Annotated in this window: 57 protein-coding genes, 1 other RNA gene and 1 pseudogene (2 of these 59 running past the window's edge); 28 read left to right on the top strand and 31 right to left on the bottom strand. The window is 65.8% G+C overall.

Features of this window, described 5'->3' with window-relative positions; all coding sequences use genetic code 11:
- A protein-coding gene (locus tag RCF34_RS18480; protein WP_374941204.1) for a DUF1631 domain-containing protein crosses the window boundary here: on the bottom strand, nt 1-195 show its start. Its footprint begins 1992 nt before the window's first position; only the first 195 of its 2187 coding nucleotides appear in the window; its start codon is at nt 193-195; its stop codon lies off the left edge, out of view.
- 285 nt (nt 196-480) lie between these two features.
- Between RCF34_RS18480 and nadC the strand changes: the two genes are divergently transcribed.
- Both nadC and RCF34_RS18470 read left to right on the top strand, forming a co-directional pair.
- Nucleotides 481-1329: a carboxylating nicotinate-nucleotide diphosphorylase gene (gene nadC / locus RCF34_RS18475; RefSeq protein ID WP_308709465.1), complete on the top strand. Its 849-nt coding sequence runs from the start codon at nt 481-483 to the stop codon at nt 1327-1329.
- Nucleotides 1330-1447: 118 nt separating this feature from the next.
- Nucleotides 1448-1669 carry a hypothetical protein gene (locus RCF34_RS18470; protein ID WP_308709464.1) on the top strand — a complete coding sequence of 74 codons (222 nt, stop codon included), beginning with the start codon at nt 1448-1450 and terminating at the stop codon, nt 1667-1669.
- Here the strand turns inward: RCF34_RS18470 and RCF34_RS18465 are convergent.
- Together RCF34_RS18465 and purU are read right to left on the bottom strand one after the other, a co-directional pair.
- Nucleotides 1657-1848 (bottom strand): hypothetical protein, encoded by a 192-nt coding sequence (locus tag RCF34_RS18465; protein ID WP_374941203.1) that lies wholly within the window; start codon nt 1846-1848, stop codon nt 1657-1659. The two genes, RCF34_RS18470 and RCF34_RS18465, sit on opposite strands and share 13 nt — an antisense overlap.
- Nucleotides 1849-1861: 13 nt before the next feature.
- Nucleotides 1862-2713: a formyltetrahydrofolate deformylase gene (purU, locus tag RCF34_RS18460; RefSeq protein ID WP_308709462.1), complete on the bottom strand. Its 852-nt coding sequence runs from the start codon at nt 2711-2713 to the stop codon at nt 1862-1864.
- Nucleotides 2714-3013: 300 nt separating this feature from the next.
- Between purU and mvaT the strand changes: the two genes are divergently transcribed.
- Nucleotides 3014-3397, top strand: coding sequence for a histone-like nucleoid-structuring protein MvaT (gene mvaT / locus RCF34_RS18455; protein WP_308709461.1), 384 nt, complete (start codon nt 3014-3016; stop codon nt 3395-3397).
- Nucleotides 3398-3659: 262 nt separating this feature from the next.
- Here mvaT and sbcB read toward each other — a convergent pair whose 3' ends face one another.
- Nucleotides 3660-5105, bottom strand: coding sequence for an exodeoxyribonuclease I (sbcB, locus tag RCF34_RS18450; protein ID WP_308709460.1), 1446 nt, complete (start codon nt 5103-5105; stop codon nt 3660-3662).
- A gap of 108 nt (nt 5106-5213) precedes the next feature.
- Between sbcB and RCF34_RS18445 the strand changes: the two genes are divergently transcribed.
- The 3 genes from RCF34_RS18445 to RCF34_RS18435 are packed head-to-tail and all read left to right on the top strand — an operon-like array spanning nt 5214 to nt 8202.
- Nucleotides 5214-6416, top strand: coding sequence for a DUF4350 domain-containing protein (locus tag RCF34_RS18445; RefSeq protein WP_308709459.1), 1203 nt, complete (start codon nt 5214-5216; stop codon nt 6414-6416).
- Nucleotides 6413-7408: a MoxR family ATPase gene (locus RCF34_RS18440; protein ID WP_308709458.1), complete on the top strand. Its 996-nt coding sequence runs from the start codon at nt 6413-6415 to the stop codon at nt 7406-7408. The genes RCF34_RS18445 and RCF34_RS18440 overlap by 4 nt, the downstream gene beginning before the upstream one ends.
- Complete coding sequence (locus RCF34_RS18435; protein WP_308709457.1) at nt 7405-8202, top strand: hypothetical protein; 798 nt, start codon at nt 7405-7407, stop codon at nt 8200-8202. Before RCF34_RS18440 ends, RCF34_RS18435 begins: the two co-directional genes overlap by 4 nt.
- Here the strand turns inward: RCF34_RS18435 and RCF34_RS18430 are convergent.
- The gene (locus RCF34_RS18430; protein ID WP_026083800.1) at nt 8187-8549 is read right to left on the bottom strand and encodes a PilZ domain-containing protein; all 363 of its coding nucleotides are present in this window, start codon (nt 8547-8549) and stop codon (nt 8187-8189) included. The genes RCF34_RS18435 and RCF34_RS18430 overlap by 16 nt on opposite strands.
- A gap of 56 nt (nt 8550-8605) precedes the next feature.
- A complete protein-coding gene (locus RCF34_RS18425) occupies nt 8606-8992 on the bottom strand; it encodes a tol-pal system YbgF family protein (RefSeq protein ID WP_183632836.1) in 387 nt (128 codons plus the stop codon).
- A gap of 196 nt (nt 8993-9188) precedes the next feature.
- On the opposite strand from RCF34_RS18425, the gene pyk reads away from it, so the two are divergent.
- Nucleotides 9189-10640, top strand: a complete 1452-nt coding sequence (gene pyk, locus RCF34_RS18420; protein ID WP_007162037.1) for a pyruvate kinase — start codon at nt 9189-9191, stop codon at nt 10638-10640.
- Between the two features lie 114 nt (nt 10641-10754).
- On the opposite strand, the gene RCF34_RS18415 is transcribed toward pyk, so the two are convergent.
- Nucleotides 10755-10925, bottom strand: coding sequence for a hypothetical protein (locus RCF34_RS18415; protein WP_308709456.1), 171 nt, complete (start codon nt 10923-10925; stop codon nt 10755-10757).
- A 124-nt stretch (nt 10926-11049) separates the two neighbouring features.
- On the opposite strand from RCF34_RS18415, the gene RCF34_RS18410 reads away from it, so the two are divergent.
- Nucleotides 11050-13665 (top strand): DEAD/DEAH box helicase, encoded by a 2616-nt coding sequence (locus tag RCF34_RS18410; protein ID WP_308709455.1) that lies wholly within the window; start codon nt 11050-11052, stop codon nt 13663-13665.
- Nucleotides 13666-13740: 75 nt separating this feature from the next.
- On the opposite strand, the gene RCF34_RS18405 is transcribed toward RCF34_RS18410, so the two are convergent.
- Nucleotides 13741-14208: a phosphate-starvation-inducible PsiE family protein gene (locus tag RCF34_RS18405; RefSeq protein ID WP_308709454.1), complete on the bottom strand. Its 468-nt coding sequence runs from the start codon at nt 14206-14208 to the stop codon at nt 13741-13743.
- A 207-nt stretch (nt 14209-14415) separates the two neighbouring features.
- On the opposite strand from RCF34_RS18405, the gene RCF34_RS18400 reads away from it, so the two are divergent.
- Complete coding sequence (locus tag RCF34_RS18400) at nt 14416-15222, top strand: transglutaminase family protein (RefSeq protein ID WP_308709452.1); 807 nt, start codon at nt 14416-14418, stop codon at nt 15220-15222.
- On the opposite strand, the gene RCF34_RS18395 is transcribed toward RCF34_RS18400, so the two are convergent.
- The 3 genes from RCF34_RS18395 to RCF34_RS18385 all read right to left on the bottom strand — a co-directional run bounded on the left by RCF34_RS18395 (nt 15219) and on the right by RCF34_RS18385 (nt 16846).
- Nucleotides 15219-15908, bottom strand: a complete 690-nt coding sequence (locus RCF34_RS18395) for an LrgB family protein (protein WP_308709451.1) — start codon at nt 15906-15908, stop codon at nt 15219-15221. The two genes, RCF34_RS18400 and RCF34_RS18395, sit on opposite strands and share 4 nt — an antisense overlap.
- Complete coding sequence (locus RCF34_RS18390) at nt 15901-16284, bottom strand: CidA/LrgA family protein (RefSeq protein ID WP_308709450.1); 384 nt, start codon at nt 16282-16284, stop codon at nt 15901-15903. Before RCF34_RS18390 ends, RCF34_RS18395 begins: the two co-directional genes overlap by 8 nt.
- 112 nt (nt 16285-16396) lie before the next feature.
- On the bottom strand, nt 16397-16846 hold the full coding sequence (locus RCF34_RS18385; RefSeq protein ID WP_308709449.1) for a flavodoxin: 450 nt from the start codon (nt 16844-16846) through the stop codon (nt 16397-16399).
- A 220-nt stretch (nt 16847-17066) separates the two neighbouring features.
- On the opposite strand from RCF34_RS18385, the gene RCF34_RS18380 reads away from it, so the two are divergent.
- From RCF34_RS18380 to RCF34_RS18365, 4 genes are all read left to right on the top strand, one after another.
- Nucleotides 17067-17627 (top strand): antibiotic biosynthesis monooxygenase, encoded by a 561-nt coding sequence (locus RCF34_RS18380; RefSeq protein ID WP_308709448.1) that lies wholly within the window; start codon nt 17067-17069, stop codon nt 17625-17627.
- A gap of 96 nt (nt 17628-17723) precedes the next feature.
- Nucleotides 17724-18422 (top strand): dihydromonapterin reductase, encoded by a 699-nt coding sequence (gene folM / locus RCF34_RS18375; RefSeq protein ID WP_308709446.1) that lies wholly within the window; start codon nt 17724-17726, stop codon nt 18420-18422.
- Between the two features lie 15 nt (nt 18423-18437).
- Nucleotides 18438-18731, top strand: a complete 294-nt coding sequence (locus RCF34_RS18370; protein WP_308709445.1) for a DUF1244 domain-containing protein — start codon at nt 18438-18440, stop codon at nt 18729-18731.
- Nucleotides 18728-19066 carry a HopJ type III effector protein gene (locus RCF34_RS18365; protein WP_308709444.1) on the top strand — a complete coding sequence of 113 codons (339 nt, stop codon included), beginning with the start codon at nt 18728-18730 and terminating at the stop codon, nt 19064-19066. The genes RCF34_RS18370 and RCF34_RS18365 overlap by 4 nt, the downstream gene beginning before the upstream one ends.
- 58 nt (nt 19067-19124) lie before the next feature.
- On the opposite strand, the gene lpxC is transcribed toward RCF34_RS18365, so the two are convergent.
- From lpxC to rsmI, 17 genes are all read right to left on the bottom strand, one after another.
- On the bottom strand, nt 19125-20039 hold the full coding sequence (gene lpxC, locus RCF34_RS18360; RefSeq protein WP_017640702.1) for a UDP-3-O-acyl-N-acetylglucosamine deacetylase: 915 nt from the start codon (nt 20037-20039) through the stop codon (nt 19125-19127).
- 109 nt (nt 20040-20148) lie between these two features.
- Entirely contained in the window at nt 20149-21330 is a 1182-nt protein-coding gene (gene ftsZ / locus RCF34_RS18355) for a cell division protein FtsZ (protein WP_007162050.1), read from the bottom strand.
- Nucleotides 21331-21383: 53 nt separating this feature from the next.
- The gene (gene ftsA / locus RCF34_RS18350) at nt 21384-22628 is read right to left on the bottom strand and encodes a cell division protein FtsA (RefSeq protein ID WP_017640704.1); all 1245 of its coding nucleotides are present in this window, start codon (nt 22626-22628) and stop codon (nt 21384-21386) included.
- A 16-nt stretch (nt 22629-22644) separates the two neighbouring features.
- Nucleotides 22645-23499 (bottom strand): cell division protein FtsQ/DivIB, encoded by an 855-nt coding sequence (locus tag RCF34_RS18345; protein ID WP_183632859.1) that lies wholly within the window; start codon nt 23497-23499, stop codon nt 22645-22647.
- Nucleotides 23500-23564: 65 nt separating this feature from the next.
- Entirely contained in the window at nt 23565-24980 is a 1416-nt protein-coding gene (gene murC / locus RCF34_RS18340; protein ID WP_308709504.1) for a UDP-N-acetylmuramate--L-alanine ligase, read from the bottom strand.
- A 34-nt stretch (nt 24981-25014) separates the two neighbouring features.
- Nucleotides 25015-26085: an undecaprenyldiphospho-muramoylpentapeptide beta-N-acetylglucosaminyltransferase gene (murG, locus tag RCF34_RS18335; RefSeq protein ID WP_308709443.1), complete on the bottom strand. Its 1071-nt coding sequence runs from the start codon at nt 26083-26085 to the stop codon at nt 25015-25017.
- Entirely contained in the window at nt 26075-27274 is a 1200-nt protein-coding gene (gene ftsW, locus RCF34_RS18330) for a putative lipid II flippase FtsW (RefSeq protein WP_133862632.1), read from the bottom strand. The genes murG and ftsW overlap by 11 nt, the downstream gene beginning before the upstream one ends.
- Nucleotides 27274-28617: a UDP-N-acetylmuramoyl-L-alanine--D-glutamate ligase gene (gene murD, locus RCF34_RS18325; RefSeq protein WP_308709442.1), complete on the bottom strand. Its 1344-nt coding sequence runs from the start codon at nt 28615-28617 to the stop codon at nt 27274-27276. The genes ftsW and murD overlap by 1 nt, the downstream gene beginning before the upstream one ends.
- A 5-nt stretch (nt 28618-28622) precedes the next feature.
- Complete coding sequence (gene mraY, locus RCF34_RS18320; protein ID WP_007162057.1) at nt 28623-29705, bottom strand: phospho-N-acetylmuramoyl-pentapeptide-transferase; 1083 nt, start codon at nt 29703-29705, stop codon at nt 28623-28625.
- Complete coding sequence (murF, locus tag RCF34_RS18315) at nt 29705-31072, bottom strand: UDP-N-acetylmuramoyl-tripeptide--D-alanyl-D-alanine ligase (protein ID WP_308709441.1); 1368 nt, start codon at nt 31070-31072, stop codon at nt 29705-29707. The genes mraY and murF overlap by 1 nt, the downstream gene beginning before the upstream one ends.
- The gene (locus tag RCF34_RS18310; protein ID WP_308709440.1) at nt 31065-32534 is read right to left on the bottom strand and encodes a UDP-N-acetylmuramoyl-L-alanyl-D-glutamate--2,6-diaminopimelate ligase; all 1470 of its coding nucleotides are present in this window, start codon (nt 32532-32534) and stop codon (nt 31065-31067) included. The genes murF and RCF34_RS18310 overlap by 8 nt, the downstream gene beginning before the upstream one ends.
- A complete protein-coding gene (locus RCF34_RS18305) occupies nt 32531-34216 on the bottom strand; it encodes a peptidoglycan D,D-transpeptidase FtsI family protein (protein ID WP_374941213.1) in 1686 nt (561 codons plus the stop codon). The genes RCF34_RS18310 and RCF34_RS18305 overlap by 4 nt, the downstream gene beginning before the upstream one ends.
- A 59-nt stretch (nt 34217-34275) precedes the next feature.
- Nucleotides 34276-34569 carry a cell division protein FtsL gene (ftsL, locus tag RCF34_RS18300; protein ID WP_007162061.1) on the bottom strand — a complete coding sequence of 98 codons (294 nt, stop codon included), beginning with the start codon at nt 34567-34569 and terminating at the stop codon, nt 34276-34278.
- Nucleotides 34566-35507 (bottom strand): 16S rRNA (cytosine(1402)-N(4))-methyltransferase RsmH, encoded by a 942-nt coding sequence (gene rsmH / locus RCF34_RS18295; protein ID WP_308709437.1) that lies wholly within the window; start codon nt 35505-35507, stop codon nt 34566-34568. Before rsmH ends, ftsL begins: the two co-directional genes overlap by 4 nt.
- A 2-nt stretch (nt 35508-35509) precedes the next feature.
- Entirely contained in the window at nt 35510-35965 is a 456-nt protein-coding gene (gene mraZ, locus RCF34_RS18290; RefSeq protein ID WP_007162063.1) for a division/cell wall cluster transcriptional repressor MraZ, read from the bottom strand.
- Between the two features lie 289 nt (nt 35966-36254).
- Nucleotides 36255-36610: RNase P RNA component class A (gene rnpB / locus RCF34_RS18285), an RNA gene on the bottom strand.
- 66 nt (nt 36611-36676) lie between these two features.
- Nucleotides 36677-37528: a 16S rRNA (cytidine(1402)-2'-O)-methyltransferase gene (gene rsmI, locus RCF34_RS18280; RefSeq protein ID WP_308709436.1), complete on the bottom strand. Its 852-nt coding sequence runs from the start codon at nt 37526-37528 to the stop codon at nt 36677-36679.
- Between the two features lie 123 nt (nt 37529-37651).
- On the opposite strand from rsmI, the gene RCF34_RS18275 reads away from it, so the two are divergent.
- The 4 genes from RCF34_RS18275 to RCF34_RS18260 are packed head-to-tail and all read left to right on the top strand — an operon-like array spanning nt 37652 to nt 41005.
- Nucleotides 37652-39439 carry a penicillin-binding protein activator gene (locus RCF34_RS18275; protein WP_308709435.1) on the top strand — a complete coding sequence of 596 codons (1788 nt, stop codon included), beginning with the start codon at nt 37652-37654 and terminating at the stop codon, nt 39437-39439.
- On the top strand, nt 39436-39810 hold the full coding sequence (locus tag RCF34_RS18270) for a YraN family protein (protein ID WP_308709434.1): 375 nt from the start codon (nt 39436-39438) through the stop codon (nt 39808-39810). The genes RCF34_RS18275 and RCF34_RS18270 overlap by 4 nt, the downstream gene beginning before the upstream one ends.
- Before the next feature lie 32 nt (nt 39811-39842).
- On the top strand, nt 39843-40436 hold the full coding sequence (locus RCF34_RS18265) for a phosphoheptose isomerase (protein WP_007162067.1): 594 nt from the start codon (nt 39843-39845) through the stop codon (nt 40434-40436).
- Complete coding sequence (locus tag RCF34_RS18260; protein ID WP_208692486.1) at nt 40433-41005, top strand: BON domain-containing protein; 573 nt, start codon at nt 40433-40435, stop codon at nt 41003-41005. Before RCF34_RS18265 ends, RCF34_RS18260 begins: the two co-directional genes overlap by 4 nt.
- Before the next feature lie 62 nt (nt 41006-41067).
- On the opposite strand, the gene RCF34_RS18255 is transcribed toward RCF34_RS18260, so the two are convergent.
- Complete coding sequence (locus RCF34_RS18255) at nt 41068-41304, bottom strand: DUF2171 domain-containing protein (protein WP_308709432.1); 237 nt, start codon at nt 41302-41304, stop codon at nt 41068-41070.
- Between the two features lie 148 nt (nt 41305-41452).
- Here RCF34_RS18255 and RCF34_RS18250 point away from each other — a divergent pair, with 148 nt between their 5' ends.
- Nucleotides 41453-42106: a sulfite oxidase-like oxidoreductase gene (locus RCF34_RS18250; protein ID WP_308709431.1), complete on the top strand. Its 654-nt coding sequence runs from the start codon at nt 41453-41455 to the stop codon at nt 42104-42106.
- Nucleotides 42107-42113: 7 nt separating this feature from the next.
- Here the strand turns inward: RCF34_RS18250 and RCF34_RS18245 are convergent, their stop codons facing one another.
- Nucleotides 42114-42518 (bottom strand): hypothetical protein, encoded by a 405-nt coding sequence (locus RCF34_RS18245; protein WP_308709430.1) that lies wholly within the window; start codon nt 42516-42518, stop codon nt 42114-42116.
- Nucleotides 42515-43735 carry an N-acetylmuramoyl-L-alanine amidase gene (locus RCF34_RS18240; RefSeq protein ID WP_308709429.1) on the bottom strand — a complete coding sequence of 407 codons (1221 nt, stop codon included), beginning with the start codon at nt 43733-43735 and terminating at the stop codon, nt 42515-42517. Before RCF34_RS18240 ends, RCF34_RS18245 begins: the two co-directional genes overlap by 4 nt.
- Before the next feature lie 279 nt (nt 43736-44014).
- On the opposite strand from RCF34_RS18240, the gene osmE reads away from it, so the two are divergent.
- From osmE to RCF34_RS18195, 10 genes and pseudogenes are all read left to right on the top strand, one after another.
- Nucleotides 44015-44353 (top strand): osmotically-inducible lipoprotein OsmE, encoded by a 339-nt coding sequence (gene osmE / locus RCF34_RS18235; protein ID WP_308709428.1) that lies wholly within the window; start codon nt 44015-44017, stop codon nt 44351-44353.
- A 192-nt stretch (nt 44354-44545) separates the two neighbouring features.
- Entirely contained in the window at nt 44546-45067 is a 522-nt protein-coding gene (locus RCF34_RS18230; RefSeq protein ID WP_308709427.1) for a hypothetical protein, read from the top strand.
- A 230-nt stretch (nt 45068-45297) separates the two neighbouring features.
- Nucleotides 45298-47133, top strand: a complete 1836-nt coding sequence (ilvD, locus tag RCF34_RS18225; RefSeq protein WP_308709426.1) for a dihydroxy-acid dehydratase — start codon at nt 45298-45300, stop codon at nt 47131-47133.
- Between the two features lie 487 nt (nt 47134-47620).
- Complete coding sequence (locus RCF34_RS18220) at nt 47621-48814, top strand: carbohydrate porin (protein WP_308709424.1); 1194 nt, start codon at nt 47621-47623, stop codon at nt 48812-48814.
- 63 nt (nt 48815-48877) lie between these two features.
- Entirely contained in the window at nt 48878-49906 is a 1029-nt protein-coding gene (locus RCF34_RS18215) for a sugar ABC transporter substrate-binding protein (RefSeq protein ID WP_308709423.1), read from the top strand.
- 106 nt (nt 49907-50012) lie between these two features.
- Nucleotides 50013-51095: an ABC transporter permease gene (locus RCF34_RS18210; RefSeq protein ID WP_308709422.1), complete on the top strand. Its 1083-nt coding sequence runs from the start codon at nt 50013-50015 to the stop codon at nt 51093-51095.
- Nucleotides 51095-51862 (top strand): ATP-binding cassette domain-containing protein, encoded by a 768-nt coding sequence (locus RCF34_RS18205; RefSeq protein ID WP_042137188.1) that lies wholly within the window; start codon nt 51095-51097, stop codon nt 51860-51862. The genes RCF34_RS18210 and RCF34_RS18205 overlap by 1 nt, the downstream gene beginning before the upstream one ends.
- 166 nt (nt 51863-52028) lie before the next feature.
- Nucleotides 52029-53057 (top strand): annotated as a pseudogene (locus RCF34_RS23175) (cache domain-containing protein); the annotation flags it as partial.
- Nucleotides 53058-53210: 153 nt separating this feature from the next.
- Nucleotides 53211-53915, top strand: coding sequence for a methyl-accepting chemotaxis protein (locus tag RCF34_RS23170; protein WP_374941212.1), 705 nt, complete (start codon nt 53211-53213; stop codon nt 53913-53915).
- A 110-nt stretch (nt 53916-54025) separates the two neighbouring features.
- Nucleotides 54026-54957: the 5' portion of a nucleobase:cation symporter-2 family protein gene (locus tag RCF34_RS18195; RefSeq protein WP_308709420.1), read on the top strand. 427 nt of this gene lie beyond the right edge of the window; the window shows 932 of its 1359 coding nt (coding positions 1-932); its start codon is at nt 54026-54028; its stop codon lies off the right edge, out of view.

The following is a 54957-nucleotide window of genomic DNA, read 5'->3' as shown; positions in this document are numbered from 1 at the left end:
GAGACTTTGTTCCTGGTTGCTGCCAGCCCGATCCGCCATTTCAAACAGTGCATCGTCGGCGTTGTCGAACAGCTGCTGCAAGGAGGCATTGAGTCGCTGAGCGGCGCGATCCCTGACCGGCAAAAGCACTGCGGGCAATCGGGAAGAAGACTCCCCGAGCGCCTTGAAATGAACTACGTTTACGTCGTTCTGCACCACCGCCTCCCACAACCGTTCTTGCGTTCGGCTGAATCGCGTTCCACTACAGGAGCATTGAACAACGTTGGCCGCCCTGGCCGCGAGGTGAAACGTTGTCGATGTGCCATTATTTGCTCTGCTAAGGCATCGACCAATCGGCATCTGCACAGTACATGACAGGGTTCACAAGGCACCTGTCAGTCAGTGCCTGCCCTTCAAATAATTCAACGTTGTCTATCTCAGATCGTCAACCTGCCCTAAAGTTGCCCGCTCGCCTCCCGCAGCCCCTCTCGGAGTCTTTTCATGTCCAGCGCCATCCCTGCCGATCTCGCCCAGGTCATCACCGACAATGTCGCCGCCGCGCTGCGCGAAGACGTCGGCAGTGGCGACCTCACGGCGGGTCTGATCCCCGCTCATCAACAGGCCCGGGCGCGGATCATCACCCGCGACGCCGCGGTGGTGGCGGGGACGGCCTGGGTCGACGAGGTATTCCGGGTGCTGGATCCCGCGGTGGAGGTCCGCTGGCAGGTGGCCGATGGCGAGCGGGTCGCGCCGGACCAGGTGCTGTTCGAACTCCAGGGTCCCGCGCGCGCCCTGCTCACCGGCGAGCGCAGCGCCCTGAACTTCCTGCAGCTGCTGTCCGGCACCGCCACCCGCTGCCGTCACTATGCCGATCTGGTGCAGGACACCGCCGTGCGATTGCTGGATACCCGCAAGACCCTGCCCGGCCTGCGCCGCGCCCAGAAATACGCGGTCACCTGCGGCGGCTGCTACAACCATCGGATCGGGCTGTTCGACGCCTTCCTGATCAAGGAAAACCACATCGCCGCCTGTGGTGGCATCGCCCAGGCCGTGGCCGCCGCCCGGCAACTGGCGCCAGGGCGTCCGGTGGAAGTCGAGGTGGAAAACCTGCGCGAGCTGGAACAAGCCCTGAGCGCTGGGGCGGACATCGTCATGCTGGACGAGCTGAGCCTGGCCGACATGCGCACGGCGGTGGCCCTGACCGCGGGCCGGGCCAAGCTGGAGGCCTCGGGAGGCGTCAACCAGGACACCCTGCTCGGCATCGCCCAGACCGGTGTCGACTACATCTCCATCGGCACCCTGACCAAGGACGTCAAGGCCGTCGACCTGTCCATGCGCATCCTGAACTGAGCAGGATAGGCAAAGGGCCTCGCGGCGGCTAGACTCCGCAGCCGCGCCCATTGCGCACCGGCTTCGAGCGGTCCTGACGACCGCTCGCCTCTCGCGACACTCGAACAAGATCGAACCCGTGACCAAAGATCAACTTCGCGCTGAACTGGAACGCCAGGCCCAGCGCTATCAGGATGTCTACGGTGGCGAAATCGTCACCTACGCCGCTCAACCCAAGCCCGACCGCAAACCCTGGAAGAAACGGCCGACCGTGCAGGACGAGGTGTTCGCCTCCGAGGTACGCAAGATCGCCGATCTCAAGGCCAAGACCAGCGCCGAGTCCACCGCTCAGGACAGCTGAGTCGAGTCCGTATCCCTGCTGGCGCCCCCGTGCTCTTGCCGTGCCTGCAGGTGCCGCCAGAGCGCAGCGGCAGCACTGAAGTCGGCGCCGCCTTCTGTCGTCATGGCCTGCAGGTCATAGCGGGCCAGGCAACCCTCGCCCAGACGCGGTGGCTGCTCCGCGGTACCGGGAGCAGTCACTGGGGAGACCCTGTCAGTCGAAGATGACGGTCTTGTTGCCATGGACCATGACCCGCTCTTGCAGGTGGTATCTCAGACCACGGGACAGCACCATCTTCTCGACGTCCTTGCCCAGCCGCACCATGTCCTCGACATTGTCTCTGTGGCTGACGCGCTCCACGTCCTGCTCGATGATCGGGCCGGCATCCAGCTCTTCGGTCACGTAGTGGCAGGTGGCGCCGATCAGCTTCACGCCACGCTGCGAAGCCTGGTGGTAGGGCTTGGCGCCGACGAAGGACGGCAGGAAGCTGTGGTGGATGTTGATCACCTGGTGGGCATAGCGCGCGCAGAGATCCGGCGGCAGGATCTGCATGTAGCGCGCCAGGACCACGGTGTCGGCCTGGTGCAGATCGATCAGCCGCGACACCTCGTCGAAGGCCGGCTGCTTGTTGGCGGGATCGACCGGCACGTGGAAGAAGGGAATGCCGTGCCACTCGACCATGCTGCGCAGGGTGTCGTGGTTGGAGATGACGCAGGGGATCTCGCAGTCCAACTCGCCGCTGTGCCAGCGGTGCAGCAGGTCGGCCAGGCAGTGGGATTCGCGACTGGCCATCAACACCACGCGCTTGCGCTGGGCCGAATCGGTGATTCGCCACTGCATGGAGAATTCCCGCGCGATGGGCGCGAAGGCCTGACGGAAGCCGGCCAGATCGAAGGGCAGTGAATCGGCGCGGATCTCATGGCGCATGAAGAACCAGCCACTCTCCGTATCCGAATGATGACTCGCTTCGGTAATCCAGCCGTTATAGGTCGCCAGGAAGTTGCTGACCTTGGCCACGATACCTACCCCGTCCGGACAGGCGATCACCAGACGAAACGTTTGCATAGCACAACCTCGAACGAAAAGGGGCTGCATTCTAGGCGCAGTCGCCTGCAGCGTCGAGCGGCGCAAGGCGCCACGGCGCGCGCCTGCACGGCGAGGGTAAAGACTTTGCAAAGGACAAGTAAGGGCCGACAAGTTCCACTGCCGGCCGGCTGAAAGTTGCCCGCCTTCTGGCAAGAACGTTGTTGCGACGAATGCCTCCTTAATTATCGGGCGGTCATGCGGGCAGTTTACTTATCCCGATAGCCAATCTATGATCGATCCAGACTTTCATCTCTGCATCACTCAGAACAAAGGCCGTTTATGTCGCTCATCAATGAATATCGTCAGACCGAAGAAGCCATCAAGGAATTGCAGGAGCGCCTGAAGTCGCTGCAAGAGGACGACAAACTGCAGCGCGAGCTGGAATTCGAAAAGAAACTCCGTTCGCTGATGGGGGAGTATCAGAAATCCCTGCGTGACATCATCGGCATTCTCGACACTGAAGCCAAGCCCGCACGCCAGACCCGCACTCCCAAGGCCAGCGGTGGCAGTACGCCCAAGCGCGCCCGTAAAGTTAAGCAATACAAGAATCCGCACAATGGCGAAGTGATTGAAACCAAGGGCGGCAATCACAAGACGCTGAAAGAGTGGAAAGCCAAGTGGGGTTCGGACGACGTCGAATCCTGGGCAACGCTGCTGGATTGATCAGAAAAAACGCCGGCTAGCCGGCGTTTTTTTGCCTGCGCGGCAGACGGTTAGCGCAACCTGCCGGTTGCGCAGCCGGCTAACCCCTAAACGCCGATCACTGGTTTCGATACTCCGCTGGCGCGACCGTTCGCAGCGCCTTGTTATTGCCCAAGCAACATCCTTCTCGGCCTAAGCTGCGGTCATTGGCCGCGAGACTCGTGGCTGTGCACGTCCTTTTCTATTAGAAAACGTCGCGGAGCCATATCTGTCATTAGCCATTTCAGGCAGCAGGATCATCCAACCGCTGCATCAGCGCCCGAACATGGGCGGACCAAGCCTCGAGAATCGGTACCCGCTCGATGGCCACCTCACGCCGCAGTTGTTCGGCCAGGGTAATGAACTGCGTGCAGGTCATATGGCCTTGACCTTCTTCACCCAGCAGGCGCTGCCGACAGAATTGTCGCCAGCGAGCCCCCTCTTCCGCGGTCAGCAACTCGGGAAAGTTGCGCGCACGATAGCGAAAGAACAACTCTGGATGTCGCTCATCCTGGAAGGGCCACGGCCGGCTGCCAAGTTGCTCTGCCGGACACTGATGAACTTGTTCGCAGAGTTGCCGTTCTTCGGAGCCGATGAAACCGTCGTACAGTCTCGCTTCGACATCCTGTTCCTGAGTGGCAAAATTGGAGGACTCGGCATAGAGCGCCTGCACCTTGGGTTGCCAGGTCGCACGTTGGTCGAGCAACTGGCGGACGCGGCGCCAGACGGCGGCCAGATCGAATTGCAGCCGCTCCGTGTCCGTAGGGCGCAAGACGTTGAAGGGCGCCAGAATCGGACACCTGTTGATCTGTACCAGCTTCAGCGGCACCGGTAGGTCACCCTCGGCCAGCGCCTCCCGCCGGGTATAGAGGCGTTCACGCAGGGTCTCGACATCCAGTTCCAGCAGCGGCTCCGGCGCCAGGCCGAGATCGCAGACGATCAGCGCGTTGCGATTGACCGGATGCCAGGCCAGCGGTAGGACGGGCGCGAGAAAATGCCGTTCGGCGCTGAAGCGTCCGGAGACGTGCAACAGGGGTTCGAGCAGGCGAATGCGTGCCAGCGCCGCCTTCTTCTGGCGCTGCGTCCAGAGATAGTCATAGAGCCTTGGCTGCCGCTGCTTGACCAGACGCGCCAGGGCCAGGGTCGCGCGGACATCCCCCAGGGCGTCGTGGGCTTGGGCGTGTTCGATGCCGTTGGCGACGGTCAGACGGTCCAGGCGCAGGGAAACGCCCTCAGCGTCCTGCGGCCAGCTCAGGCTCTCCGGGCGGAAGGCATAGAGCGCCCGGACCAGGCCGAGCACATCCCAGCGACTGTTGCCCTGCTGCCATTCGCGGGCATAGGGATCGTGGAAGTTGCGGTACAGGCTGTGCCGTACCATTTCGTCGTCGAATCTCAGGTTGTTGTAGCCGACCGCGCAGGTGTTGGGACGCCGCAACGCCTCGTGGAGACGCTGGACGAAGTCGCGCTCACGCAGCCCCAGCCGCTGGAGGGTGGCCGGCAGGATACCGGTGACCAGGCAGGCCGCGGGATGGGGCAGGACATCCTCGCTCAGCTGACAATGCAGGTTGAGCGGCGCCTCGATTTCGTTGAGCTCCAGATCGGTACGCACCCCGGCCACCTGCAGCGGCCGATCCCGCCGTGGATCGATCCCCGTGGTCTCGAAGTCGTACCAGAAGATACTTTGCGTCACACCACCCTCCCCTAGAATCGGCGCAGTCTAGCATCGTCGTGTGCCTTGCTCCCGAGCGCCCGCACCCGCTAGGCTCTGGCGCCCGTCTACCGCGTATTCTCTCCGCCCATGCGTTCAGTCGATCGGCTCTCCCTTCGCTTCAGGTGCCGAGGTATCGGCGTACGCCTGGGCGCGGCCGTCTGGGCGTTGACCCTGTCCCTGGCCTGCCTCGCGCAGCAGGAGCCGCTGTCCTGTCCCCTGCCGCCGCAGTCCGACAGCGGCCCGGCCAGCCTGCGCCTGACCCATCAGGGGCTCGACAGCCGGACAGCGCGGCAGACCGCCACTCAATTCGCCGCCACCATGCACAGCGCCGATCCCCAGGCGCTAGCCGCGGCCTACCTGCAGCACTTCGGCAGCCGGGTGCAGCGCGGCCGACCCGAGCAACTCGCCGAGCTGCCGGCCGGGGACGTCAGGTTCTGGCTGGCCGGCAATCCGCCCCTTGCGGAGGCTCAGGCCCAGACGCTACTGGACTGGGTCGAAGCGGGCGGCCATCTGGTGGCCATCGCCGATGACAGCACCCTGGCGCTCAGCGCGACCCTGGGCGTTCGTCCCATGCCGACCCGCGAGCTGGGAGGGGCCGCCGCGCCGATCATGGCGCTGCCGCTCTGGTCCAACCTGACCCAGCTCTATCTCGCCGAGGACGACGCCCCCGCCTACCTCGGCTTCGACGACAGCCGGCATCTGTTCGATGTCGGTGATCAGGCGGTGGCCTGGGCCAGCAGCGCCAGCGCCACCCATATGCTGATGCTGCCCTGGGGCGACGGCAGCGTGACCCTGCTGTCGGACACCGATCTCTGGAGCAACGCCCACCTCGCCCAGTACGACAATGCCTGGCTGCTGTGGTACCTCACCCAGGGCGCGCCGGTGACCTTGATCGCCCCGGCGCCGCCCATCCCCCGGTGGCTGGACGCCTTGCAACGCTATGGCCTGCCCCTTCTGCTCCTGACACTGGCGGCGGGGGTCTGGCTGAGACGTCGGCGGGCAAACCCCGCTCCACGGCGTGATGCCGAACGCTGGCCCGAACTGATCGCCACCCTGCAGCGAGATATCCAGCGTGAGGTGCACCGCCGCCGCCCCGAACTCGCCGACCAAGGCGTGGCCGAGCGCTGGCAATATCTTGCGCGTCTGAGCGGCTTGAGCACCCGCGTGGTGGGCGAGGCGATGCGGCCTGGCCCGGCGCGCCTCTCCGCCCGCGACTTCACCCGCCGCATCGTCCAGCTGCGCCTGTTGCACCTGGCTGTGGCGCCCCCCGCTCCCGAGGACTCCCGATGACCGACAGTTCCCCTCCTGACGCCACTCCGGTGGACGCTGGCGACACCGGCGTCAAGGCCCGCGCCCTGACCCGACTGCAGGCTCTGCGGCTGGCCCTGCTCAAGGTGCTGCCGCAGCAGGACGCCGCCGTGGACGGGCTGCTCGCCACGCTGCTGGCCGGCGGTCACCTGCTGCTGGAAGGTCCGACCGGCTCCGGCAAGACGCTGCTGACCCGCGCCCTGGCGGCCAGCCTGGACGCCGGTTTCGCCCGATTGCACTGTCATCCCGCCCTGACCCCTGCCGAGGTGGCCGGCGAAATCGTCACGGACGTCGGCAGCGACAGTGCCCGTCTGCGGCGGGGCCCTCTGTTCAATCCCCTGGTCCTGCTCGAAGACCTGCACCGGGCGCCGCCAGCGGTCCTCCAGCTGCTGGACGACGCCCTGCAGGGCCGCCAGCTGAGTCTGGGCGGTCGCCCGGTGCCCCTGCCGGCGCCCTTCATGGTGATCGCCACCCATACCCCGGGCAGCGATCTGCCACTGGCGCTGCGGGATCGCTTTCTCGTGCACCTGCGACTGGAGTGGCCGGCGGAGGGTCAGGAGCTCGCCGCCCTGCGCCAGGCCATCCAGCAGGGTCACGGCGATCCCCTGGAAGCCGCGGCCCTGCGCCCGTTGCTGCAGGCTCGGGATCTGCCAGCCCTGCAGCGACTGGTGGCCGGCCTGCCGGTCGCGGAGCCGGTCCTCGAGCATGCCGTGCGCCTGATCCGTCTCACCCGGGAATGGCCGGCCTTCGAGCAGGGCGCCGGGCCGCGCGCCGGGCAGGCCCTGCTGCGCCTGGCCCAGGCACAGGCCTTCCTGCGGGGTGGCAACAGCGTGACGCCCGAGGATGTGCGCACCCTGCTGCCCGCCGTGCTGCGGCCGCGGCTGCGGCTGACGCCAGAACGCGAATTCGAGGGCGACAGCCTGGATGGCCAGATCCTCAAGCTGCTGGGACAGTGTCCGGCACCGCGCCCATGATCCAGCGCTGCCTACCCCTGGCGCTGGTCGCCCTGGCGCTGCTCGGCCTGACCCTGGGCTGGCTGGCGCCTCCGCGCTGGCAGGCCCTGCCGGCCGCAGGGGCGTTGCTGCTCCTGGGGCTGGCCCTGCTGGAGCGCCGGCACTGGCGGAAGACCCGGGCACATTCGCCGCTCATCGCGCAGGCCGTCAGGGCACGCCTGCGGGCGAACACGCCTTTGCAGCTGTTGATCGCCAGCACGGGACTGGCCAAGACCGACGGGCGCGGAAGCCGAGAACAGGCGCTGGGCTTCTGGCAGGCGCTGGCGGCCAGCGGCAATGAGCTGCGGCTCTACGGCCTCGATCCCGAGCTGCGCCTGCTGGCGGCCGCCACGCCCGCTCGCCCCCTGAGGCCCGCTGTCCTTCCGCGGTCGGTCCCAGGCGCGACGGCTGATCTCAAGGCGGCGCTGGCGCGGCTCTGCAGCCAGGCGCAACCCGGCAGTGTCCTGGTGGTCATGGCGCCACTGGATGAAGACAGGGTGGCCTGGCTCGGCCGCCTGGATCTGGGCCGACGCGGCCTGCAGCTCTGGCTGGTCGACACCGCGCTGGAGGAGATGGCAGAGCCTGACGAAATCCGTACCTGGCGCGACGCCCGCCGCTATGCCGAGGCCTGGCAGGCCAGGAGACAGGGCGAGCGACTGGCCGCGCGCCTGGAGAGAAGGGACATCCGCTGGCTGCCTGCCAGCGCGACGGCGGATCTGCAGACCCGCCTGGTGCAGCTCTGGAATGCCGGCGACCCGGATCAGATCGCCGACTGAGAGAGGCGCCCGAAGGTGAAATAGTGCTGCAGCACCCCGATCAGCTCGGCGAATTCGGCCGGTGGCTCGGCAACGCTGAAACCGGAATCGTAATTGCCCGGGGTCACGTCTTCGTGGCTCCACTGGCAACGGGCATCGAAGTCGACGAAGTGCAGCTGACCGTCCTGCCCCGGAATCTTCAACCGGAGTTCGAAGCGCGCATTCACCAGCATGGGCAGCTGGCTGATCATCAGCAACCCCTCGCGGGAGATGTTGCCGATGTAGCCCATGGGCTTGTCGGTGAAGCGGTTGAATACCTTCAGGTAGTAGGGCAGTTGGTGGCGCTCGATACGACGATTCTGAGTCATGGTGCGATTCATCCTGCACACGGTAAAGCCACTTTACCGCCAACGTCCCGGAAAGCTCAGCGCTGCGGTAGTTTTCGCACCGGCTGGGGCGTCGCAACGGCCGTGCCGCCATCTAGCCCCAATTGGCGCAGGGTGTCCAGTCGGGCCTGGGCCCGAAAGGCGTATTCGCTGGCCGGAAACCGGGCCTGGATGAAACGATAGGTCTGAGCGGCGTCGGCGTACAGCTGCTGCTGCTCGAGACACTGGCCACGCAGCATGGAGAATTCCGGCTGCAGCCAGGGGCGTGCGCGACCCTTGCGCTCGGCCTGGGATATCTGCAGCAGGGCATTGGTGCAGTCGCCTTCAGCATAGGACTTGTAGGCGGCGTCGAGATAGGAATTCATTGAAACGCTGGTGCAGCCGGTCAGGCCGAACAGCAGGAACAGGCAGAGATAAGGGCGCATGGAAAGTCCTCCTGCTCGCTAGATCGGCGCCGGGGAGCGCTTCTTGAGGGCAAACGACCATTGGTGTGACAGCGCTGCGAAAAGCCGTCATGTGCTGGCCACGCGACAGCGCTACAATGAGGTGCGCTTCGTGTTCTACGTCGACTCGGCGCTGAGGCGCCGACTCATGGTTGCAATCCGCTAAAGGAAAGACTGCATGATTTATCGCCGTACCAAGATCGTCGCCACCCTCGGCCCGGCCAGCAATTCTCCGGAAGTCCTCGAGCAGCTCATCATCGCCGGCATCGACGTCGCCCGCCTGAACTTCTCGCATGGAACGCCCGACGAGCACCGGGCCCGTGGTCAGCTGGTACGGGATCTCGCCGCCAAGCACGGTCGCCATGTCGCCCTGCTCGGCGACCTCCAGGGTCCGAAGATCCGCATCGCCAAGTTCGTCAACAAGCGCATCGAACTCAAGGTCGGCGATCCCTTCCGCCTGTCCATCGCCCATCCCCGCACCGAAGGCACCGAAGAGGTGGTCGGCATCGACTACCCGGGCCTGGTCACCGACTGCCGCGTAGGTGACGAACTGCTGCTGGACGATGGCCGCGTGGTCCTGCGTGTGGAAGGCATGACCGCCACCGAATTGCATTGCACCACCCTGATCGGCGGCCCGCTGTCCGATCACAAGGGTATCAACCGGCGTGGCGGCGGCCTCACCGCCCCTGCGCTGACCGACAAGGACCGCGAAGACATCAAGCTGGCCGCCTCCATGGAGGTCGACTACCTGGCCGTGTCCTTCCCGCGTGATGCCGAAGACATGCACGAAGCCCGGCGCCTGATGGAAGCCGCCGGCGGCAAATCCTGGCTGGTGGCCAAGATCGAACGTGCCGAAGCCGTGGCCGACGACGAAGCCCTGGACGGCCTGATCCATGCCAGCGACGCCGTGATGGTGGCCCGGGGCGACCTGGGCGTGGAAATCGGCGATGCCGAGCTGGTGGGCATCCAGAAGCGCATCATTTCCCACGCCCGTCGCCTCAACAAGGCGGTGATCACCGCGACCCAGATGATGGAGTCGATGATCAGCAGCCCGATGCCGACCCGAGCGGAAGTCTCCGACGTGGCCAACGCCGTGCTGGACAACACCGACGCCGTGATGCTCTCCGCCGAGAGCGCCGCCGGCCAGTACCCGGTGGAAGCGGTCAAGGCCATGGCGCGCGTCTGCGTCGGTGCCGAGAAGCAACCCACCAGCAAGCTGTCCAGCCACCGCCTGGGCCATACCTTCACCCGTTGGGACGAGAGTATCGCCCTGGCCTCCATCTACGTGGCCAACCACTTCCCCGGCGTGAAGGCCATCATCAGCCTGACCGACACCGGTTACACCCCGCTGATCATGTCGCGCCTGCGCTCCTCGGTGCCGATCTTCTCCTTCGCGTCCAGCCGCGCCACCCAGGCCCGCACCGCGCTGTTCCGCAACGTGCACACCATCCCCTTCGACCCGACCACCATGCCGGCGAACAAGGTGAGCCAGGCGGCGGTGGACGAGCTGCTCAAGCGCGGCATCGTCGAGCACGGCGACTGGGTCATCCTCACCAAGGGCGACAGCTACACCAAGCGTGACGGCACCAACACCATGAAGATGTACCGCGTAGGCGATCTGCTGGTCTGATCCCTGCCGCCGGTCCTTGACCGGTACTGACGAAAAAGCCCCGGACAGGCCACTGTTCGGGGCTTTTTTTGGGCAGGACGAAAGATCGCCAGAGCCAGGCAAGACCTGGCTGGCCTAGAAACCACCCAGGGCGAGGTACGCCAGGTGCAAGGCGGCCGCGCCGAGCACCCCCAGGCTGCAAGCGATAAGGATGCAGCGCTGCAACGAGCGCAAGCGCCCTTCCCGTCGGGCCTCCAGGCGGCTGGCCGTGATCAGGGCTACGCTGGCTAACGGCTGTTCACGCATCGTCTCGCTCCTCATCCTGTTAAATGCACTATATTCTCATTCTCACATAGATCAAGGGAGTCCGACGAGCGTCTACCGGACTGTGGCAGAATAGCCGGTTTGGTGCGAACAGCCTGGGTGAACGATGGCGTTACGTTTCGAACGGCTCAAGTGGCAGGACTGGAAAGGCGCCTTCACGGAGCGCAACTACGAGCGCGGCCGGCGCCTGGCGCTGGATGGCCTGGTACAGCTGCGCTCGGCGGCCAGGGGCCAGCTCTATGCCGAGTGCAGCAGCCCGGCCGGACCGGCCTATCGGCAGGCGATCAGCCTGCGCGCGGGCGAGACCGCCTGGCGGGTCGACGCCCGCTGCACCTGCCCGGTCGGCCGCAACTGCAAGCATGCCGCCGCCGCGCTCATCGAGCTCGAACGGCTGCAACGCAGCGAGGCCGACTTGCCGGCCACGCCGGTTGCCAATCCGGAGCTGCCGCAACCGGTCCTGACCCTCGGCAGCCATACCCAGATCGATTACGACCGGCACATCGGCAAGATGCGACCTACGGTGCGCCATCGCGCCGCCCTGGCCTTCGCCTATGGCCCGCGGCGATTGTTCGGCGCCCCGCCGCGGATTCCGGACGCCGACTATCCCGCGCGCCAGTTGCCGGCCGAACAACGCTGGCGGCAGACGCTGCTCGATCACGGCCTGCGCCTGGCGACTCGGCGCAGCGCCGCACTGCCCGACGACAGTGGCGAGATGTTCGAATTGCCGGACGACCTCGCCTGGCTCAGGTTCGTGCAGCAGGTCATCCCCGGTCTGCGCGAAGCCGGCTGGCAGATCGAGGCCCATCCCGAATTCACCTTCGACCTGACACCGGTGGAAGGCTGGTACGGTCACCTCGAAGAGGTGCAGGACTCGACCGCTGCGAACGGCCAGTTCGACGTCGAGTTGGGCATTCGCCTGGGTCAGCGCCGCGTCAGTCTGATTCCGCTGCTGATCGACGCCCTGCGCCGCGAACCTTCCCAGTACGAGCCGGCGATGCTGGCCAAGCGCGCCGACGACGAACCCGTGTTGCTGCGCATCGATCCTCCGCGCCTCGCCGGCCAGCAGGGCCGGGTGCAACGGGTCGCCGTGCCCCTGGGTCGGCTCAAGCCGATCCTGCAGATCCTCGGCGAGCTCTATGCCACCGACCGCCTCACCCATGACCGTGCCCTGCGCCTGCCGCGCCTGGACGCCGCGCGCCTGGCCGAGCTGGACGAGCGCCTGCCGCTGGAATGGGAAGGCGGTGAACGCCTGCGCAGCTTCGCCGAGCGTCTGCGCAGCTATGCCGCCGAGCCCGTCGTCCTGCCGGACACCCTGCACGCCGAGCTGCGCCCCTATCAGCGCGACGGCGTGGCCTGGCTGCAAGCACTGCGGGAACTGGACGTGGGCGGCATCCTCGCCGACGACATGGGCCTGGGCAAGACGCTGCAGACCCTGGCGCACATCCTCGTCGAACAGGCCGCTGGTCGTTTGACGGCGCCGGCGCTGATCGTCATGCCCACCAGCCTGATCCCCAACTGGCAGGACGAGATCGCCCGCTTCGCCCCCGGCCTGCGCGTGCTGACCCTGCAGGGCAGCGCCCGCAGCAGTCGCTTCGAGCGGATTCCCGAGCACGACGTGGTGCTCACCACCTATGCCTTGCTGCCTCGCGACGCCGAGCGCCTGGCTGGCTACGACTTCCACCTGCAGGTACTCGACGAGGCGCAGTCGATCAAGAACGCCGCCACCAAGGCCGCCCAGGCGGCGCGCCACCTGCGCGCCCGCCATCGCCTCTGCCTGACGGGCACGCCGCTGGAAAACCACCTGGGCGAACTCTGGTCGCAATTCCACTTCCTGATGCCCGGTTGGCTGGGCGACGAGAAGGGCTTCAAGCAGGCCTATCGCATCCCCGTGGAACGCGAAGGCGATGTGCAGCGCCTGGCCGCGCTCAAGGCACGGGTACGGCCCTTCATGCTGCGCCGCACCAAGCAGCGGGTCGCCAGCGAGTTGCCGCCCAAGACCGAGATCGTCCAGCTGGTCGAGCTCAGCACGGCGCAGCGCGAGCGCTACGAAGACCTGCGGCTGCTGCTGGACGAACGCGTCCGCGCCGAGATAGCCCGTCAGGGCATCGGTCGCAGCCAGTTGCTGATCCTCGATGCCCTGCTGCGGCTACGTCAGGTCTGCTGCGATCTGCGCCTGGTGCCCCACGAAGACGCCAGTGTGGCCAAGCCCTCGGCGAAACTGGCGGCGCTGAACGAGCGCCTCGACGCCCTGCTCCCCGGCGGCAGTCGGGTCCTGGTGTTCTCCCAGTTCACCAGCATGCTCGATCTCATCGCCGCCGACCTCGACCAGCGCGGCATCGAGTACGTCACCCTGACCGGCGAAACCCGGGATCGGCGCACCCCGGTGCAGCGCTTCCAGAATGGCGAGGTGCCGGTGTTCCTGCTCAGCCTCAAGGCCGGCGGCAGCGGTCTCAACCTGACGGCGGCGGACACGGTGATCCACTTCGATCCCTGGTGGAATCCGGCCGCCGAGCAGCAGGCCAGCGACCGCGCCTATCGTATCGGCCAGGATCGTCCGGTGTTCGTCTACAAGCTGATCGCCCGCGGTACGCTGGAAGAACGCATCCAGCAGCTGCAGCAGGAAAAGGCCCGCCTGAGCGCCGGTATCCTCAGCGAGAACGGTGGCGACTGGCGCCTGACCGAAAGCGACCTGGCCCAGCTGCTGGCGCCACTGGACCGCTAGGCTCCAGCCGGCTGGTCATCCTGACGGCGCAGCCAGCCGCGTCGCCAGGAGCAGAGCCGATAGGGGCTGCGCTAGCTACTTGTCGCCCTCGCCCACCACATCACCCGTCGCATCGAGCACCTTGCTGGAAGGAAATTTGTTCGAAGCGACTCTGACCGCCAGCACTGAAAGCGACAGCAGAAAGATCCCACCGCAGAGATACAGCAGTCCGACATCCGGCGGCCGATGATGAGAGACATCTCCGATCAGGTAGCGGGTCAGGGCAGTAATGGCGATATAGAGCAGAAACCGGATGGGCAGGTGGTTGGTCTTGAAGTAGATGCCGACCATGGCACCCAGCTCCAGATAGATGAAGAGCAGCAGGATGTCATCGATGCTCGCCTGGCCCTTGTCGACCATGCCCATGAAGGCCATCACCGAGGCCCAGGCCGTGGCCGCGCCGATGGCGAACAGGCCGAAGTAGTGGAAGCCTTCCACCATCAGGTTGCCGAGGGAGTTCGCCCCGTCGTGCATGCGTTTGCGACCGCTGTCTGCCCATTTCATGGTCTGCCACCCCTTCCCCGCGCCCGAATACACCCACTCGCCGACTCGTCCATGTTGAAATTCCCGTTCTCAAGATTGCTCTGGCACCAGCCGCTCTTATAGCGAGAAGCCGGACCGCCGACCAGTGCGCAACTGTCGCAGACTGGACGGCCCGGCGCTGGCAGGCTAAAACCTGAGGAAAAGCCCTCGAGGGCTCTGGAGTCTACTGTGGACGCGCGTCTATCCTGCCTCGCCTGCCTGGACCGGCCCGATCCCCGGCTGCTGGAAGCCGCCCTGTGGATCGCGGCCGAGCACCATGACCAGGTCGATCCGCCGGCCCTGCTGCACTCGCTGGACGATCTGGCGCTGCGCCTGGTCGCCACCCTCGATGGCGATGCCAGTCACTCCGAGCGTGCTCAGGCCTTGTTGCGGCAACTGTGCGATGCCGGCTTTCGCACGGCCGAGTGGCCCCTGAACCCCACCGCCGCCCTGCTCGACGAAGTTCTGGCGCGGCGGCGCGGCCAACCGTTGTCGATCGCCCTGGTGGCACTGGAACTGGCCAGGCGCCTGGAGATCGACCTGCAGGGCATCGGCTTTCCCGGGCATTTCCTGCTGCGCGTGCCGGGCGCGGATCATCTGCTCGACCCCTTCGGCGGTCGCCGCCTGTACATGAACGACTGTCGCCAACTCCTGGTGGATCAGTTCGGTCCCACCGCGCAACTGCAGGCGAGCTATCTGGCGCCCCTCGGTCCGCGGCAGATGATGCAGCGACTCTCGCGCAATCTGCGTGAGCTGCATCGCCAGGGCGACCAGCCGCTGGCAGCGCTCAAGGATGCCCAGCGGGTCATCGAGCTGGGCGCGGCCGGTGTCATCGATCACCTGGCGCGCGCCGACCTGTACCGCCAACTCGACTGCCCCCAGGCCGAACGCTACGACCTGCAGCACGCCCTGCTGATCAGCGAAGACGACGCCGAACGCGAGCAGGTGCGACGACGGCTGGCGCAACTCGGCGCGCCTTCCGCCACCCTGCACTAGCCACGCAGCAACCAGAGCACCAGCTGAGCGCCGAGCAGATTGCTCAGGCCGGCCAGCACCATGACCAGGCCGGCCACGGTGCCCTCCTCCAGACCGACCTCATAGGCCTTGCTGGTCCCCACGCCATGGGCGCCCATGCCGAACAGGGCACCGCGGGCCAGGGCCGACTTGAGCGGCAACAGCCTGATCAGGAGGCTGCCGAGGATGGCGCCACCCAGGCCGGTGATCATCACGAAGGCCGCGGTCAACTCGGGGACGCCCCCCACGGTGGCCGACATCGGCATGGCGAAGGGAGTGCTGATGGAGCGCGGCAGCATGGACAGCAGCACCCGGTCATCGAGCAGCATCAGCCGGGCCAGCAGCCAGGAACTGCCTATGGCCACGCCACTGCCGACGCAGAGACCGGCCAGCAGCGCCTGCCAGTAGCGTGCCAGCAAGCGACGTTGCTGCCAGATCGGCACGGCGAAGGCCACTGTCGCTGGCCCCAGCAGGGTGATCAGCCAATGGCTGTAGTGGGCGTATTCGGCATAGCTCACCTGCTGCCAGAGGGTGGCGGCATAGAGCAGCACCGTGACGAAGATGATCGGACTGACCACATACCAGCGCAGCCGGGCATAGAGCAGCCGACTCAGCGCATAACCCGCCACCGTCAGCAGCAGCCAGCAGAGTCCGGGCAGATCAAGCATCGCGACGTCCCCGGCGGCGGAACATCCAGTCCACGGTATAGGCGGTCGCGACCATGGTCAGCACGGTACTGAGCAGGATGGCCAGCAGGATGCGCACGCCCTCCTGCCGCAGCAGCGGGCCGTAGTCGAGCAGACTCAGCAGGGCGGGAATGAAGAACAGCAGCATCTCACCCAGCAGCAGGCGCACGCCGCCTTGCAACCACTCGGGCTCGACGATGCGCGTGGCCAGCAGCACCAACAGCATGGCCAGGCCCACCACGCCGCCCGGTACCGGTAAGGCGAAATAGGTGGCCAGCCAGGTACCCACGCCCCACAGCGCGCCCAATCCGCACAGCTCCAGAGCCAGGCGCAGATATCTATTCACCCAGGGCTCCATCTCAAATCTTCATCAGGCGCCCAAGGATACCGAGGCCGAGGGGACGAGGACAGCGACCCGGGCCAGGCGGCGGGATCAGCACGGGTAAAGCAGCTTTGCTGCCTGGGCAAGATCAGCCCAGGGCGGCGATGACCTCGGCGACCCAGCGCTCGGCATCTTCGTCCGGCGTGACCGTTTCACTGGCATCGATGCGCAGCATGGGCAGCAACTCGCGCAGCCCCAGTTCGGCGAACAACTCCTGCATCAGCTCGCCGCCGCCGCAATAGGTGTCGCCATAGCTGGAATCACCCAGGGCCAGCACCGCGCCGGGCCGTCCGGACCAGGGCGGCAACCGATCGCGCAGCTGGAAATACAGGGATTCCAGGTTGGCGGGTAATTCGCCCATGCCGGTGGTGGAAGTAATGGCCAGCAAGGCCTCGGGCGCGAAGGCCTCCAGGCTGGCGAGATCGGCATTGGGCTGGTGCCAGACCTCATGGCCTGCCGCGGTCAAGCGCGCCTTCACCTGCCGGGCGATATCTTCCGCGGTGCCATAGACCGAGCCATTCAACAGTGCGACTTTCATACGGACCTCTTGCGTGGAGTTCCGTCCAGTATGCCTGGCGCGGCCCGGCTTGGCGCTCCGTCAGCAAGACGGCTCCGGTGGCAACCCCGGCTGCAGCCAAGGGTCTCAAGGCTTGTTATGCTAGCGCCGCCTGCTACCCCAGGCGTCTTCGCCACCTGTCCGCCTACCCGGCGGCGTGACGGCATCCGGCCTATCCGGCCCGATCGCCCGGAGTTAGAGCATGAATCAGCCTGTTACCCTCATGGTCGCGCGGCGCGTCGCGACCGGCCAATACGATGCGTTTCTGATCTGGCTGCGCGAAGGCGAAGCCCTGGCCACTGGGTATCCCGGCTATCTCGGTTCGGGGGTCCTGACCCCACCGCCAGGCGACAACCTGGTGCAGATCATCTTTCGCTTCGCCTGTCCCCAGACCCTCGACGCCTGGGAACACTCGGAGACGCGGCGCCTCTGGCTGGAGCGTGGCCAGGGCCTGTTCGAAGCGCCCTTGGCACGGCGTGCCCAGGGCATGGACGACTGGTTCGGCGCGGGCATCCAGCCGCCGCCGCGCTGGAAACAGAGCATCGCCGTCTGGCTGGCGTTCTTTCCCATCTCGCTGCTGTTCAATGCCGCTTTCGGTGATTACCTGGCGCATCTGCCGCTGTTGCCGCGCATCCTGCTGAGCACCCTGATCCTCACCCCGGTCATGGTCTGCGTCTTCATCCCCCTGATCACCCGGGCGCTGAGGGGCTGGCTGCACAACGCCTCGCCGCGGGCCAACGACTGGCGGGGCAGCGCCCGCTAGGCCAGCACGGATCGGCCTGCATCCTGACGCGTCGAATGCGTACAATAGCCGCGGCCAGCACCCTGGCCGCTTCGCTCATCAGGATCGGGTACCCTCATGTCCGCAACCCTTCCCCTTGTGGTCACCGGCGCCAATCGCCGCGTCGGTCTCGCCTTGACCCGCCGGCTGCTGGCGGAGGGCCAACCCGTCATCGCCGTCTATCGCGACGATCCGGGCCTCTTGCGTGAGCTGGAGATCGAGGCCTATCAGGTGGATCTGGCGGAAGAGGCACAGCGCAACACTCTGCTGCAGCAGCTGCATGAACGCCATCCGGCGCTGCGCGGCATCGTGCACAACGCCTCGGTCTGGGCCGAAGACGGCCTGGAAAACCTGCGGCGGCTCTATCGTCTGCATCTGGAAGCGCCCTACCACCTCAACCTGGGCCTGCAGGACCTGCTGCTGGCCGCACCACGGGCCGACATCATCCATATCGGCGATGACAGTGCCACACGTGGCAGCCGCAACCACATCGGCTACGCCGCCACCAAGGCCGCTCTGCACAATCTGACCCTGTCCTTTGCCGAAGCCCTGGCACCCAGGGTGCGGGTCAACACCATCGCGCCGGGGCTACTGATCTTCAAGGAAGGCGCCGACGAGGCCTATCGCCAGGCGACCCTGGGCAAGGCGCTGCTGGATTTCGAACCCGGCGCCGATCCCATCGTCGATACCGTGCTCTATCTGCTGTCGACCCAGTACGCCACCGGCAGTACCTTCACCGTCAACGGCGGGCGCCACCTGCGCCACGGCCGCCGCTAGCAAGAGGAATCCGTCATGACCGAACAAGACCGCCTGGAACTGGAAGCCGCTGCCTTCCGCACCCTGGTCGAGCACCTGCGCAAGCGCACCGATGTGCAGAACATCGACCTGATGAATCTGTCCGGCTTCTGCCGCAACTGCCTGTCCAAGTGGTACAAGGCCGCGGCCGACGACAAGGGTCTGGAGCTGAGCCTGGATGACGCCCGCGAGGCCGTCTACGGCATGCCCTATGCCGAGTGGAAAGCCCAGTACCAGACCGAGGCCTCGCCGGCCCAGGCCGCGGCCTTCCAGGAGCAGCAGAGCAAATGAGCGATCTCTCCGGTTTCCGCGCCAGCCTGGCGCAGGGCGACCATGCCTTCGCCGACACCCTGGCCTTTGTCGCCGAGCACTACCGCTACCAGCCCACCGCCTTTCGCAACGGCGAGGTGGACAATGCCGCAGGCCAGAACGAAGGCTCCTGCAAGACCCTGGGCCTGGCCAGACTCGAAAGCCTAAGCGATGAAGAGGCCCTGCTGGCCTTTGGCGAGCACTATCACAGCGTCTTGCAGACGCCCGAGGGCAGCGATCACGCCAATATCCGCGCCCTTATCGCCCATGGCCTGGCCGGCGTGAGCTTCCAGGGCGAGCCCCTGACACGTCGCTAGAGCTCTTAGCGACCATAAAAAAAGCCCTGCATATGCAGGGCTTCTTCTTGGACCGGGCTCAGACGGCAGCCGCGGGTCTCATGTAGGAAATCGGTGCCAGACCGGAGTCTTCGAAGGTCACCACTTCCCAGGCATCACGATCGGCCAGCAGCGCACGCAGCAGGCGATTGTTCATGGCATGACCGGACTTGTAGCCGCGGAATTCGCCGATGAGGCTCTTGCCGAGCAGGTAGAGGTCGCCGATGGCGTCAAGGATCTTGTGCTTGACGAATTCGTCTTCGTAGCGAAGGCCGTCTTCGTTGATCACACCCTTCTCGTCCACCACGATGGCATTATCGACGCTGCCACCCAGGGCCAGGTTGTGCGACCGCAGGAACTCCAGGTCGCGCATGAAACCGAAGGTGCGGGCACGGCTGACTTCCTTGAGGAAGGAGGTGCTCGAGAAATCCACCGAGGCTTTCTGGGTACGGTTGTTGACCACCGGGTGATCGAAATCTATTTCGAAGGTCACCTTGAAGCCGTCGAAGGGCACGAAGGTGGCGCGCTTGTCACCGTCGACGACGCTCACTTCACGCTTGATGCGGATGAACTGCTTGGCCGCTTCCTGTTCCTGCAGACCGGCGGACTGGATCAGGAACACGAAGGGACCGGCGCTGCCGTCCATGATCGGGACTTCGACCGCGGACAGCTCGACGTAGGCATTGTCGATGCCCAGACCGGCCATGGCCGACAGCAGGTGCTCAACGGTACCGACCTTGACGCCACTGTCACTGAACAGGTTGGTCGACATGGTGGTTTCACCCACGTTCTCGGCCCAGGCCGGGATTTCCACGACCGGATCGAGATCGGTGCGACGGAACACGATCCCCGTATCGACCGGAGCCGGCTTCAGGGTCAGGTAAACCTTTTCCCCGGAATGCAGGCCGACGCCAGTGGCGCGAATGGTGTTCTTGAGGGTGCGTTGTCTAATCATGCCAGGGCCGCTCGGTCGCAGGGTGCGAATGGTGTTCAACGAAGTCGCGATGATAGCAGAAGCGAAAATCGATGCCCACTAATCACACCCTGGGTTGTGATATACCCGATCAATCAGCCTGACGACGCAGGAAGGCCGGGATGTCCAGGTAATCCAGGTCGTCGTTGGGATTGACCTTGGTCGCCGCTGCCGAGCCGCCATGATTCTGGCTGCCACGACCGGAGCGCATCGAGGTCGGGTACTTGAGATCGTCGTAGTTGACCGGAGCGGTTTCCTGACGGGCAGCGGCCAGGGTCTGAGCGGTGTTGTCCACCACCTTGACCGGCTTCTCGATGCGCGCACCCAGGCCGGTGGCGACCACGGTGACGTGCAGCTCGTCGCGCATTTCCGGATCGATCACCGCGCCGACCTTGACGGTGGCGTGCTCGGACGCGAAGTCCTCGATGATCTCGCCGACGGCGGCGTACTCACCCAGGGACAGGTCGAGGCCAGCGGTGATGTTGACCAGGATGCCGCGGGCGCCGTGCAGGTTGACGTCTTCCAGCAGCGGGTTGCGGATGGCGGCTTCGGTGGCTTCGCGCGCACGGTTCGGACCGCTGGCGTGGCCGGTACCCATCATGGCCATGCCCATCTCGCCCATCACGGTCTTGACGTCGGCGAAGTCGACGTTCATCAGGCCGGGACGCTGCATGATGTCGGAGATGCCGCGAACGGCGCCGGCGAGGACGTCGTCAGCCTTGGCGAAGGCGGCCAGCAGGCTGGCGTCCTTGCCCAGAATGGTCAGCAGCTTCTCGTTGGGGATGGTGATCAGCGAGTCGACGCATTCGGACAGGGAGCGAATGCCTTCGTCGGCGACCTGCATGCGCTTGCGGCCTTCGAAGGGGAACGGACGGGTGACCACGGCAACGGTCAGGATACCCATTTCCTTGGCCACTTCAGCGATGATCGGCGCGGCACCGGTACCGGTGCCGCCGCCCATGCCGGTGGTGATGAAGACCATGTCGGCGCCTTCGAGGACTTCGGCGATGCGCTCACGATCTTCCATGGCCGCCTGGCGGCCGATTTCCGGGTTGGTGCCCGCACCAAGACCCTTGGTGACGCCCGGGCCGAGTTGCAGCACGGTACGGGATGTGACGTTCTTCAGGGCCTGGGCGTCGGTATTTGCACAGATGAATTCGACGCCTTCAACACCGCTTTTGACCATGTGGTTGACGGCGTTGCCACCGCCACCGCCCACGCCGATGACTTTGATCACGGCGCTTTGTGGAATGTTGTCTACGAGTTCGAACATGGTCCCCTCTCTTCCTTTCGGATCTTCGCCTACTGCCGCGGTTTAATTGTGAATTACAAGTTGCCCTGGACCCAACGCTTCATGCGTTCCAGGACTGTGGATTTGGTTTCGCTGCTATATCCGCCAGAAACAACCGGCAAGGGATCGGTCTGCTTTTGCAGGCCATAGAGCAACAGGCCGACGCCTGTGGAATAGATCGGGTTACTGATCACGTCAGTCAGACCCTTGACCGTCTGGGGCACCCCCAGGCGTACCGGCATATGGAAAATCTCTTCCGCCAGTTCGACCGCGCCTTCCATCTTCGCGGTACCACCGGTGAGTACGATCCCTGCGGGGATCAGATCCTCGTAACCACTGCGGCGCAGTTCCGCTTGCACCAGTGTGAATAGCTCATCGTAACGGGGCTCGACCACTTCCGCGAGGGCCTGACGCGACAATTCTCGCGGCGGACGGTCACCCACGCTGGGCACCTTGATGGTTTCGCCCGGCCCAGCCAGTTTCGCCAAGGCACAAGCATACCGAATCTTGATTTCTTCGGCATATTGCGTTGGGGTTCTCAAGGCCATGGCAATGTCATTTGTGACTTGGTCGCCAGCAATGGGTATCACCGCCGTATGGCGGATGGCGCCCTCGGTGAAGATGGCGATATCGGTGGTGCCGCCGCCAACATCCACCAGGCAGACGCCCAGTTCCTTTTCATCGTCGGTCAGCACCGAATAGGCCGAAGCCAGCTGTTCGAGAATGATGTCGTCGACTTCCAGACCGCAACGACGAACACATTTCTCGATGTTCTGCGCGGCGTTGACGGCGCAGGTGACGACATGGACCTTGGCTTCCAGGCGCACGCCGGACATGCCGAGGGGCTCGCGCACCCCTTCCTGGTTGTCGATCACATAGTCTTGGGCCAGGGTGTGCAGTACGCGCTGGTCGGCGGGAATGGCCACCGCCTGGGCGGCATCGAGCACCCGCTCGATGTCCGCAGGGCTCACTTCACGATCGCGGATCGCCACGATGCCGTGGGAATTCAGACTGCGAATGTGATTGCCGGCAATGCCGACGAAGGCCGAATGGATCCGGCAACCGGCCATCAGCTGGGCTTCTTCGATGGCCCGCTGGATGGAGGCGACGGTGGATTCGATGTTGACCACCACGCCCTTCTTGAGCCCGCGCGACGGATGGGTGCCGATCCCGACGATCTCGATCTGACCATCGGAAGACACCTCGCCGACCAGAGCCACGACCTTGGAAGTGCCGATGTCGAGGCCGACGATCATCTTGCCGCTTTGCACGCTTGCCATAGTAAAAAACTTCTCCTCAATGCTTGGCCGGTTCGGTCACGGGGGTGGCGGCGACAGCGGGATCACGCCAGGCCACGGCCAGACCGTTCGGATAACGCAGATCGATCCGCGCGATATTGTCCATCTGTGCCTTGAGCACCTGATCGTACAGGCGCATGAAGCGCCGCATCTTTTCCACCAGCTGGTCGCGGCCGAACACCAGTTCCAGGCCCTGACCGGTGGTGAGGTACCAGCTGCCGCGCTCGTGCATTTCCAGGCGCGACACGGTGTAACCGAGCGGCCGGAGCATCTGGCTGAACATCTGGTACTGCTGCATCACCTGCTGCTGGGCCCGCTTGGGACCATACAGCCGCGGTAGATTGTCATAGTTGGCGAGATCCTGCGGGGCAAAAGCCTCACCCTGGTTGTTCAGCAGCGCCTCATCACCCCAGCGGGCGATGGGCATCTGCTCTTCCAGGCGGATGCTGATCTCGTCGGGCCAGACCCGGCGAACCTCGGCATGGGCGATCCACGGCATGGTTTCCAGCTCGTGGCGCATGTCGGCCAGGTCGACCTGGAAGAAGGTGGTACCCACGAAAGGCGCGATGCGCTGCTGCACGGCGCCCTGGCTGATGTAGGAGAGATCGCCCTTGACGCTGACCTTGGCGATCGGCCGATCGGCATAGGGCAGCAATCGCTGGGCACCCTCATAGGTGCCGAAGCCCAGCCCCAGCAGCAGGAACGGCCAGAGGATGCGCTTGAGCAGACCCAGGCTCGGACGTGGCAGGCGTGTCGACAGCGGTTCTTCGGCGACCAGGCGACTGGCGCCCCGTTGTTCGACGTTGCGCGACCGACCGAAGCCGGGCTGGTTGTGACGTAGGGTGGCGACCAAGGTTCAGCCCTCCACGTGCGCGCCGGCAACAGCGGTTGCCGGCAAGGGGTTGTACGGATGACGGCTCATGCCGAACTCCCGGTGGTCGCGGCAGTGGCGAACAGCGGATGGTTGAGCAGTTGCGGCGCCAGCGCGCCGATGTCGCCTGCGCCCTGGCAGAGCAGGATGTCGCCCGGGCGCAGCAGTGGCTTGACCAGCGGCGCGATGTTGCTGCCGCGCTCGACATAGATGGGATCGAGCTGACCGCGCTGGCGGATGCTGTGGCAGAGCTGGCGGCTGTCGGCGCCGGGAATGGGTTCTTCGCCGGCCGGATAGACTTCCATCAGCAACAGCACGTTGGCATCGGCCAGCACCTGGACGAAGTCTTCGTAGAGATCGCGGGTGCGACTGAAGCGGTGCGGCTGATAGACCATCACCAGCCGGCGCTCGGGCCAGCCACCACGCACGGCCTTGATCACCGCGGCGACTTCGCGCGGATGGTGGCCGTAGTCGTCCACCAGCATGACACTGCCACCGGCGACCGGCAGTTCGCCGTACACCTGGAAGCGCCGCCCTACCCCCTGGAAGCCGGACAGGCCATTGAGGATGGCCTCGTCGCTGACGCCTTCGTCGGTGGCGATGGCGATGGTCGCCAGGGCGTTGAGTACGTTGTGCACGCCCGGCATGTTGACCGAGACCGCCAGCGGCGCCCGGCCTTCGCGCAGCACGGTGAAATAGGTGCGCATGCCTTCCTGGCGGATGTCCACGGCCCGGACGTCGGCGTCTTCGGCGGTGCCGTAGGTGACGGTGGGCCGGGCGACCTGGGGAATGATCTCGCGCACCACCGGATCGTCGACGCAGAGCACCGCCAGGCCATAGAACGGCAGGTTGTGCAGGAAATCGACGAAGGTGCGCTTGAGCCGATTGAAGTCACCTTCGTAGGTGCTCATGTGGTCGGCGTCGATATTGGTGACCACGGCCACCATGGGCTGCAGGTGCAGGAAGCTGGCGTCGCTCTCGTCGGCCTCGGCGATCAGGTAGCGGCTGGTGCCGAGCTGGGCATTGGTACCGGCGGCGTTGAGACGGCCCCCGATGACGAAGGTCGGGTCCAGCCCTTCGGCCGCGAACACCGAGGCGATCAGACTGGTGGTGGTGGTCTTGCCATGGGTACCGGCGACGGCGATGCCGTGGCGATAGCGCATCAGCTCGGAGAGCATCTCGGCGCGAGGCACCACGGGAATGCGCTGCTCGAGGGCGGCGGAGACCTCCGGATTGGATCTGTTGATGGCACTGGACACCACCAGCACGTCGACCTGATCCAGGTTCTCGGCACGATGGCCGATGTAGATGCGCGCGCCGAATTGCTGCAGGCGCGCGGTCACCGCGGATTCCTTGAGGTCCGAGCCCGAGACTTCGTAGCCCAGATTCAGCAGCACCTCGGCGATGCCGCACATGCCGACGCCGCCGATACCGACGAAATGGATGCGCCGGATGCTGCGCATGCGCCGAACTTCGGCCTGAATGGCACTTTGCGACTTAACCACGGGCAACCTCCAGACAGGCGTCGACGACTGCACGGGTAGCATCGGGTTTGGCCAGGGCACGGCTGCGAGCGGCCATGCCGGCAAGACGTTCGGGATGCATCAGGACCTCGGTAAGCTGCGCGGCGAGATCCGCCGGGCGGGTGGAATGTTGCGGCAGCACCACACCGGCACCGGCGCGCTCCAGGAAGCGGGCATTGCTGGTCTGGTGATCGTCGATGGCGTGCGGCAGGGGGATCAGCAGCGCCGGCAGACCGGTGGCGGTCAGCTCGGCGACGGTCAGGGCGCCGGCCCGGCAGATCACCAGGTCGGCCCAGGCATAGGCGGCGGCCATGTCGGCGATGAAGGGCTGGACATCGGCCTCCACGGCGACATTGGCATAGCGCTCGGCGGTCACCTCGGCATGCTGGCGGCCGGCCTGGTGGCGCACCTTGGGTCGCAGGCCAGCGGGCAGCTGGGCCAGGGCGTCGGGCAGCAGCTTGTTGAGCGGTTCGGCGCCCAGGCTGCCGCCGAGCACCAGCAGGTTGGCGGCGCGCTCTTCCAGCGGCGCGCGGGTCACCGGGGCGAAGAGTTCGGCGCGCACCGGGTTGCCGGTGGACAGGCGCTTGGCGGACGCCGGGAAGGTGTCGGCGAAGCCTTCGCAGACCCGTGCGGCCATGGGTACCAGCAGGCGGTTGGCGGTGCCGGCATGGGCATTCTGTTCGTGGATCACCAGCGGGACGTTGCACAGCCTGGCGGCCAGGCCACCGGGACCGGTGACGAACCCGCCCAGGCCCAGCACGCAGACCGGCTCGAGCCGGCGCATGAGACCCATGGCCTGCATGAGGGCCCCGCTGAGTTGCAGCGGCGCCTTCACCAGGGAGCGCACGCCCTTGCCTCTCAGGCCGGTGACCGGAATGTGGTGCAGGGTGATGCCGGCCTTGGGCACCACGTCGTTCTCGATGCCGCGCGGGGTACCCAGCCAGTGCACGGTATAGCCGCGGGCTTCGAATTCACGGGCGCAGGCCAGGGCCGGGAAGACGTGCCCGCCGGTACCGCCGGCCATGATGAGGACGTTAGCGGACATCGGCGAAATCCTCTTCAGTGAATTCCACATCCTCGGTATCCACCAGGGTGCGTCTCTCCCACTCGATGCGCAGCAGCAGGCCCATGCTCACGCAGCAGATCACCAGGGAGCTGCCACCGTAGCTGAGGAACGGCAGGGTCAGGCCCTTGGTCGGCAGCAGGCCGACGTTCACGCCGATGTTGATCAGGAACTGGCCGATCCAGAGCATCGACAGGCCGTAGGCGACATAGGCCGAGAAGAACTGCTTGGACTGCTCGGCCCAGTGACCGATGAACAGCCCGCGCACGCAGACGAAGAGGAACAGGCCGACGGTGGCCATGGCACCGATCAGGCCCAGCTCTTCGGCCAGCACGGCGAAGAGGAAGTCGGTATGGGCTTCGGGCAGGTAGAACTGCTTCTGGATGCTGTTGCCCAGGCCGAGACCGGTCCAGCCGCCGCGACCGAAGGCGATCAGCGCCTGGGTCAGCTGGTAGCCGGAGCCGAACTGGTCGGCCCAGGGATCGGTGAAGGTGATCAGACGCTGCATCCGGTAGGACTGGGTCTGCACCAGCACGAACACCGCCAGCACGGCCAGGGCGACCATCATCAGGAAGCGGAACAGACCGACGCCGCCGAGGAACAGCATGGCACCGGCGGCGCCCATCATGACCACGGTGGCGCCGAAGTCGGGTTCGCGCAGCAGCAGCATGGCCATCGGCAGGAGCACGATGAAGGGCTTGAAGAAGCCGGCCCAGGTGTGGCGCACCTCATGCTGACGACGAACCAGGTAACCGGCCAGATAGAGCACCACGAAGACCTTGGCGATCTCCGAGGGCTGCACGTTGAAGATGCCGAAGCCGATCCAGCGCAGGGAACCGTTCACCTCGCGGCCGATGCCGGGCACCAGCACCGCTACCAGCAAGAGGAAGGCGATGATCAGCAACGGAAAGCCGAAGCGCTGCCAGGTGGCCATGGGGATCAGCATCACCACGCCGCAGGAGACGAAGCCGATCGCCAGATAGACCAGGTGGCGGTACATGAAGTACAGCGGATTGCCCGACTGGGCGGCGGCCACCTCGGAGGAAGCCGAGGTCACCATCACCAGGCCGAGTCCGAGCAGCAGCAGGCAGCCAGCCAGCAGCGGGAAGTCCAGGTCGATGCCGTGGCGGCTGGCCAGCGGCGAGGGATAGGGGCGCAACAGGCTGAGGATCATGCCAAGGCTCCCACGGCCTGGGCGAACAGCCGTCCGCGTTCTTCGAAGTTGCGGAACATGTCGAGACTGGCGCAGGCCGGCGACAGCAGCACGGCGTCGCCTGGCTGGGCCAGCCGGCGGCTCTCGGCCACGGCTTCTTCCAGGGTGGTGACACGCACCTCTTGCACCGTGGCCGGCAGGATTTCGGCGATCCGTGCCGCATCGCGACCCAGCAGCACCACGGCGCGACAGTGACGCGCGATGGGCTCGCGCAGGGCACAGAAATCGGCACCCTTGCCGTCGCCACCGGCGATCAGCACCAACTGGCCGGCGATGTCATCACCCAGGCCTTCGACCGCAGCCAGGGCAGCGCCGACGTTGGTCGCCTTGGAATCGTTGTAGTAGTTGACGCCCGCGACCTCGCCGACCCACTGGCAGCGATGCTCCAGACCCGGGAAGGCGCGCAGGGCCTCCAGCATGGGTGCCAGCGGCAGGCCGGCGGCGTGGCCCAGGGCCAGCGCGGCCAGGGCATTGCTGTGGTTGTGCGTACCGCGGATCTTGAGTTCCTCGACATCCAGCAGGTTGTCGAAGGCCAGCGCCAGATAGCGACGGCCCTCCTCCTCGCGAATGCCGAAGGCACGGAAATCGGGCCGCCCCAGGCCGAAGGTCAGGCGGGGCACGTCATCGCCGATCAGCGGCCGCGACAGGGCATCGTCGCGATTGACCACCACCTGGCGCGCGCCGCGGAAGATGCGGTGCTTGGCCTGGTGATAGGCCGGCATGCCGGTGTAGCGATCCATGTGGTCTTCGCTGAGGTTGAGCACCGTGGCCACCTCGGCGTTGAGTCGCTCGCAGGTCTCCAGCTGGAAGCTCGACAGCTCCAGCACATAGAGTTCGACGTCATCGGCCAGCAGGTCCAGCGCCGGTGTGCCGAGGTTGCCACCCACGGCCACGCGCCTGCCGGCGCGCAGCGCCATGTCACCCACCAGGGTGGTGACGGTGCTCTTGGCGTTGGAACCGGTGATGGCGACGATGGGTGCCTGGGCCTGGCGCGCGAACAGATCGATATCGCCGGACAGCCGCACGCCACGGGCGGCGGCCTCCTGCAGCGCCGGCGTTTCCAGGGCCAGGCCGGGACTCACATAGAGTTCGGCCGCGCGGGCGAGGAAGTCGACATCCAGCTCGCCGCAGCGTACCTCGACCTGGGGATACTGGGTTCTCAGGGTCTCCAATTCCGGCGGCCGTTCCCGCGTGTCGGCCACGGCGAAAGGCACACCCCGGCGCGCGAGAAAGCGCACCAGCGACATGCCACTCTTGCCGAGGCCGACGACGATACGGAACTGGTCGGAAGCGATGAGCACTGCGATTACCTCAGTTTCAGGGTGGCGAGACCGAACAGCACCAGGATCACGGTGATGATCCAGAAGCGCACGATGACCCGCGGCTCGGGCCAGCCCTTCAATTCGAAATGGTGGTGGATCGGCGCCATGCGGAAGACGCGCTTGCCGGTCAGCTTGAAGGAGGCGACCTGGATGACCACCGACAGGGTCTCCATGACGAAGACGCCACCCATGATGAACAGCACCACTTCCTGGCGGACGATGACGGCGATGGTGCCCAGGGCGGCGCCCAGCGCCAGGGCGCCGACGTCACCCATGAAGACCATGGCCGGATAGGTGTTGAACCAGAGGAAGCCCAGGCCCGCGCCGATCAGGGCGCCGCAGAAGACGATCAGCTCGCCGGAGCCTTCCACATAGGGAATCAGCAGGTAGTCGGCGAATTTCACGTTGCCCGAGAGGTAGCAGAAGATGCCCAGGGCACCGCCGACCATCACCGTGGGCATGATCGCCAGGCCGTCGAGACCGTCGGTGAGGTTGACCGCGTTGCTGGAGCCGACGATGACGAAGTAGGTCAGCACAACGAAGAAAATCCCCAGCGGGATTTCGATGTTTTTCAGCAGCGGCAGGATCAGCGTGGTTTCGATCGGCGCCTTGGCCGTGACATAGAGGAAGATCGCCGCCCCCAGGCCGAATACCGATTGCCAGAAGTACTTCCAGCGACTGGGCAGACCGCGGGAGTTCTTCTCGATCACCTTGCGATAGTCGTCGACCCAACCGATGGCGCCGAACAGGAAGGTCACCGCCAGCACGGTCCAGACGTAACGGTTGTGCAGATCGGCCCACAGCAGGGTGCTGATGCCGATGGTGGTCAGGATCAGGGCGCCGCCCATGGTGGGGGTGCCGGATTTGGACAGGTGCGACTGGGGGCCATCGTTGCGCACGGCCTGGCCGATCTGGCGGATCTGCAGGGTGCGGATCATCCAGGGGCCGAGCCACAACGACAGCAACAGGGCGGTCAGAACGCCCAGAATGCCGCGCAGGCTGAGGTATTGGAAGACGGCGAAGCCCTTGTAGAACTGTTGCAGGAACTCCGCCAACAGCAGCAGCATCAGTGTTTCTCCTCGGTGTTGATAGCGCAGAGCGCGGCGACGACCTTGTCCATCGCGGCGCTGCGGGATCCCTTGATCAGCAGGGTGGTTCCGGCCCGGTCCTCGTCCGCCAGGGCCTCGATCAGGTGTTCGCGATCGGCGAAATGCCGGGCCGCGGCGCCATAGGCGCAGGCCGCATGGGCCATCGCAGGACCGACGCTGTAGAAGGCATCCACCTTGCCGCGGGCGTGCTCGCCCACCTCGCGATGGCCTTGCTCGGTCCACTCGCCCAGCTCGGCGATGTCGCCCAGGACCACCACCCGACGGCCCGACAGGGCAGCCAGCAGGTCGATCCCGGCCTTCACCGAAGCGGGGTTGGCGTTGTAGCTGTCGTCGATGACCTGGGCGCCGCGCTGGCTGGTGCGGGTCAGGGTGCGGCCCTGGACCGGTGCCGCGGCGGCGAGGCCACGGGCGACCGTGGCCAGCTCCAGCCCCAGGCTGAGGGCCGCGGCAGCGGCGGCCAGGGCATTGCCGACGTTGTGGGCACCCAGCAGTTGCAGGGTGACCGGCGCCTCGCCCTGGGCGGTGTGCAAGAGGAAGCTCGGACGGCCCTGGGCGTCCAGGGTCACCCTGCTGGCGCGGACGTCGGCGCGGGCATCCAGGCCGAAGGCGACGACGGTACGACCGGCCGCACGGCGCTGCCAGGTCTCGAAGGCGGCGTCATCGTGGTTGAGCACCACGGTGCCCGCCTCGCCCACGCCTTCGATGATCTCGCCCTTGGCCTCGACGATACGATCGACGCCGCCGAATTCGCCCACATGGGCCTGGCCGGCGTTGGTAATGATAACGACATCCGGGCGTGTCAGGCTCACGGTATAGGCGATGTCACCGACATGCGAAGCCCCCAGCTCGATGACGCCATAGGCGTGCTCGGCGGTCAGCCGCAGCAGGGTCAGGGGCGCGCCGAGGTCGTTGTTCAGATTGCCCTGGGTGGCCAGGGTGGCGCCCTGCTGACGCAGGATGGCGGCGAGCAGCTCCTTGACCGTGGTCTTGCCACTGGAGCCGGTCACGGCGGCGAGCTTGCCCTGGAACAGGTCCCGATTGAAGGCGCCCAGGCGACCCAGCGCCAGGCGGGTATCGGCGACCACCAGCTGGGGCAGCTGGACCTCGGGCACGGCCCGCTCCACCAGGGCTGCCGCGGCACCCTGAGCGGCGACATCGGCCAGATAGGCATGACCATCGAAGCGCGGCCCGCTCAGGGCGACGAAGAGCTGTCCGGCCACGGCCTTGCGGCTGTCGGTGCCGACGCCGTCGAACAGGGCATCGGCGCCCAGCAGGTTGCCGGTGAGGGCCTCGGCCACTTCGGTGAGGGTGAAGGTTCTAAGCATGCTGTCGCTCCCAGGCGGTCAGGGCGCGCTCGGCCTGGTCGAGATCGGAAAAGGGATGACGGACACCGGCGATTTCCTGGTAAGGCTCATGGCCCTTGCCGGCCAGCACCACGATGTCCTGGGCGGTCGCCGTGCCCACGGCCTGGCCGATGGCTGCCTCGCGCCGGCCAGCGAAGCTCACCTGCTCGGGATGTGCGAAGCCGGCGCGGATGTCGGCCACGATGGCGGCCGGATCCTCGGTACGGGGGTTGTCGTCGGTCACCACCACCTGATCGGCCAGGCGCTCGGCCACGGCGGCCATCTCCGGCCGCTTGCCGCGATCGCGATCGCCGCCACAGCCGAACACGCAGACCAGACGACCCTGGGCACCGACATGGGGCCGCAGGGCGGTGAGCACCTTGTCCAGGGCATCGGGGGTATGGGCGTAGTCCACCACCACCAGCGGCCGCCCGGCGCCACCCAGGCGCTGCATGCGCCCGGCGGGACCCTGCAGCTGCGGGAGGATGGCAAGGATGTCGTCGAGCCGATGGCCCAGCCCCAGCAAGGCTCCGATGGCGGCCAGCAGGTTGCTCAGGTTGAACCGTCCGATCAGCTGGCTGCGTAGTTCGCCGGTACCCTGGGCGGTGACCAGTTGGGCGTGCACGCCATGGTCGTCGAACTGGATGTCCTGGCAATGGAGGCTGGCAGCAGGATCGTCCAGGCTGTAGGTCAGGGTCGCCGCCGGGCTGGGACGAGCCGCCAGCTCGCGACCAAAGGCGTCGTCCAGATTGAGGACGCGGGCATCGAGCGCCGGCCAGGCGAACAGCTGGGCCTTGGCTTCGCCATAGGCAGCCATGGTCCCGTGGTAATCGAGGTGATCGCGGGACAGGTTGGTGAAGACCGCGACCTTGAAGGCCAGCGCCGCCACCCGACCCTGGGCCAGGCCATGGGAAGAGACTTCCATGGCCACGGTCGTGGCGCCACCCTCGGCCAGCTCGGCCAGGGTCGCCTGCAGCTTGAGGGCATCGGGAGTGGTGTGGCGGCCTTCGGCGAGGGCGCCATGGAAGCCGCTACCCAGGGTGCCGACGATGCCACAACGCTGACCGAGCAGGTCGCAGGCCTGGGCGATCAGCTGGCTGACACTGGTCTTGCCATTGGTACCGGTGACGCCGACCAGCGCCAGACGCTGACTGGGCTCGTTATGGAAACGACCGGCAATGGCGGAAAGCCGCGCGGCCAGGCCCTCGACGGCGACCAGGGGGATGTCCAGGGCCGGCAGCGCGGGAGCTTCCTTCGCCTCATAGGCAATGGCCGCGGCGCCCCGTTCGGCAGCGCTGGCAACATGGGCACGGCCGTCGCTGTGCAGACCGGGAATGGCCAGGAACAGCGAGCCCGGGCGGACTTCGCGACTGTCCAGTGCCAGACCGCCGATGTCGACCGCAATGGCAGCTTCAGGCAGGAGGTCGGTCAGCAGGCGGCTCATCGATCTCGCTCCCCGACCAGCAGCGGCTTGGCGGCCTGGGCCTGCTGCACGGGCAGCGGCTGCAGGTTGTCCGGCTGGATGTTCATCAGGCGCAGGGCGCCGGACATCACGCGACTGAACACCGGCGCCGAGACCACGCCACCGTAGTAGCCGCCCTTGCTGGGACGATCGATCACCACCACCGCGGCCAGACGCGGATTGCTGGTGGGGCCGAAGCCGGCGAACAGCGAGCGATAGGAATTCTCGGCATAGCCTCGGGTGCCGGTGCTGGTCTTGCGCGCGGTACCGCTCTTGCCGGCGACGTGGTAGCCCGGCACCTGGGCGCGGAAGGCGCCACCGGGGGCTTCGACAACCTGTTGCAGCATGCCCTGCAGGGTCTTGGCTACGCGTTCTTCCACCGCCTGATCGCTGGCCGGGGCCTTGTCCAGGCGCACCATGGACAGCGGCACCGAGCGACCGTCGTTGGCCAGCACCGAATAGGCATGGGCCAGCTGCACGGCGGTCACCGCCAGGCCGTAGCCATAGGACAGGGTCGCGGTCTCGGCCGGACGCCAGGTGCGATGATTGGGCAGATTGCCGACCCGCTCGCCGGGAAAGCCCAGACCGGTGTCCTGGCCGAGGCCGACGGCGCGCATGGCGTTGTAGATGTTCTCGCCACCGACGTCGAAGGCGATCTTGCTCATGCCGACGTTGCTGGACTTGATGAGGATGCCGGTCAGGTCCAGGGCGCCATCGCTGTGGGAGACGTCCTTGATGGTGTAGCGACCGATCTGCAGCGAACCGGGATAGACGTTGACCTTGTCGGTGGGTTTCCAGCGCCCGCTGGCGAGCGCGGCGGTCATGGAGATCGGCTTCATCACCGAACCGGGCTCCATGACGTCGATCATCGCCCGGTTGCGCATGGCGGCCGGTTCCAGACTGCGACGGTTGTTGGGGTTGTAGGTGGGCATGTTGACCATCGCCAGGACCTCGCCGGTCTTGACGTCGACGATGGTCAGGCTGCCAGCCTCGGCTTCGAACTGGGTCAGGGCATTGCGCAGTTCGCGCGCGGCGAGGTACTGCAGACGCAGATCGATGGACAGTGCCAGGGTATTGCCCGGCTTGGCGTTCTTGGCGACCTGGACATCGCGGATCAGTCGGCCACGGCGATCCTTGACCACCTGGCGACGACCCGGCACGCCGGACAGCCACTCGTTGAACGCCAGCTCGATGCCTTCGCGCCCGTGATCATCGATGTCGGTGAAGCCGACCACATGGGCCGCCACCTCACCCGCCGGATAGAAACGCCGAAATTCCTCGATGTCGTAGACACCGGGAATCTTGTGCGCCTTGACCTGGGTCATCACCGCATCGCCCTGCTCGGGCGTGAGGCCACGGGCCAGGTAGAGGAATTCCTTGCTGGCGTTCTGCTCGATGCGCTTGGCCAGTTCCACCCGTGGCTGGCCGACGGCATCGGCCAGGGTCGCCCAGCGATCCTCGGCGCCCAGCAGTTCCTTGGGATTGATCCACAGGGTGGTGACCGGCGTACTCACGGCCAGGGGCTCGCCGTTGCGATCGGTGATCAGGCCACGGTGCGCGGGAATTGGAATGGTGCGCACGCTACGCGCATCGCCCTGCCCCTTCAGAAAGGCCCGGTCGATCACGTGCAGATCGACGATGCGCCAGATGATGGTGCCGACCATGACCAGCAACAGCCCGATAATGAGGCTGAAGCGCCATGGCAGGCGCGCGATCAGTCCTTTCACGGATTGACCATCCGGATTTCGGCCGGATCGGGAATGCGCATCTGCAATTGGCCGCTGGCCAGGGCCTCGACGCGACTGTGGGCGGTCCAGGTGCTCTGCTCCAGCAGCAGCCGACCGTATTCGGCCTGCGCCTTGTCGCGGATGGCCATCTCGCCATAGAGGGTGTTGAGCAGCTGGCGATTCCAGTGGGCGCTATAGGCCACGGCTACCGCCGATAGCAGTACCCCGGCGAACAGCACCAGCATGACGCTGCTGCCCAGGGGCAGTTTCTTGACGAAGAGCCGGCTCATTTCAGCTTCTCGGCAACGCGCATCACGGCGCTGCGCGCGCGGGGATTGGCGGCCAGTTCGGCTTCGCTGGCATAGACCGGCTTGCCCAGCAGACGCAGCGAGGGTTCGAAGACCGTGGCGCGGATCGGCAGGTCGCGTGGCAGCTGGTCGGCCTCGCCCTTGGCCAATCGGCGCATGAATTGTTTGACGATGCGGTCTTCCAGGGAGTGGAAGCTGATCACCACCAGCCGGCCACCCACGGCCAGTTGCTCGTAGGCCGCCTGCAGGCCCTGCTCCAGGTCGCTCAGTTCGCGATTGATGTAGATACGCAGCCCCTGGAAGGCGCGGGTGGCGGGATGCTTGCCCTTTTCCCAGGCCGGATTGGCCTCGGTGAGCACCTTGGCCAGGTCGCCGGTACGTTCGAAGGGCTGGACTTCACGGCGCTGCACCACGGCGCGCGCCATGCGCTTGGCGAAACGTTCTTCGCCAAATTCCTTGAACACCTGGGCGATGTCGACCTCGGGCGCCATGGCGATCCAGGCGGCGGCGCTCTGCCCCCGACTCGGATCCATGCGCATGTCCAGGGGGCCGTCCTGCATGAAGCTGAAACCGCGCTCGGGATCGTCGAGCTGGGGCGAGGACACGCCCAGATCCAGCAGCACGCCATCGACCTGGCCGGTCCAGCCCCGGTCGACGAGTTCATCGCCCAGTTCGGCGAAGCTGCGCTGGACGATCTCGAAGCGCGGGTCTTCCGCGGCCAGGGCCTGGCCGGCGACGATCGCCTGGGGATCCTTGTCGAAGCCCAGCAGCCGCCCTTCTCCACCCAGCAGGCGCAGCACGGCCCGGCTGTGTCCGCCGCGGCCGAAGGTGCCGTCCAGATAACGGCCGCCCGGCTGGATCGCCAATGCCTGTACGGCCTCGTCCAGGAGAACGGAGACGTGGTGGAAGACTGGGTTCATGGTCACAGGATCAAATCGCGCATTTCATCCGGCATACCGCCGGGTTCCTTAATCGCCAGGAGATCCGCGTCGCACACGGCACTCCAGGCGTCCTCATCCCATAACTGGAACTTGTTGAGCTGACCGACCAGCATCACGCGCCGGTCCAGCTTGGCGTATTCACGCAGGCGCGGCGGAACCAGGAAACGGCCACTGCCGTCGAGCTCCAGATCCACCGCGTTGCCGATCAGCAAGCGCTGCAAGCGGCGAGTCTCCTCACGTAGCGAGGGCAACTGCCGCAGCTTGCTTTCGATGATTTCCCATTCCGGGAGTGGATAGACGCAAAGGCAGGGGTCGACGGCATCGATCGTCACGATGAGCTGGCCGGCACAACGCTCCAGCAGCTCGTCACGATACCGGCTCGGCATCGCGGCGCGCCCCTTGGCGTCGAGACTGATGGCGTTCGCTCCCCGGAACAATTTCGCGTCCTCTAATAGGCTGTCCTTGCCATTAAATCCCACTTCGCCCCACTTCGTACCACCAGTCGCCACTATATTGAGGAGGGCCGGTTTCAGTCAAGGTAAGCGAGGGGGTAGCCAGGCCGCGTGGGACGAGGATTTCGAGCAAATTGCACGAGTTCACGGCCAGGACGAACGACATCGATTTCCGACAAACGGAAATGAAGTCAATTGATTGGCTCAATTGATTAAAGTGATGTCTTAAGAAGAGGTCTCAAACCCCGGGCGCAGAGGCCCAGGAGGGAGGGGGTGCGAGAGCCGACCTGTAAGCCGGGTTCTGTCGAGGACAGTCATTCCTCTGGGACAACCATCGCTGATTGCCTCTAGCGACCTACCCGAATCCAGCGCGGGCCACGCCTATGGATTCCTATTTGGTCTTGCTCCAGGTGGGGTTTACCTAGCCACGAACTGTTGCCAGCCGTGCGGTGCGCTCTTACCGCACCTTTTCACCCTTACCGGCGCTTGCGCGCTTAGGCGGTTATTTTCTGTGGCACTTTCCGTAGGCTCACGCCTCCCAGGCGTTACCTGGCACCTCGCCCTATGGAGCCCGGACTTTCCTCCCTCGCAACCCTTGCGGATCACGACAGCGACTGCCCGGTCGGCTCTCGCGGCGCAAGGGTATAGAGACTGGGGGCGGATAACAAGGAAAGATGCCCACAAATTCACCCTGACTCAGCCCGGCTCGCCCTTGCGCTCCAGGGCCAGCTGATAGAGCTGGTTCTTGCGTGCGCCGGTGATCTGGGCGGCCAGCGCGGCGGCGCGCTTGATCGGCAGCTCGGCCAGCAGCAGATCGAGGATGCGCAGGGTCTCGGCATCGACCTCCGCATCCTCCGGCGCCGACCAACCACCCACCAGCAGCACGCACTCGCCGCGCTGCTGATCCAGATCCGCGCGAATCCAGGCCAGCAGCTCGCCGGCGGGCAGGCCGCGCAGGGTCTCGAAGGTCTTGGTCAATTCGCGACCGAGGACGATGTGCCGCTCAGGCCCGAAGGTGCTCACCATGTCGGCCACGCAATCCTCGAGCCGATGGGGCGCCTCGTAGAAAATGAGGGTGCGCGGGTCCTCGCGCAGCGCCGCCAGGCGTGCCTGCCGGCCTACCGCCTTGGCCGGCAGGAAGCCTTCGAAGCTGAAGCGATCCGAGGGCAGACCGGCCGCCGACAGCGCCGCGACCAGGGCGCAGGCGCCGGGAATCGGCGAGACCCGGACGCCCTCGGCGCGCGCCGCCCGCACCAGGTGAAAGCCCGGATCGGAAATCAGCGGCGTGCCCGCGTCGGAGATCAGGGCGACGTCTTCCCCCGCCAGCAGCCGGGTGATGAAGCGGCCGCCGGCATCGCGTTCGTTGTGGTCGTGACAGGCCGCGAGCGGCGTCTCGATGCCGAAATGGCGCAGCAGGCGCGCCGAATGACGGGTGTCTTCGGCGGCGATCAGGGCCACTTCGCGCAGGACCTTGAGCGCGCGGGCGGTGATGTCGTCCAGGTTGCCGATGGGCGTGGCAACCACATAAAGAGTACCCGGCGAAATCATGATGAAACCTGACGGACTGGAAATAGCCCAACAGTGTACGCCGCTCTCGCCCTCGGCGTTCGCAGCGCTTGGGTGCTGTGAGACAATCGCTCCCTTTCCAGACATTTGCTCAGGAACCACAGCATGAAGTTCCGTCTGCGTCCGCTGCTCTGCGCCACCGCCTTCGCCCTGCTCGCCGCCTGCAGCAGCTCGCCCGTCAATAACTCCCTCGGCGACCTGCCCCAGCCCAGCCAGGCCAGCATCGAGCAGCTGCTGAACCAGGCCGGCTCCAGTCAGTCCGAGCAGGCCAATCTGCTGCGCCTGGCCGCCGCCGACAAGGCCTATGCCCAGCAGGATTCTCGCGAAGCGCGGCAGATCCTGGGCTCCATCAATCTCGAAGGCCTCAAGCCGGCACAGCAGATGTTCGCGCAGACGCTGCTGGCCCAGCTCGATCTGCTCGACAAGCAGCCAGCCCAGGCCGTCAAGCGTTTCGACCACCCGAGCTTCGCCCAACTGGGCGAATTGCCGGCGCAGCAGCAGATCCGCAGCGGCCTGACCAAGGCCGAGGCCCAGGCCGCCAATGGCCAGCCGCTCGCGGCCGCCCAGGAACGTATCTTCATAGGGCCGTTGCTCGAGGGCGATGCCGCCCATGACAATCGCGAGCAGATCTGGCGGCTGGTGACCAGCCTGCCGGATGCCCAACTGCGCCAGAGCGTGAAGGACGCCGACCTCAATGGCTGGCTGGCCTTGGCCGCCATCACCCGCGGCAACCTGGCACTGGATCAGCAGCTCGCCGCCATCGAGGAATGGCAGAAGCAGAACCCCGGCCATCCCGCTGCGCGCAATCTGCCCAATGACCTGGAGCGCCTCAAGACCCTGGCGCGGGAACCGCTCAATCGCGTCGCCCTGCTGCTGCCCCTGCAGGGCCAGCTCGCCGGCGTCTCCCGCGCGCTGCAGGACGGCTTCATGGCCGCCCGCTACGAAGCCCTGGCCGCCGGCCAGAGCGCTCCGGCGGTGACCGTCTACGACAGCACCCAGATGGGTTCGCTGGACGCGTTCTACCGCCAGGCCCAGGCCGCCGGCATCCAGCTGGTGGTCGGCCCGCTGGAGAAAAACTTCGTCAAGCAGCTGGGCGATCGCCCGCAACTGCCGATCAATACCCTGGCGCTGAACTATGGCGACAGCCAGGGTGCCCAGCCGCCGCAACTCTTCCAGTTCGGCCTGGCCGCCGAGGACGAGGCCCGCGAGGCCGCGCGCCGTGCCTGGGCCGATGGCAAGCGCAGTGCCGGTGCCATGGTGCCCCAGGGTGACTGGGGTGCCCGCGTGCTGGCCGCCTTCCAGAACGAGTGGCAGCAACTGGGTGGGCGCCTGGTCGCCGCCGAGCGCATCGGCCAGCCGGTCGAGATCGCCAATCGCATCACCAGCCTCCTGCAGATGCGCCAGGGCATGGACTTCATCTTCCTCGCCTCGACGCCGGCCCAGGCCCGCCAGATCAAGCCGATCCTGGTCTACCAGAACGCCCGCGACCTGCCGGTGTACGCCACCTCCAACCTCAACAGCGGCGTCAACGAACCCGGCGTGAACCAGGATCTCAACGGCATCCTGTTCTGCGAAACCCCCTGGCTGCTCGACCCGAGCAATCCGCTGCGCGCCAAGATCACCGCCCAGTGGCCGCAGGCCGGCACCAGCATCGGTCGCCTCTACGCCATGGGCGCCGACGCCTACCTGCTGGCGCTGCACCTGCAGCAGCTCAAGGCCCTGCCCAACTCCGAGTTGCCCGGCCTGTCTGGCAATCTGAGCATGGCGCCCGACCAGCGCGTGGTGCGTCACCTGCCCTGGGCGGAATTCCGCAACGGCGTGGCCCAGCCGCTGCCGGCCAACAATGCGCCGCTGCCCACCAGCAGCGTGCCGGCCTCGCTCAGCACGCCGTGAGGCAGGCGCCGCATCTCCAGCGCGGCAGGCAAGCCGAGGATCGCGCCCTGCAGTTCCTGCAGACGCGCGGTCTGCGGCTGATCGCCCGCAACTGGCGCTGGCAAGGCGGCGAGCTCGATCTGGTCATGCTCGACGGCGATACAGTAGTATTCGTCGAGGTACGCGCCCGCAGGCACACCGCCTGGGGCGGCGCCGCGGAAAGCATAGATGCCCGCAAGCGGCAGCGACTGGTCAACAGCGCCGCCCTCTTTCTGCAATCCGAAGCGCGCTGGGCCAAGCGGCCCTGTCGTTTCGACGTGATCGCGATCGGCCCCGGGGCCGACGCATCCCCTCAGGCACTCGAATGGATCAAACAGGCCTTCGACGCCTGAGGCCCTCCACAGCACAGGTCAAAGATATCGCGATGGACACCCACGCCCGCATCCAGAAGCTCTTCCGGGACAGCATCGAAACCAAGCGTCAGGCCATGGAAGTCCTGATTCCGCATATCGATCTGGCCAGCCAGGTCATGGTTGCGGCCCTGCTCAACGAAGGCAAGATTCTCACCTGCGGCAATGGCGGCTCCGCCGGCGACGCTCAGCACTTCTCCTCGGAACTGCTGAATCGCTTCGAGCGCGAGCGGCCCAGCCTGCCGGCCCTGGCCTTGACCACCGACACCTCGACGCTGACCTCCATCGCCAACGACTACAGCTACAACGAGGTGTTCTCCAAGCAGATCCGCGCTCTTGGTCAGCCGGGCGACATCCTCCTGGCCATCTCCACCAGCGGCAATTCGGCCAACGTGATCCAGGCGATCCAGGCTGCCCACGACCGCGAGATGACCGTGGTCGCCCTCACCGGCCGCGATGGCGGCGGCATGGCCTCCCTGCTGCTGCCCGAGGACGTCGAGATTCGCGTGCCTGCCAAGGTCACCGCCCGCATCCAGGAAGTCCACCTGCTGGTGATCCACTGCCTGTGCGACCAGATCGATCAGCAACTGTTTGGAAGCGAAGAATGAAGAAGGCTCCTCTGCTCGCCATCCTGGCGCTGTCCTTTGCCGTCGCCGGCTGCAGCAACGTGGTCACCGCCAGCCGCGACAAGCCCATCGACGACAACCGCGGCACCCGCACCCTGGGCAGCACCGTGGACGACGCCCTGATCGAGACCAAGGCCTCGGTCAACATCTCCAAGGCCAATGCCGATCTGGCCAGCTCGCACATCGTGGTGGTGAGCTACAACGGCGTGGTGCTGATCGCCGGCCAGACGCCGCGCGCCGATCTCAAGGCCCAGGCCGAACAGGCCGTGCGCAGCGTGCAGCGGGTCAAGACGGTGCACAACGAACTGCAGGTGACCGGCAACTCCTCGCTGCTGGCGCGCAGCAACGATTCCTGGCTGACCACCCGCATCAAGACCCAGATGTTCGCCGACGAAGACATCCCCGGTTCGCGCATCAAGGTGGTCACGGAGAACGGCATCGTCTATCTCCTGGGCCTGGTGACCCAGCAGGAAGGCGCCCATGCCGTGCAGCTGATCCAGAGCGTCTCGGGCGTACAGCGCATCGTCAAGCTGTTCGAATACATCAACTGATCCCTATTCGCCGTCCACTAAAAAGCCCCGCATCAGCGGGGCTTTTTAGTGGACGGGGTGCCTTAGGCAGCCTGCCACTCGCCTTCGGCCTCGTCGCGAGTCTTGGACAGGCGTACCTGGCTGCCATCCACCGACTGGACCCAGCTCAGCGGAATGTAGTGGTGCTTGCCATCGGCATCCTGATCGCGCTTGGTCAGCTTGATGCGATCGGCGCCTTCCATATGGTCGACGGTGCCCACGTGCTGGCCGTCCGAACCGACAACTTCCGCATGCTCTTTGATCTGGGTTGCATCTACCATGGTGGTTCTCCGGCAGGTTAAGAAAAAGGAGGCGCCTCTCTGAGTGCCTGCAGGATAGGAGGCGCAAGACGCCGTTTGGGTTCGGCCTGTGCCGACGAAAGGCCAGCATGGCGGTCAGAAGCCCGAGACCTGTGAAGAGGACCCATCGATGAGCGACGAGCCAAGCAAGCTGACGCGTTCCAAGGAGCGCTGGGCCCAGGAGGGCCGTTTCCTCACCGGCCAGGGTGCGCGCCCGGGAAGCGAGCGTCTGCCGCCTGGCCAGCACCGCGTCAGCAACTGGCCGGTCCTGGACTTGGGCGTACGCCCGGAGGTCAGCCGGGAGCGCTGGCAACTGGCGGTGACCGGCGCGGTCCGCAGGACGCTGCGCTGGAACTGGGAGACCTTCGCCGCACGGGCGACCCGCGAGGCCATCAGCGACATGCATTGCGTCACCACCTGGTCACGCTATGACAATCACTGGATCGGCCTGCCGGTAAGCGAATTGCTCGACGAGGTGCAGCCGCGGGACGAGGCGACCCATGTGCTCCTGCACAGCCATGACGGCTACATCACCAACCTGCCGCTGGCCGATTTCGCCGCCCCCGGCGCCATGCTGGTGCACAGCTGGGAAGGCCAGCCGCTGACGGCCGAACACGGGGGGCCGGTACGAGCCCTGATCCCGCATCTCTATCTGTGGAAGAGCGCCAAGTGGCTCAGGCGCATCGACTTCCGGGTCGGCGACACGCCTGGCTTCTGGGAGATGCGCGGCTATCACGACCGCGGCGATCCCTGGCAGGAGCAGCGCTACGCCGACGACGCCTGAAGGCGCGTCAGTGCGCCGCCGGGGCCAGTTGCAGCTCTACCGGATCACCAGGATTGAGGCTGCGGATACGAAATTCGTCGCGGCTGAGGCTGAGGATCTCCGTGGGATAGGTGATGCCTTCCTCGATCATGTTCAGGCCCTTTTCGGTGCGCGTCCAGCGGCCCAGGGAAGGCTGGCTGCTCGGCGACGCCATCACCAGGGTGCCGTCGCTGAGGAAGACGTAGAGCATCCCCGGCTCGATGCTGTTGCTGGTCTTGATCTGCCAGACCTTGTTGACGAAGCCTTCCTGGGCACCGCTCTTCTTGTCGCCGCTGCCCTGTCCGTAGCCGACCAGTCCGGCCACGACACAGAGCGCGCCTATCACCAGCACCACCACGCGCCAGTAACGACGCGCCTTGTCTTGCAAACTCATGTCACTCCTTGGGTGTTCTTGAGGCTGGCCAGGTAGGTGCCCAGCGGGGGGCGCTCCTGGAAATAGCCATGCAGTCCGGCAAAGATGGAATCGGCCAGCTGCTTCTGGTGGCGACTGTCGAGCAGGCGCCGGCAGTCGCGATCATTGGAAATGAAGCCCGTCTCGACCAGGATCGAGGGGATGTCCGGCGATTTGAGCACAGCGAAGCCTGCCTGCTCCACTCGTTTCTGGTGCAGGTTGGTGATGCTCGACAATTGCCCCAGCACCTTGTGGCCCAGGTCCAGGCTCGACGAGATGGTGGCATTCATCGACATGTCCAGCAGCACGCCGGCGAGCATGGGGTCGCGGCCCTTGAGAATCTCGTTGGCACCGATCAGATCGACGTTGTTCTCGCTGTCGGCCAGGAAGCGCGCCGTGGTGGAGGTCGCGCCCCGCTCCGACAGGGCATAGACCGAGGCACCGTAGGCCGTGCGGCGTGGCGCGGCATCGGCATGCACCGAGACGAACATGTCGGCGTTGTAGCTACGGGCGACCTCGACGCGCTTGCGCAACGGCACGAAGAAGTCGTCGTTGCGCACCAGCTTGGCCTTGAAGCCCTTCTGCAGGTTGATGCGGCGCGCCAGATTCTGCGCCACGATCAGGGCGATGTCCTTTTCCCGATCACCCCGGGCGCTCAGCGCGCCGGGATCCTTGCCGCCATGACCGGCATCGACCACCACCATGATGTCGCGACCCGTGGCCAGGCCCTTGCCGTGCTTGACCTCCAGTGGCGGCTCGGCGTCGGCCGGCTTGCGTGCAGCCACCACTGGTGCTCCAGCCCGCTTGAGATCGAGCACCAGGCGATTGGCCGCGCCCTCGCTCGGACCGAGGATGAAGCTTTCCACCTCCACCGGATGGGCCAGCTCCAGCACCACCCGGGTGTCCTGGGCGCCATAACGAGCGCTGCGCACGGCCCGCACCGGCGACCCCTGCAGGGCGAGGTGGTTGAGCACCGCCGGCGCCTGGGTATCGGTGAGATCGAGAATGATGCGATCCGGCGCCACCAGGGTGAAGGTCTTGTAGCGCACCGGCCCGGTGAGATCGAAGACCAGGCGGAGCTTGTCGGCATCCTGCCAGGCCCGGGCACCCTTGAGTTGCTGGCGGGCGGCGAACGCCGGCAACCCGACGGGCAAGGTCATGCCAGCCAGGATCAGATTGAGCAGACGACGGCGATTCATGAGGTCCTCGCGAGAAACGAGAAACGGCTGGGAAGTTACAACATAACGCTAAAGATCGCCTGACACCTAGCCCCTGTCAACTGCCATTCGGACAAAATATTCCTTAGAAAACGGGGGTATAGCGTTCGTTTGCAGAATCAGCTTTAGATACAGTCACTTGCCGCTATCGCGGGCTGACCCGTCAAAGGAGCAAACGGCGAGAAGTGCGACGGAGAGCGAATTTATCGGCGCCGTCATCGTCGAAGTGTCAGGCACTTCCGCCTTTCAAGGGATCACACCATGAACAAGAAGATTGCAGTCGCGACCGCCCTGCTGGCTGGCACCGTGCTGGCGGGCTGCTCCTCGGTGAAGAATACCGCCGACTACACCGTGGGCCGCGTCGAGTTTCGCGAGCAGCCGCTGGTGAAGCAGGTGGACAAGGGCATGAGCAAGGCTGACGTGCTGCGCATCGGCGGCACGCCGTCGGGCACCTATACCCGCAAGTACCGCCCGGGCACCTGCAACAACTATGTGCTCAACAAGGACGGCAAGGAGCAGGTCTATTCGATCGGCTTCGACAGCATGAACCGCGTCGACAGCAAGGACTTCGAGACCTGCGAAAGCGCCGATCGCGCCTGATCGGGGATCTGACCGGCCAGCCAGGCCGGGTGTCCTGACGGACGCTGGCGGCGTCTGATGGACAGGATGAGCGAGCGGCAGCACCATAAGCCCTCGCCATCCATGAACGTTGCGCCGACGTCCTGCACTGCGGATCGACGCAGGCTCGGCCAGCGCCGCCAGGCTCTACCCATCGTTCCAAGGAATTCAGGCATGTCCAGACGTCACCTCATACTCACAGCTGCGGTGCTTTCCCTGACTGGCTGCGGTGGCTATGACTACAGTTGCGATGCGGCCAAGACCGCCGAACTGGTTCGTCAGCAATACGCCCAGACCATCAACGAGATCTATGCGAACGACATCGCCGCCGGCCAACCCGCGCTGGAGGCCAGTCAGATCTCGCTGGTCGACATCAAGACCCAGGAAGAACCCTCGGACAGTGGCGAAGTTGGCTTCTATACCTGCAATGCGACCGTCGAGGCCACCTGGCCCAAGGCTGCCCTCGAACGCCTGGCCCCAGCCGCCGCCCAACTGGCCAGCGTCGGTGCCATCCTCGAGAACGGCCACCTGCGCCATGCACTCAGCTACGAGTCCTCGCTGGAAGGCAGCGACAAGCAACGCGTAGACATCACCCTGCCCGAAGCCGTGGATCTGAGCCTCAAGACCCTGGCCGGCCAGGAACCCATGGACGAATACCTGGAAGACGCCCCCGACGGCGAACAGGAAGCGCCCTGACCCATCCGGCGCCTGCCTGCTGTGCAGTGCTGGCGCCCGGGTGTATGATCCGGATTCCCCTCCGCCAGCATCCTCCGGCGGGTTCGTGAGCCCTGGCACCCTTGTGGAGATCCCGCATGGCGTGGCCGCCCTCCGGCCCGGCAACCGTCACTCCGCGTTTGCACCGTGCCTCGTCTGCGCTCACGATGACCAGAACCGTGATCTAGAAAGCCGCCTCGGAGAGACGCTTCATGCCTGACTATCGCTCGAAAACCTCCACCCAGGGCCGCAACATGGCTGGCGCCCGGGCGCTCTGGCGCGCCACCGGGATGAAGGACGAAGACTTCAAGAAGCCCATCATCGCCATCGCCAACTCCTTTACCCAGTTCGTGCCGGGCCATGTCCATCTCAAGGACCTCGGCCAGCTGGTCGCCCGCGAGATCGAGAAGGCCGGCGGCGTGGCCAAGGAATTCAACACCATCGCCGTGGACGACGGCATCGCCATGGGCCACGACGGCATGCTCTATTCGCTGCCCAGTCGCGAGATCATCGCCGACGCCGTGGAATACATGGTCAATGCCCACTGCGCCGATGCCCTGGTGTGCATCTCCAACTGCGACAAGATCACCCCCGGCATGCTCATGGCCGCCTTGCGCCTGAACATCCCGGTGGTCTTCGTCTCCGGCGGCCCCATGGAGGCCGGCAAGACCAAGCTGGCCAGCCACGGACTGGACCTGGTGGACGCCATGGTCATCGCCGCCGACAGTTCGGCCAGCGACGAGAAGGTCGCCGAATACGAACGCAGCGCCTGCCCCACCTGTGGCAGCTGCTCGGGCATGTTCACCGCCAACTCCATGAACTGCCTGGTCGAGGCCCTCGGCCTGGCCCTGCCCGGCAACGGCTCGACCCTGGCCACCCACGCCGACCGCAAGGAGCTGTTCCTGCAGGCCGGCCGTACCATCGTCGACCTGTGCCGTCGCTACTACCAGGAAAACGACGAGTCGGCGCTGCCGCGCAACATCGCCTGCCATGCGGCCTTCGAGAACGCCATGACCCTGGACATCGCCATGGGCGGCTCGACTAACACCATCCTGCACCTGCTGGCCGCTGCCCAGGAAGCCGAGGTGGACTTCGATCTGCGCGACATCGATGCCCTGTCGCGCGAGGTGCCGCAGCTGTGCAAGGTGGCGCCGAACATCCAGAAGTACCACATGGAAGACGTGCACCGCGCCGGGGGCATCTTCAGCATCCTGGGCGAACTGGCGCGCGGCAGCCTCCTGCATACCGACCTGCCCACCGTGCACAGCCGGACCCTGGGCGAAGCCATCGAACAGTGGGACATCACCCTGACCCAGGACGAGGCGGTGAAGACCTTCTTCCGCGCCGGTCCCGCCGGCATCCCGACCCAGCAAGCCTTCAGCCAGGCGACTCGCTATGACACCCTGGACGACGACCGCGCCGAGGGCTGCATCCGCAGTGTCGCTCACGCCTATTCCCAGGAAGGCGGTCTGGCCGTGCTCTATGGCAACATCGCCCTGGACGGCTGCGTGGTGAAGACCGCCGGCGTGGATGAATCGATCCATGTGTTCGAGGGCAATGCCAAGGTCTTCGAAAGCCAGGACGCCGCGGTGCGCGGCATCCTGGCCGACGAGGTCAAGGCCGGCGACATCGTCATCATCCGCTACGAAGGGCCCAAGGGCGGCCCGGGCATGCAGGAGATGCTCTACCCCACCAGCTACCTGAAGTCCAAGGGCCTGGGCAAGCAGTGCGCCCTGCTCACCGACGGTCGCTTCTCCGGCGGCACCTCGGGCCTGTCCATTGGCCATGCCTCGCCGGAAGCGGCGGCGGGCGGTGCCATCGGCCTGGTGCGGGACGGCGACAAGGTGCTGATCGACATTCCCCAGCGCAGCATCAACCTGCTGGTGAGCGACGAAGAGCTGTCCCACCGCCGCATCGAGCAGGACAAGCTGGGCTGGAAACCGGCACAACCCCGTGCCCGCCGCGTGACCACTGCACTCAAGGCCTATGCCCTGCTAGCCACCAGTGCCGACAAGGGCGGCGTGCGCGACAAGGCGCTGCTGGGCTGACCATTCCATTCGGGCGACGGCACCTGCCGTCGCCTGCCTTTCCGCTGCGTCCACTCTCCCCTGCCTGGCCTCGCCGGTCTATTTCGCCCTTCCTTCCGGTCCATTCCTCTCGCTTCGTCATCGGTTCCCCCGCCTGCCGTTCCCTTGCCACGACGCCCATTCCAGAGGGATTCCACAGTTGCTTGGCTTACTAATTTTGTAGAAGTGCGAGCTGTGATTCAGCTCACACCTCGCGATTATCGAGCAGCTAGGCCGTTGAATGATCAAAGGCTACCCTCCCTCTGCCGCTGAATTGATTCAGCGATAGGTTTGTAGTCAGGTTGAGTTCCAATGGTCACACCTATATTGATCTTCCGTTGGAGCACGGCGGGTCGGGTGCAGGCCAGGTACTGAGTTACACAACAACAACAACAACAACAATAAGCAGGGAACATAAATGAATAAGAAAAAGGCTATTCCCTTGGCCAGGGTTTCGGTCGCGTCCTTGATGAGCACCCTTCTCCTGATTCCTGCGGCACACGCCCTGGAAACCATCGGCTACTTCCGTACCGGTCTCGGTGACTCCTCCGGCTCCGACTCCATGCGCTGTTTCAAGCTGCAGGGTGCGCAGTCGAAGTACCGGCTGGGCAACGAGTGCGAGCAGTACGGCGAACTGGCGCTGAAGCAGAACGTCTTCAATCTCGACGATGGCTCGGCAATCGGCGTCTACGGCATGGGCAGCTTCTTCAACCGTTATGACCGCACCCCGACCTTCAATGGCGACAACGGCGAGATCCGCGCGGTCCAGGCCTACGCCTACTGGAACAACATCGCCGCGCTGAACGGCGGTAACCTCTGGGCCGGTCGCCGTTACTACAAGCGTAACGACATCCACATCTCCGACTTCTTCTACTGGAACCAGAGCGCCACCGGCGGCGGTATCGAGGACGTCAACATTGGCGGTCTCAAGTACAGCCTGGCCTTCTCGCGCAAGGACAACCAGAACCAGAAGGACTTCCAGAACCGCATCGACTTCAACGTCGCCGGCTTCAACACCAACCCCAATGGCTCGCTGGAGATCGGCGTCAGCTACCTGGACAAGCCCACCAACCAGCCCAACGCCAACAGTGGTGTCGCGGTGACGCTGCAGCACAAGCAGGCCAACTTCATGGGCTGGGGTGGCGTGAACACCTTTGCCGTGCAGCGCGGCCAGGGTCCGGGCACCGCCCTGGGCAGCACCGGCGACCCCACCCTGAGCAGCGCCGACGTCTCCTATCGCGTCGTCGACTTCTTCGACTGGCAGATCAGCCGCTACTGGGGTGGCCAGATCGCCGCGGTCTACCAGAAGGACGAGCGTCCCAATGGCAACGACCTGCGTTGGACCTCGCTGGGCGGCCGCCTGGTGTACGGCATCACCGACCAGTTCAAGTTCTCCACCGAACTGGGCCATGATCAGGTGCAGGCTCCTGGCGGCACCCGCAAGCTGACCAAGCTGACCCTGGCACCGACCTGGTCGCCCAAGGGTCCGGAATTCAAGTCTCGTCCCGAATTCCGCCTGTTCTACACCTATGCCGCCTGGAACCGGGCAGCCCAGCAGGCAGCCGATGAATTCGACGCCGGCTCCGCGCTGTCGAGCACCGGCACCTTCGGCAACGATCTGCACGGCTCCAACGTCGGCTTCCAGATCGAGCAGTGGTGGTAACAGCTCCACCGCGACCGGCATTCTGCCGGTCGCGTTCCTGTCTCCGAACCTGAGCGCACAACAATGAAAAGAACCGTCTCCCTCGCGTCCTTCGCCGGTTGCCTGTTGGCCGCTGCCCTCGCCAGCGGCACCGCCCAGGCAGCCCCCGTTTCCGCCTGCCTCATCACCAAGACCGATACCAATCCCTTCTTCGTGAAGATGAAGGAAGGCGCCACCGCCAAGGCCAAGGAGCTGGGAGTGACGCTCAAGGCCTACGCCGGCAAGATCGACGGCGACAGCGAAAGCCAGGTAGCCGCCATCGAGACCTGCATCGCCGACGGCGCCAAGGGCATCCTCATCACCGCCTCGGATACCAAGGGCATCGTACCCAACCTGCAGAAGGCGCGCGAAGCCGGTCTGCTGGTGATCGCCCTGGATACCCCGCTGGATCAGGTGAGCGCCGCCGACATGACCTTCGCCACCGACAACCTGCTGGCCGGCAAGCTGATCGGCCAGTGGGCGCAGGAAACCCTGGGTGACAAGGCCAAGGACGCCCGGGTGGCCTTTCTCGATCTGAACGCCTCCCAGCCCTCGGTGGACGTCTTGCGCGACCAGGGCTTCATGCTCGGCTTCGGCATCGATCCCAAGGATCAGAGCCGCATCGGCGACGAGACCGATCCGCGTATCGTCGGCCACGACGTGACCAACGGCAACGAAGAAGGCGGCCGCGCAGCGATGGAGAATCTGCTGCAGAAGGACCCGACCATCAATGTGGTGCACACCATCAACGAACCGGCCGCCGCGGGTGCCTACGAGGCGCTCAAGGCCGTGGGTCGCGAGAAGGACGTGCTGATCGTGTCCATCGACGGCGGGTGCCCGGGCGTGCACAACGTCGCCGACGGCGTCATCGGCGCCACCTCCCAGCAGTACCCGCTGCAGATGGCGGGCCTGGGCATCGAGGCGATCAAGACCTTTGCCGATACCGGCAAGAAGCCGACGCCCACCGAAGGCAAGAGCTTCGTCGACACCGGCGTGAAGCTGGTGACGGACAAGCCGGTCCCCAGCATCCAGTCCATCGACAGCAAGGCCGCCCTGCAGAAATGCTGGGGCTGATGGCCTCTCGTCTACGCTAGAGAAGACCGATCGCCCCGCCCAAGCGCCCGCCGCGCCGGCGCGGGCGATCGACTCTCGGCCGCTTTCCCGCTCTCAGGAGATTGCCATGAGCGATCCGACCTCGCCCTCCCCGTCCGGCCAGCCCTTCGAACAGGTGCTCAAGCACAGTGCCACGGAGGTCGCCTCCTTCGCCCGTGACGAGCGCAGCCCGCTGGTCAAATGCCGTCACTTCCTGCATTCGCGCCCCTCGGCGGTCTCGCTGCTGGTGCTGCTGCTGTCGCTGGGCATCTTCGGCGCCCTGCTGGGCGGCAAGTTCTTTTCCGCCTTCGCCCTCACCCTGATCCTGCAACAGGTCGCCATCACCGGCATCGTCGGCGCCGCCCAGACCCTGGTGGTGGTCACCGCCGGCATCGATCTCTCGGTCGGCGCCATCATGGTGCTGTCCTCGGTGGTCATGGGCCAGTTCACCTTCCGCTACGGCCTGCCGGTGGAGCTGTCGATCCTCTGCGGCCTGGCGGTGGGTACCCTGTGCGGCATGGCCAACGGCTGGCTGATCGCCCGCATCAAGCTGCCGCCCTTCATCGTCACCCTGGGCATGTGGCAGATCGTGCTCGCGGCCAACTTCCTCTATTCGCGCAACGAGACCATCCGCGCCCAGGAAATCGGCGCGACCGCGCCGCTGCTGCAGGTGTTCGGTGATAATTTCCGCCTGGGCGGCGCGGTCTTCACCTATGGCGTGATCGCCCTGGTGGTGCTGGTCGCCCTGCTCTGGTACGTGCTCAACCACACCGCCTGGGGGCGTCACCTCTATGCCGTGGGCGACGATCCCGAGGCCGCGGCGCTGGCCGGGGTCAACGTCCGGCGCATGCTGATCACCGTGTACGGGCTGTCAGGGCTCATCTGCGCCTTCGCCGGCTGGGTGCTGATCGGCCGCATCGGCTCGGTCTCGCCCACCGCCGGCCAGTTCGCCAACATCGAGTCCATCACCGCCGTGGTGATCGGCGGCATCTCGCTGTTCGGCGGCCGCGGCTCCATCCTCGGCATGCTGTTCGGCGCCCTGATCGTCGGCGTCTTCGCTCTCGGCCTGCGGCTGCTGGGCACCGACGTGCAATGGACCTATCTGCTGATCGGCACGCTCATCATCGCGGCCGTGGCTATCGACCAATGGATCAGAAAGGTGGCCAGCTGATGACTACCGAACCCCTGCTCATGGCCCGTGGCCTGGTGAAGCGCTATGGCCGCGTCACCGCCCTCGACCACGCCGACTTCGACCTGCTGCCCGGCGAGATCCTCGCCGTGATCGGCGACAACGGCGCCGGCAAGTCCTCGCTGATCAAGGCCATCTCCGGTGCCCTGCGGCCCGATGAAGGCGAGATCCGCTTCGAGGGCCAGCCGGTGCAGTTCGCCTCGCCCATCGCGGCGCGGCGTGCCGGCATAGAGACGGTCTACCAGAACCTGGCGCTGTCACCGGCGCTGTCCATCGCCGACAACCTCTTCCTGGGTCGCGAATTGCGCAAGCCGGGGCTGCTGGGCACCCTCTGCCGCACCCTGGACCGCAAGGAAATGGAGCGCATCGCCCGGGAAAAGCTCTCCGAACTGGGATTGATGACCATCCAGAACATCAACCAGGCGGTGGAGACCCTGTCGGGTGGCCAGCGCCAAGGCGTGGCCGTGGCCCGGGCGGCGGCCTTCGGTTCCAAGGTGATCATCCTCGACGAACCCACCGCGGCGCTGGGGGTGAAGGAGTCGCGCAAGGTGCTGGAGCTGATCCTCGACGTGCGCGCCCGCGGCATCGCCATCGTGCTGATCTCCCACAACATGCCCCATGTGTTCGAGATCGCCGATCGCATCCACATCCATCGCCTGGGTCGCCGGCTGACGGTGATCGATCCGCGCCAGCACTCCATGGCCGACGCCGTGGCCCTGATGACCGGCGCCCAGACGGTCGCCGCCTAGGCGCAGGCCAGGCCCCGGGGCTCCCAGGCGACAGCTGAGCGGGAGAGCCGGGGGGCCTGCCCGATCTCCCTTGATCCGGCCCCGCGGGAAAACCCTGACTGGTCGCTCAAGTTATCTCCGGCAGGCACCGATAAAGTCCGACAATTAATATCGGAATCACCCCGCCATGCCTGCCTTGTCGTTGAAACAGAAACTCTCGTTGTCTGCCACCGCGGCCGTCCTGGTCGTGGGGATGGGTCTTACCGCCATCAACTTCTTCAATACCCGCACGGCGTTGGAAGCCTCCACGGTCGAGCAACTGAAGACGGTCAGCTTCGTCTTCAACGGCGGGGTTCGCCAGTGGCTGGACGGCAAGGCCGCGGCGCTGGGCGCCCTGGCCGCCGACACCCAGGATGTCCAGCTTCCGGCCAGGCTCAATCAGGTCAAGCATTCCGGCGGCTTCGACAACGTCTTCTATGCCCGTGGCGATGGCAGCCAGGTCAATGCCAATGGCGTCCAGCTGCCGCCGGACAACAACGATCCGCGCAAGTGGCTGTGGTACCAGCAGGCGCAGCAGAATCCCGGCAAGGTGTTCTTTTCCATTCCCACGGTGGCGGCGGCGACCAAGCAGAACGTACTGTCCCTGGGCTGGGCCTTGCAATCGGCGGGCAAGACCACCGCCATCCTCGGCGCGGACGTCAGCATCAGCGACATCCTCGACCAACTCAGGCGCGTGCAGCTGCCGGGCGCCGGCAGTGCCGTGCTGGTCAACGGCCAGAACATCGTCCTGGGCCACGAAGACGCCGCCCTGCTGGCCAAGCCGATCACCGAGCTCTTTCCCCAGCTCGACGCGGACACCCTCCAGCGCCTGGCCCAGGCACCCGGCGAGCGCCATGTCGAAACCGCCGCCGGCCAGCGCCTCTATGCCGCACCGATGAATCACAATGGCGAAACCCTGGTGATGATCGTCGACAGCGGCGTGCTCATGGCGCCGCTGCAACGCCAGCTGTGGATCAGCCTCGCCATCCTGGCCGTGGTGCTGGGTGGCTCGCTGCTGCTGATCAACCTGCTGTGCAGCTATCTGCTTCGGCCCCTGGGTGTGGTCTCGACCGGTCTGCAGGTGATCGCCGACGGCCAGGGCGACCTGACCCGTCGTATCGCCGTGCAGAGCACCGATGAGGTCGGCGGCCTGGCCGGCCACTTCAACCAGTTCGTGGCCAGCCTGCACGGCCTGATCGGTGGCGTGCGCCAGCATGCCCAGAGCGTGGACGCCGAATCGCAGAAGGTGCTGCAACGCAGCGCCGCGGCCACCCAGGAGCTGGGGCGCCTGCAGCAGGAGATCACCCTGGTGGCCACCGCCGTGACGGAGATGGCCTCGGCCACCCAGGAGATCGCCCGCAATGCCGAGCAGACCGCCGAGGCCATCCGCCAGTCTTCCGACAGCACCGCCCAGGGCCTGACCCTGGTGCAGACCAGCAAGGAATCCATCAACAGCCTGGCGCGGGAGGTGGATGACGCCACCCGGGTGATCGGCGAGCTGGACCACCACTCCCAGGCCATCGCCAAGGTGCTGGACAGCATCCAGAGCATCGCCGAGCAGACCAACCTGTTGGCGCTCAACGCGGCCATCGAAGCGGCCCGCGCCGGCGAGCATGGCCGCGGCTTCGCGGTGGTCGCCGACGAGGTACGGACGCTGTCGCAGCGGACCCAGGCGTCGACCCGGGAGATCAACGAGACCATCGGTACCCTGCAGCAGATGACCCGCCAGGCGGTGCAGCGCATGGACAGCAGCATGGCCATCGCCGAGCGCAGCGTCGCCGACGTGGAGCGCGCCTCCAGCGCCCTGGAAGGGATCGCCCAGAGTGCCGGCGTCATCGCCGAGATGTCCCTGCAGATCGCCACGGCGGCCGAGGAGCAGACCTCGGTCACCGAGGAGATCACCCGCAACGTCATCACCATCAAGGGCCTCGGCGACACCCTGGCCAGCGGTGCCGAGGATTCGGAACGCCAGTCGCGCTCCCTGCAGCATCACGCCGCCGATCTCAATCGCGACGTGGCCCGCTTCATCCTGTAAGCCGTCAGGCACAGCCGCCCCCAGGCCGGCGGCTGTCTCCTGGCCGAAGACCCTGCGCCACGGGGCGGGCATCCGGTAAGATCGGCGCTTTTTCCGCGACGACTCCGCCCATGTCCCAGCCTTCCCATTCCGAACTGCTCTACGGTCCCCAGGACCGACCGCGCCCGTTGATCGCCCTGCTCGCCGCCATCCAGCACCTGCTGGCGATCATCGTGCCCATCGTCACCCCTGGTCTGCTGATCTGTCAGGCCCTGGGCGTCTCGCCGCGCGACACCAACCTGATCGTTTCCATGTCGCTGGTGATCTCCGGCATCGCCACCTTCGTCCAGTGTCGCCGCTTCGGGCCCTTCGGCGCCGGGTTGCTGATCGTCCAGGGCACCAGCTTCAACTTCGTCGGTCCGCTGATCGCTGGTGGCGCCCTGATGGTGAAGAACGGCACCCCGGTGGAAGCCGTGATGGCGGCCATCTTCGGCGTGGTCATGGCCGGTTCCTTCGTCGAGATGGGGGTGTCGCGGGTACTGCCCTTCGTCAAGCGCCTCATCACCCCGCTGGTGACCGGCATCGTGGTGCTGATGATCGGCCTGACGCTGATCAAGGTCGGCCTGATCAGCATGGGCGGCGGTTTCGCGGCGCTGGGCAACGGCACCTTCGCCAACGGCGAGAACCTGCTGCTGTCGGGCACGGTGCTGGCCACCATCGTGGTGCTCAATCGGCTCCCGTTGCACGGCCTGCGCAGCAGCGCCATCGTCGTCGCCCTGCTGCTGGGCTACGCCCTGGCGGCCTGGCTGGGTCGGCTGAATTTCACCGGCATGCACGAGGCCGCCTGGGTGCAGATCCCCATGCCGCTGCACTTCGGCCTGGGCTTCTCCTGGTCGCTGTTCGTGCCCCTGCTGGTGATCTACCTGGTGACCTCGCTGGAGGCCATCGGCGACATCACCGCCACCAGCAAGGTCTCCCGCGAACCGGTGGAAGGCCCGCTGTGGATGCAGCGGATCAAGGGCGGGGTGCTGGTCAACGGTGCCAACTCGCTGCTGGCCGGCCT

The organism is Pseudomonas sp. 102515 (assembly GCF_031085165.1).
GTDB lineage: Bacteria > Pseudomonadota > Gammaproteobacteria > Pseudomonadales > Pseudomonadaceae > Chryseomonas.
Note: the sequence above shows the minus strand (reverse complement) of the source record. Positions and strands in the feature narration are given on the sequence as shown.

What these genes read in the sequence shown, in the direction of transcription:
- nadC (WP_308709465.1), top strand. Translation starts at nt 481, where the DNA reads ATGTCCAGCGCCATCCCTGCCGATCTCGCCCAGGTCATCACCGACAAT.
- purU (WP_308709462.1), bottom strand. Translation starts at nt 2,713, where the DNA reads ATGCAAACGTTTCGTCTGGTGATCGCCTGTCCGGACGGGGTAGGTATC.
- mvaT (WP_308709461.1), top strand. Translation starts at nt 3,014, where the DNA reads ATGTCGCTCATCAATGAATATCGTCAGACCGAAGAAGCCATCAAGGAA.
- RCF34_RS18445 (WP_308709459.1), top strand. Translation starts at nt 5,214, where the DNA reads ATGCGTTCAGTCGATCGGCTCTCCCTTCGCTTCAGGTGCCGAGGTATC.
- RCF34_RS18440 (WP_308709458.1), top strand. Translation starts at nt 6,413, where the DNA reads ATGACCGACAGTTCCCCTCCTGACGCCACTCCGGTGGACGCTGGCGAC.
- RCF34_RS18435 (WP_308709457.1), top strand. Translation starts at nt 7,405, where the DNA reads ATGATCCAGCGCTGCCTACCCCTGGCGCTGGTCGCCCTGGCGCTGCTC.
- RCF34_RS18430 (WP_026083800.1), bottom strand. Translation starts at nt 8,549, where the DNA reads ATGACTCAGAATCGTCGTATCGAGCGCCACCAACTGCCCTACTACCTG.
- RCF34_RS18425 (WP_183632836.1), bottom strand. Translation starts at nt 8,992, where the DNA reads ATGCGCCCTTATCTCTGCCTGTTCCTGCTGTTCGGCCTGACCGGCTGC.
- pyk (WP_007162037.1), top strand. Translation starts at nt 9,189, where the DNA reads ATGATTTATCGCCGTACCAAGATCGTCGCCACCCTCGGCCCGGCCAGC.
- RCF34_RS18415 (WP_308709456.1), bottom strand. Translation starts at nt 10,925, where the DNA reads ATGCGTGAACAGCCGTTAGCCAGCGTAGCCCTGATCACGGCCAGCCGC.
- RCF34_RS18410 (WP_308709455.1), top strand. Translation starts at nt 11,050, where the DNA reads ATGGCGTTACGTTTCGAACGGCTCAAGTGGCAGGACTGGAAAGGCGCC.
- RCF34_RS18405 (WP_308709454.1), bottom strand. Translation starts at nt 14,208, where the DNA reads ATGAAATGGGCAGACAGCGGTCGCAAACGCATGCACGACGGGGCGAAC.
- RCF34_RS18395 (WP_308709451.1), bottom strand. Translation starts at nt 15,908, where the DNA reads ATGCTTGATCTGCCCGGACTCTGCTGGCTGCTGCTGACGGTGGCGGGT.
- RCF34_RS18390 (WP_308709450.1), bottom strand. Translation starts at nt 16,284, where the DNA reads ATGGAGCCCTGGGTGAATAGATATCTGCGCCTGGCTCTGGAGCTGTGC.
- RCF34_RS18385 (WP_308709449.1), bottom strand. Translation starts at nt 16,846, where the DNA reads ATGAAAGTCGCACTGTTGAATGGCTCGGTCTATGGCACCGCGGAAGAT.
- RCF34_RS18380 (WP_308709448.1), top strand. Translation starts at nt 17,067, where the DNA reads ATGAATCAGCCTGTTACCCTCATGGTCGCGCGGCGCGTCGCGACCGGC.
- folM (WP_308709446.1), top strand. Translation starts at nt 17,724, where the DNA reads ATGTCCGCAACCCTTCCCCTTGTGGTCACCGGCGCCAATCGCCGCGTC.
- RCF34_RS18370 (WP_308709445.1), top strand. Translation starts at nt 18,438, where the DNA reads ATGACCGAACAAGACCGCCTGGAACTGGAAGCCGCTGCCTTCCGCACC.
- RCF34_RS18365 (WP_308709444.1), top strand. Translation starts at nt 18,728, where the DNA reads ATGAGCGATCTCTCCGGTTTCCGCGCCAGCCTGGCGCAGGGCGACCAT.
- lpxC (WP_017640702.1), bottom strand. Translation starts at nt 20,039, where the DNA reads ATGATTAGACAACGCACCCTCAAGAACACCATTCGCGCCACTGGCGTC.
- ftsZ (WP_007162050.1), bottom strand. Translation starts at nt 21,330, where the DNA reads ATGTTCGAACTCGTAGACAACATTCCACAAAGCGCCGTGATCAAAGTC.
- ftsA (WP_017640704.1), bottom strand. Translation starts at nt 22,628, where the DNA reads ATGGCAAGCGTGCAAAGCGGCAAGATGATCGTCGGCCTCGACATCGGC.
- murC (WP_308709504.1), bottom strand. Translation starts at nt 24,980, where the DNA reads ATGCGCAGCATCCGGCGCATCCATTTCGTCGGTATCGGCGGCGTCGGC.
- murG (WP_308709443.1), bottom strand. Translation starts at nt 26,085, where the DNA reads ATGTCCGCTAACGTCCTCATCATGGCCGGCGGTACCGGCGGGCACGTC.
- mraY (WP_007162057.1), bottom strand. Translation starts at nt 29,705, where the DNA reads ATGCTGCTGCTGTTGGCGGAGTTCCTGCAACAGTTCTACAAGGGCTTC.
- murF (WP_308709441.1), bottom strand. Translation starts at nt 31,072, where the DNA reads ATGCTTAGAACCTTCACCCTCACCGAAGTGGCCGAGGCCCTCACCGGC.
- RCF34_RS18310 (WP_308709440.1), bottom strand. Translation starts at nt 32,534, where the DNA reads ATGAGCCGCCTGCTGACCGACCTCCTGCCTGAAGCTGCCATTGCGGTC.
- RCF34_RS18305 (WP_374941213.1), bottom strand. Translation starts at nt 34,216, where the DNA reads ATGGTCGGCACCATCATCTGGCGCATCGTCGATCTGCACGTGATCGAC.
- ftsL (WP_007162061.1), bottom strand. Translation starts at nt 34,569, where the DNA reads ATGAGCCGGCTCTTCGTCAAGAAACTGCCCCTGGGCAGCAGCGTCATG.
- rsmH (WP_308709437.1), bottom strand. Translation starts at nt 35,507, where the DNA reads ATGAACCCAGTCTTCCACCACGTCTCCGTTCTCCTGGACGAGGCCGTA.
- rsmI (WP_308709436.1), bottom strand. Translation starts at nt 37,528, where the DNA reads ATGATTTCGCCGGGTACTCTTTATGTGGTTGCCACGCCCATCGGCAAC.
- RCF34_RS18275 (WP_308709435.1), top strand. Translation starts at nt 37,652, where the DNA reads ATGAAGTTCCGTCTGCGTCCGCTGCTCTGCGCCACCGCCTTCGCCCTG.
- RCF34_RS18265 (WP_007162067.1), top strand. Translation starts at nt 39,843, where the DNA reads ATGGACACCCACGCCCGCATCCAGAAGCTCTTCCGGGACAGCATCGAA.
- RCF34_RS18260 (WP_208692486.1), top strand. Translation starts at nt 40,433, where the DNA reads ATGAAGAAGGCTCCTCTGCTCGCCATCCTGGCGCTGTCCTTTGCCGTC.
- RCF34_RS18255 (WP_308709432.1), bottom strand. Translation starts at nt 41,304, where the DNA reads ATGGTAGATGCAACCCAGATCAAAGAGCATGCGGAAGTTGTCGGTTCG.
- RCF34_RS18250 (WP_308709431.1), top strand. Translation starts at nt 41,453, where the DNA reads ATGAGCGACGAGCCAAGCAAGCTGACGCGTTCCAAGGAGCGCTGGGCC.
- RCF34_RS18245 (WP_308709430.1), bottom strand. Translation starts at nt 42,518, where the DNA reads ATGAGTTTGCAAGACAAGGCGCGTCGTTACTGGCGCGTGGTGGTGCTG.
- RCF34_RS18240 (WP_308709429.1), bottom strand. Translation starts at nt 43,735, where the DNA reads ATGAATCGCCGTCGTCTGCTCAATCTGATCCTGGCTGGCATGACCTTG.
- osmE (WP_308709428.1), top strand. Translation starts at nt 44,015, where the DNA reads ATGAACAAGAAGATTGCAGTCGCGACCGCCCTGCTGGCTGGCACCGTG.
- RCF34_RS18230 (WP_308709427.1), top strand. Translation starts at nt 44,546, where the DNA reads ATGTCCAGACGTCACCTCATACTCACAGCTGCGGTGCTTTCCCTGACT.
- ilvD (WP_308709426.1), top strand. Translation starts at nt 45,298, where the DNA reads ATGCCTGACTATCGCTCGAAAACCTCCACCCAGGGCCGCAACATGGCT.
- RCF34_RS18220 (WP_308709424.1), top strand. Translation starts at nt 47,621, where the DNA reads ATGAGCACCCTTCTCCTGATTCCTGCGGCACACGCCCTGGAAACCATC.
- RCF34_RS18215 (WP_308709423.1), top strand. Translation starts at nt 48,878, where the DNA reads ATGAAAAGAACCGTCTCCCTCGCGTCCTTCGCCGGTTGCCTGTTGGCC.
- RCF34_RS18210 (WP_308709422.1), top strand. Translation starts at nt 50,013, where the DNA reads ATGAGCGATCCGACCTCGCCCTCCCCGTCCGGCCAGCCCTTCGAACAG.
- RCF34_RS18205 (WP_042137188.1), top strand. Translation starts at nt 51,095, where the DNA reads ATGACTACCGAACCCCTGCTCATGGCCCGTGGCCTGGTGAAGCGCTAT.
- RCF34_RS23170 (WP_374941212.1), top strand. Translation starts at nt 53,211, where the DNA reads ATGGCCTCGGCCACCCAGGAGATCGCCCGCAATGCCGAGCAGACCGCC.